General features: G+C 61.4%; 52 protein-coding genes and 2 pseudogenes (1 of these 54 only partly in view). 19 read left to right on the top strand and 35 right to left on the bottom strand.

Going from position 1 to position 56340, the window contains the following annotated elements; translation table 11 throughout:
• Nucleotides 1-128, bottom strand: partial view of a peptidylprolyl isomerase gene (locus tag KVG91_RS20505; protein WP_169374760.1) — the start only. The gene continues 376 nt to the left of window position 1, outside the view; the window shows 128 of its 504 coding nt (coding positions 1-128); it begins with the start codon at nucleotides 126-128; its stop codon lies beyond the left edge, outside the window.
• Nucleotides 129-376: 248 nt separating this feature from the next.
• Between KVG91_RS20505 and KVG91_RS20510 the strand changes: the two genes are divergently transcribed.
• Nucleotides 377-2077, top strand: a complete 1701-nt coding sequence (locus KVG91_RS20510) for a glutamine--tRNA ligase/YqeY domain fusion protein (RefSeq protein WP_169374761.1) — start codon at nucleotides 377-379, stop codon at nucleotides 2075-2077.
• 18 nt (nucleotides 2078-2095) lie between these two features.
• Nucleotides 2096-3478 (top strand): cysteine--tRNA ligase, encoded by a 1383-nt coding sequence (gene cysS, locus KVG91_RS20515; protein WP_217894930.1) that lies wholly within the window; start codon nucleotides 2096-2098, stop codon nucleotides 3476-3478.
• A gap of 207 nt (nucleotides 3479-3685) precedes the next feature.
• Here the strand turns inward: cysS and KVG91_RS20520 are convergent, their stop codons facing one another.
• Nucleotides 3686-4021: a DUF6124 family protein gene (locus KVG91_RS20520; RefSeq protein ID WP_169374336.1), complete on the bottom strand. Its 336-nt coding sequence runs from the start codon at nucleotides 4019-4021 to the stop codon at nucleotides 3686-3688.
• A 492-nt stretch (nucleotides 4022-4513) separates the two neighbouring features.
• On the opposite strand from KVG91_RS20520, the gene KVG91_RS20525 reads away from it, so the two are divergent.
• Both KVG91_RS20525 and KVG91_RS20530 read left to right on the top strand, forming a co-directional pair.
• Nucleotides 4514-4840, top strand: a complete 327-nt coding sequence (locus KVG91_RS20525) for a nuclear transport factor 2 family protein (RefSeq protein ID WP_169374337.1) — start codon at nucleotides 4514-4516, stop codon at nucleotides 4838-4840.
• Nucleotides 4837-5619, top strand: a complete 783-nt coding sequence (locus KVG91_RS20530) for an SDR family oxidoreductase (protein ID WP_169374338.1) — start codon at nucleotides 4837-4839, stop codon at nucleotides 5617-5619. Before KVG91_RS20525 ends, KVG91_RS20530 begins: the two co-directional genes overlap by 4 nt.
• Here the strand turns inward: KVG91_RS20530 and KVG91_RS20535 are convergent.
• The 8 genes from KVG91_RS20535 to KVG91_RS20570 all read right to left on the bottom strand — a co-directional run bounded on the left by KVG91_RS20535 (nucleotide 5616) and on the right by KVG91_RS20570 (nucleotide 13426).
• Nucleotides 5616-5945 carry a winged helix-turn-helix transcriptional regulator gene (locus tag KVG91_RS20535; protein ID WP_169374339.1) on the bottom strand — a complete coding sequence of 110 codons (330 nt, stop codon included), beginning with the start codon at nucleotides 5943-5945 and terminating at the stop codon, nucleotides 5616-5618. The genes KVG91_RS20530 and KVG91_RS20535 overlap by 4 nt on opposite strands.
• Before the next feature lie 387 nt (nucleotides 5946-6332).
• Nucleotides 6333-6671 (bottom strand): Na+/H+ antiporter subunit G, encoded by a 339-nt coding sequence (locus tag KVG91_RS20540; RefSeq protein ID WP_076950844.1) that lies wholly within the window; start codon nucleotides 6669-6671, stop codon nucleotides 6333-6335.
• Entirely contained in the window at nucleotides 6668-6946 is a 279-nt protein-coding gene (locus KVG91_RS20545) for a K+/H+ antiporter subunit F (protein WP_076950843.1), read from the bottom strand. The genes KVG91_RS20540 and KVG91_RS20545 overlap by 4 nt, the downstream gene beginning before the upstream one ends.
• Nucleotides 6943-7431 (bottom strand): Na+/H+ antiporter subunit E, encoded by a 489-nt coding sequence (locus tag KVG91_RS20550; RefSeq protein ID WP_169374340.1) that lies wholly within the window; start codon nucleotides 7429-7431, stop codon nucleotides 6943-6945. The genes KVG91_RS20545 and KVG91_RS20550 overlap by 4 nt, the downstream gene beginning before the upstream one ends.
• Nucleotides 7428-9110 carry a monovalent cation/H+ antiporter subunit D gene (locus KVG91_RS20555; RefSeq protein WP_169374341.1) on the bottom strand — a complete coding sequence of 561 codons (1683 nt, stop codon included), beginning with the start codon at nucleotides 9108-9110 and terminating at the stop codon, nucleotides 7428-7430. Before KVG91_RS20555 ends, KVG91_RS20550 begins: the two co-directional genes overlap by 4 nt.
• The gene (locus tag KVG91_RS20560) at nucleotides 9107-9451 is read right to left on the bottom strand and encodes a Na+/H+ antiporter subunit C (RefSeq protein ID WP_003192163.1); all 345 of its coding nucleotides are present in this window, start codon (nucleotides 9449-9451) and stop codon (nucleotides 9107-9109) included. The genes KVG91_RS20555 and KVG91_RS20560 overlap by 4 nt, the downstream gene beginning before the upstream one ends.
• Complete coding sequence (locus KVG91_RS20565; RefSeq protein ID WP_169374342.1) at nucleotides 9451-12372, bottom strand: monovalent cation/H+ antiporter subunit A; 2922 nt, start codon at nucleotides 12370-12372, stop codon at nucleotides 9451-9453. Before KVG91_RS20565 ends, KVG91_RS20560 begins: the two co-directional genes overlap by 1 nt.
• Nucleotides 12373-12496: 124 nt before the next feature.
• Nucleotides 12497-13426 (bottom strand): DMT family transporter, encoded by a 930-nt coding sequence (locus tag KVG91_RS20570; protein WP_169374343.1) that lies wholly within the window; start codon nucleotides 13424-13426, stop codon nucleotides 12497-12499.
• 93 nt (nucleotides 13427-13519) lie between these two features.
• Here KVG91_RS20570 and KVG91_RS20575 point away from each other — a divergent pair, with 93 nt between their 5' ends.
• From KVG91_RS20575 to KVG91_RS20605, 7 genes and pseudogenes are all read left to right on the top strand, one after another.
• Complete coding sequence (locus KVG91_RS20575) at nucleotides 13520-14083, top strand: helix-turn-helix domain-containing protein (protein ID WP_169374344.1); 564 nt, start codon at nucleotides 13520-13522, stop codon at nucleotides 14081-14083.
• Nucleotides 14084-14236: 153 nt separating this feature from the next.
• On the top strand, nucleotides 14237-14587 hold the full coding sequence (locus KVG91_RS20580; RefSeq protein WP_169374345.1) for a hypothetical protein: 351 nt from the start codon (nucleotides 14237-14239) through the stop codon (nucleotides 14585-14587).
• A gap of 302 nt (nucleotides 14588-14889) precedes the next feature.
• Nucleotides 14890-16086: an SfnB family sulfur acquisition oxidoreductase gene (locus KVG91_RS20585; protein ID WP_169374346.1), complete on the top strand. Its 1197-nt coding sequence runs from the start codon at nucleotides 14890-14892 to the stop codon at nucleotides 16084-16086.
• 13 nt (nucleotides 16087-16099) lie between these two features.
• Nucleotides 16100-16426 (top strand): acyl-CoA dehydrogenase, encoded by a 327-nt coding sequence (locus KVG91_RS20590; RefSeq protein WP_169374347.1) that lies wholly within the window; start codon nucleotides 16100-16102, stop codon nucleotides 16424-16426.
• Nucleotides 16426-17805 carry an LLM class flavin-dependent oxidoreductase gene (locus tag KVG91_RS20595; RefSeq protein ID WP_169374348.1) on the top strand — a complete coding sequence of 460 codons (1380 nt, stop codon included), beginning with the start codon at nucleotides 16426-16428 and terminating at the stop codon, nucleotides 17803-17805. Before KVG91_RS20590 ends, KVG91_RS20595 begins: the two co-directional genes overlap by 1 nt.
• A 163-nt stretch (nucleotides 17806-17968) precedes the next feature.
• Nucleotides 17969-18253 (top strand): annotated as a pseudogene (locus tag KVG91_RS20600) (ABC transporter ATP-binding protein); the annotation flags it as partial.
• 12 nt (nucleotides 18254-18265) lie between these two features.
• Nucleotides 18266-19660, top strand: a complete 1395-nt coding sequence (locus KVG91_RS20605; RefSeq protein ID WP_169374349.1) for an FAD/NAD(P)-binding protein — start codon at nucleotides 18266-18268, stop codon at nucleotides 19658-19660.
• 117 nt (nucleotides 19661-19777) lie between these two features.
• On the opposite strand, the gene KVG91_RS20610 is transcribed toward KVG91_RS20605, so the two are convergent.
• Genes KVG91_RS20610 through KVG91_RS20625 form a run of 4 tightly spaced genes read right to left on the bottom strand, consistent with a single transcriptional unit; the run spans nucleotide 19778 to nucleotide 24383 of the window.
• On the bottom strand, nucleotides 19778-21022 hold the full coding sequence (locus tag KVG91_RS20610; RefSeq protein ID WP_169374350.1) for an efflux RND transporter periplasmic adaptor subunit: 1245 nt from the start codon (nucleotides 21020-21022) through the stop codon (nucleotides 19778-19780).
• A complete protein-coding gene (locus tag KVG91_RS20615) occupies nucleotides 21012-22490 on the bottom strand; it encodes a TolC family protein (RefSeq protein ID WP_169374351.1) in 1479 nt (492 codons plus the stop codon). Before KVG91_RS20615 ends, KVG91_RS20610 begins: the two co-directional genes overlap by 11 nt.
• Nucleotides 22483-23682 (bottom strand): ABC transporter permease, encoded by a 1200-nt coding sequence (locus KVG91_RS20620; protein ID WP_169374352.1) that lies wholly within the window; start codon nucleotides 23680-23682, stop codon nucleotides 22483-22485. Before KVG91_RS20620 ends, KVG91_RS20615 begins: the two co-directional genes overlap by 8 nt.
• A complete protein-coding gene (locus KVG91_RS20625) occupies nucleotides 23679-24383 on the bottom strand; it encodes an ABC transporter ATP-binding protein (protein ID WP_169374353.1) in 705 nt (234 codons plus the stop codon). The genes KVG91_RS20620 and KVG91_RS20625 overlap by 4 nt, the downstream gene beginning before the upstream one ends.
• 361 nt (nucleotides 24384-24744) lie before the next feature.
• Here KVG91_RS20625 and KVG91_RS20630 point away from each other — a divergent pair, with 361 nt between their 5' ends.
• Both KVG91_RS20630 and KVG91_RS20635 read left to right on the top strand, forming a co-directional pair.
• Complete coding sequence (locus KVG91_RS20630) at nucleotides 24745-25476, top strand: TetR/AcrR family transcriptional regulator (protein WP_169374354.1); 732 nt, start codon at nucleotides 24745-24747, stop codon at nucleotides 25474-25476.
• A gap of 379 nt (nucleotides 25477-25855) precedes the next feature.
• A complete protein-coding gene (locus KVG91_RS20635) occupies nucleotides 25856-29743 on the top strand; it encodes a hypothetical protein (RefSeq protein WP_178114958.1) in 3888 nt (1295 codons plus the stop codon).
• A gap of 132 nt (nucleotides 29744-29875) precedes the next feature.
• Here the strand turns inward: KVG91_RS20635 and KVG91_RS20640 are convergent.
• Together KVG91_RS20640 and KVG91_RS20645 are read right to left on the bottom strand one after the other, a co-directional pair.
• Nucleotides 29876-30178: pseudogene (locus KVG91_RS20640) on the bottom strand (hypothetical protein); the annotation flags it as partial.
• Between the two features lie 135 nt (nucleotides 30179-30313).
• Nucleotides 30314-31930 (bottom strand): NADP-dependent glyceraldehyde-3-phosphate dehydrogenase, encoded by a 1617-nt coding sequence (locus tag KVG91_RS20645; protein WP_169374355.1) that lies wholly within the window; start codon nucleotides 31928-31930, stop codon nucleotides 30314-30316.
• Between the two features lie 137 nt (nucleotides 31931-32067).
• Between KVG91_RS20645 and KVG91_RS20650 the strand changes: the two genes are divergently transcribed.
• The gene (locus KVG91_RS20650) at nucleotides 32068-32961 is read left to right on the top strand and encodes a Dyp-type peroxidase (RefSeq protein WP_217894931.1); all 894 of its coding nucleotides are present in this window, start codon (nucleotides 32068-32070) and stop codon (nucleotides 32959-32961) included.
• Nucleotides 32962-33027: 66 nt separating this feature from the next.
• On the opposite strand, the gene KVG91_RS20655 is transcribed toward KVG91_RS20650, so the two are convergent.
• Nucleotides 33028-33750 carry a carbonic anhydrase gene (locus KVG91_RS20655; protein WP_169376063.1) on the bottom strand — a complete coding sequence of 241 codons (723 nt, stop codon included), beginning with the start codon at nucleotides 33748-33750 and terminating at the stop codon, nucleotides 33028-33030.
• 273 nt (nucleotides 33751-34023) lie between these two features.
• Here KVG91_RS20655 and KVG91_RS20660 point away from each other — a divergent pair, with 273 nt between their 5' ends.
• Complete coding sequence (locus KVG91_RS20660) at nucleotides 34024-35154, top strand: MFS transporter (RefSeq protein WP_169376062.1); 1131 nt, start codon at nucleotides 34024-34026, stop codon at nucleotides 35152-35154.
• A gap of 9 nt (nucleotides 35155-35163) precedes the next feature.
• On the opposite strand, the gene KVG91_RS20665 is transcribed toward KVG91_RS20660, so the two are convergent.
• Entirely contained in the window at nucleotides 35164-35685 is a 522-nt protein-coding gene (locus KVG91_RS20665) for a DUF3087 family protein (RefSeq protein ID WP_169376061.1), read from the bottom strand.
• 113 nt (nucleotides 35686-35798) lie between these two features.
• Between KVG91_RS20665 and KVG91_RS20670 the strand changes: the two genes are divergently transcribed.
• Together KVG91_RS20670 and KVG91_RS20675 are read left to right on the top strand one after the other, a co-directional pair.
• Nucleotides 35799-35975, top strand: a complete 177-nt coding sequence (locus KVG91_RS20670) for a hypothetical protein (protein ID WP_165448098.1) — start codon at nucleotides 35799-35801, stop codon at nucleotides 35973-35975.
• A gap of 20 nt (nucleotides 35976-35995) precedes the next feature.
• On the top strand, nucleotides 35996-36196 hold the full coding sequence (locus KVG91_RS20675) for a DUF6021 family protein (RefSeq protein WP_169376060.1): 201 nt from the start codon (nucleotides 35996-35998) through the stop codon (nucleotides 36194-36196).
• A 31-nt stretch (nucleotides 36197-36227) separates the two neighbouring features.
• Here KVG91_RS20675 and KVG91_RS20680 read toward each other — a convergent pair whose 3' ends face one another.
• Nucleotides 36228-36464, bottom strand: coding sequence for a DUF6555 family protein (locus KVG91_RS20680; protein ID WP_169376059.1), 237 nt, complete (start codon nucleotides 36462-36464; stop codon nucleotides 36228-36230).
• A 120-nt stretch (nucleotides 36465-36584) separates the two neighbouring features.
• Between KVG91_RS20680 and KVG91_RS20685 the strand changes: the two genes are divergently transcribed.
• Both KVG91_RS20685 and KVG91_RS20690 read left to right on the top strand, forming a co-directional pair.
• Complete coding sequence (locus tag KVG91_RS20685) at nucleotides 36585-37412, top strand: arylamine N-acetyltransferase family protein (RefSeq protein WP_169376058.1); 828 nt, start codon at nucleotides 36585-36587, stop codon at nucleotides 37410-37412.
• Between the two features lie 133 nt (nucleotides 37413-37545).
• A complete protein-coding gene (locus KVG91_RS20690) occupies nucleotides 37546-38298 on the top strand; it encodes an outer membrane beta-barrel protein (RefSeq protein WP_169376057.1) in 753 nt (250 codons plus the stop codon).
• A 58-nt stretch (nucleotides 38299-38356) separates the two neighbouring features.
• Here the strand turns inward: KVG91_RS20690 and KVG91_RS20695 are convergent, their stop codons facing one another.
• From KVG91_RS20695 to aceA, 16 genes are all read right to left on the bottom strand, one after another.
• Nucleotides 38357-38671, bottom strand: a complete 315-nt coding sequence (locus KVG91_RS20695; RefSeq protein WP_033896843.1) for a helix-turn-helix domain-containing protein — start codon at nucleotides 38669-38671, stop codon at nucleotides 38357-38359.
• Nucleotides 38661-39011 carry a type II toxin-antitoxin system RelE/ParE family toxin gene (locus KVG91_RS20700; RefSeq protein WP_071493394.1) on the bottom strand — a complete coding sequence of 117 codons (351 nt, stop codon included), beginning with the start codon at nucleotides 39009-39011 and terminating at the stop codon, nucleotides 38661-38663. Before KVG91_RS20700 ends, KVG91_RS20695 begins: the two co-directional genes overlap by 11 nt.
• A gap of 238 nt (nucleotides 39012-39249) precedes the next feature.
• Complete coding sequence (nuoN, locus tag KVG91_RS20705; RefSeq protein WP_169376056.1) at nucleotides 39250-40713, bottom strand: NADH-quinone oxidoreductase subunit NuoN; 1464 nt, start codon at nucleotides 40711-40713, stop codon at nucleotides 39250-39252.
• 7 nt (nucleotides 40714-40720) lie between these two features.
• Nucleotides 40721-42253 carry an NADH-quinone oxidoreductase subunit M gene (gene nuoM, locus KVG91_RS20710; protein ID WP_010209575.1) on the bottom strand — a complete coding sequence of 511 codons (1533 nt, stop codon included), beginning with the start codon at nucleotides 42251-42253 and terminating at the stop codon, nucleotides 40721-40723.
• 55 nt (nucleotides 42254-42308) lie between these two features.
• Nucleotides 42309-44162, bottom strand: a complete 1854-nt coding sequence (nuoL, locus tag KVG91_RS20715; protein ID WP_169376055.1) for an NADH-quinone oxidoreductase subunit L — start codon at nucleotides 44160-44162, stop codon at nucleotides 42309-42311.
• Nucleotides 44159-44467: an NADH-quinone oxidoreductase subunit NuoK gene (gene nuoK, locus KVG91_RS20720; RefSeq protein WP_003174727.1), complete on the bottom strand. Its 309-nt coding sequence runs from the start codon at nucleotides 44465-44467 to the stop codon at nucleotides 44159-44161. Before nuoK ends, nuoL begins: the two co-directional genes overlap by 4 nt.
• A 2-nt stretch (nucleotides 44468-44469) precedes the next feature.
• On the bottom strand, nucleotides 44470-44973 hold the full coding sequence (nuoJ, locus tag KVG91_RS20725; protein ID WP_057721781.1) for an NADH-quinone oxidoreductase subunit J: 504 nt from the start codon (nucleotides 44971-44973) through the stop codon (nucleotides 44470-44472).
• Between the two features lie 9 nt (nucleotides 44974-44982).
• Nucleotides 44983-45531 (bottom strand): NADH-quinone oxidoreductase subunit NuoI, encoded by a 549-nt coding sequence (nuoI, locus tag KVG91_RS20730; RefSeq protein WP_076950807.1) that lies wholly within the window; start codon nucleotides 45529-45531, stop codon nucleotides 44983-44985.
• 11 nt (nucleotides 45532-45542) lie between these two features.
• Complete coding sequence (nuoH, locus tag KVG91_RS20735; protein WP_169376054.1) at nucleotides 45543-46550, bottom strand: NADH-quinone oxidoreductase subunit NuoH; 1008 nt, start codon at nucleotides 46548-46550, stop codon at nucleotides 45543-45545.
• Entirely contained in the window at nucleotides 46547-49261 is a 2715-nt protein-coding gene (gene nuoG / locus KVG91_RS20740) for an NADH-quinone oxidoreductase subunit NuoG (RefSeq protein ID WP_169376053.1), read from the bottom strand. Before nuoG ends, nuoH begins: the two co-directional genes overlap by 4 nt.
• A 137-nt stretch (nucleotides 49262-49398) precedes the next feature.
• Nucleotides 49399-50757 (bottom strand): NADH-quinone oxidoreductase subunit NuoF, encoded by a 1359-nt coding sequence (gene nuoF, locus KVG91_RS20745; RefSeq protein WP_076950805.1) that lies wholly within the window; start codon nucleotides 50755-50757, stop codon nucleotides 49399-49401.
• Complete coding sequence (nuoE, locus tag KVG91_RS20750) at nucleotides 50754-51251, bottom strand: NADH-quinone oxidoreductase subunit NuoE (RefSeq protein ID WP_003232080.1); 498 nt, start codon at nucleotides 51249-51251, stop codon at nucleotides 50754-50756. The genes nuoF and nuoE overlap by 4 nt, the downstream gene beginning before the upstream one ends.
• 2 nt (nucleotides 51252-51253) lie before the next feature.
• Complete coding sequence (nuoC, locus tag KVG91_RS20755; RefSeq protein WP_169376052.1) at nucleotides 51254-53038, bottom strand: NADH-quinone oxidoreductase subunit C/D; 1785 nt, start codon at nucleotides 53036-53038, stop codon at nucleotides 51254-51256.
• Nucleotides 53039-53110: 72 nt separating this feature from the next.
• Complete coding sequence (locus KVG91_RS20760; protein WP_169376051.1) at nucleotides 53111-53785, bottom strand: NuoB/complex I 20 kDa subunit family protein; 675 nt, start codon at nucleotides 53783-53785, stop codon at nucleotides 53111-53113.
• Nucleotides 53786-53795: 10 nt separating this feature from the next.
• A complete protein-coding gene (locus KVG91_RS20765) occupies nucleotides 53796-54209 on the bottom strand; it encodes an NADH-quinone oxidoreductase subunit A (RefSeq protein ID WP_015372409.1) in 414 nt (137 codons plus the stop codon).
• Nucleotides 54210-54923: 714 nt separating this feature from the next.
• Nucleotides 54924-56249: an isocitrate lyase gene (gene aceA, locus KVG91_RS20770; RefSeq protein WP_076950802.1), complete on the bottom strand. Its 1326-nt coding sequence runs from the start codon at nucleotides 56247-56249 to the stop codon at nucleotides 54924-54926.
• Nucleotides 56250-56340: the final 91 nt, after the last annotated feature.

Raw genomic sequence — 56340 nt, forward strand, 5'->3', positions numbered from 1 at the left:
AAAACGGTGTTTTCGTAGTGGCCGGCCTTAACGTATTCGATGAAGTTGGCGACGGTGATCGGCGCTTTCTCGGCGTTCAGCTCGATGACGATGTCACCGTGGTTGGTGGTCAGTTTGACTTGAGTCATGTTCACTACTCTTTTCAGGGAATTCGTGGGTTTGGGTGCCTGAGCACCACGACCGGTTTGGCGAAACGGCGGCCAAGGCGCGCAGTTTAGCGTGCCTGCCAGGAATTTCGAGGTGGTTTTTTACCGCCGGTGCATTAAATGCAGCAGTTTTCGGTGCTGCCCTGTCAGGTGCTTGACAGCATCGGCTATGATAACGCCTTTGTTTTGTCGGCCTAGCCCGGCCATGTACTTGTCTGTTCAAGGATCCTATGAGCAAGCCCACTGTCGACCCTACCTCGAATGCCAAGGCCGGACCTGCCGTCCCGGTCAATTTCCTGCGCCCGATCATCCAGGCGGACCTGGATTCGGGCAAGCACACGCAGATCGTCACCCGCTTCCCGCCAGAGCCCAACGGCTACCTGCACATCGGTCACGCCAAGTCGATCTGTGTGAACTTCGGCCTGGCCCAGGAGTTCGGGGGCGTCACGCACCTGCGTTTCGACGACACCAACCCGGCCAAGGAAGACCAGGAATACATCGACGCCATCGAAAGCGACATCAAGTGGCTGGGCTTCGAATGGTCCGGTGAAGTGCGCTATGCCTCTCAATACTTCGACCAGTTGTTCGACTGGGCGGTCGAGCTGATCAAGGCCGGCAAGGCCTACGTCGACGACCTGTCCCCCGAGCAGGCCAAGGAATACCGTGGCACCCTGACTGAACCTGGCAAGAACAGCCCGTTCCGCGAGCGTTCGGTGGAAGAGAACCTCGACTGGTTCAACCGCATGCGCGCCGGTGAGTTCCCGGACGGCGCCCGCGTACTGCGCGCCAAGATCGACATGGCCTCGCCGAACATGAACCTGCGCGACCCGATCATGTACCGCATCCGCCATGCTCACCACCACCAGACCGGCGACAAGTGGTGCATCTACCCCAACTACGACTTTACCCACGGCCAGTCGGACGCCATTGAAGGCATCACGCACTCCATCTGCACCCTGGAGTTCGAAAGCCATCGCCCGCTGTACGAGTGGTTCCTGAGCAACCTGCCGGTGCCGGCCCAGCCGCGCCAGTATGAATTCAGCCGCCTGAATCTCAACTACACCATCACCAGCAAGCGCAAGCTCAAGCAACTGGTGGATGAGAAGCACGTACATGGCTGGGATGACCCGCGCATGTCGACCCTCTCGGGCTTCCGCCGTCGCGGCTACACCCCGGCGTCGATCCGTAATTTCTGCGACATGGTCGGCACCAACCGTTCCGACGGCGTGGTCGACTTCGGCATGCTCGAATTCAGCATCCGCCAGGACCTCGACGCGAACGCCCCGCGCGCCATGTGCGTGCTGCGTCCGCTGAAGGTAGTGATCACCAACTACCCGCAAGACAAGGTCGACAATCTCGAACTGCCGCGTCACCCGCAAAACGAAGCACTCGGCGTGCGCAAACTGCCGTTCGCCCGTGAAATCTACATCGACCGCGATGACTTCATGGAAGAGCCGCCCAAAGGCTACAAGCGCCTGGAACCGAACGGCGAAGTGCGCCTGCGCGGCAGCTACGTGATCCGCGCCGATGAAGCGATCAAGGACGCCGATGGCAACATCGTCGAACTGCGTTGCTCCTACGACCCGGACACCCTGGGCAAGAACCCCGAAGGCCGCAAGGTCAAGGGCGTGGTCCACTGGGTGCCGGCCGCGGCCAGCATCGAATGCGAAGTGCGTCTGTACGATCGCCTGTTCCGCTCGGCCAACCCCGAGAAGGCTGAAGACAGCGCGAGTTTCCTCGACAACATCAACCCTGACTCCCTGCAAGTACTCACTGGTTGTCGTGCCGAGCCATCGCTTGGCGACGCACAGCCGGAAGACCGTTTCCAGTTCGAGCGCGAAGGCTACTTCTGCGCGGATATCAAGGACTCGAAACCTGGTGCTCCGGTATTCAACCGTACCGTGACCTTGCGTGATTCGTGGGGCCAGTGATTCTCTAAGGAAGCCGTTGTGCTAACGATCTACAACACACTCAGCAAGACCAAAGAAGTCTTCAAGCCGCTCGATGGCAACAAGGTGCGCATGTACGTGTGCGGCATGACCGTGTACGACTACTGCCACATCGGCCACGGCCGCAGCATGGTTGCCTTCGACCTGGTGACCCGCTGGTTGCGTTTCAGCGGCTATGACTTGACCTATGTGCGCAACATCACCGACATCGACGACAAGATCATCAACCGCGCCAACGAAAACGGCGAGGCGTTCGACGCGCTGACCGAGCGCATGATCGCCGCGATGCACGAGGACGAGGCCCGCCTCAACATCCTCAAGCCGGATATGGAACCGCGTGCCACGGACCACATCCCGGGCATGCACGCGATGATCCAGACCCTGATCGACAAGGGCTACGCCTACGCTCCCGGCAATGGCGACGTGTACTACCGCGTCGCCAAGTTCATGGGCTACGGCAAGCTGTCGCGCAAGAAGATCGAAGACCTGCGCATCGGCGCGCGCATCGAAGTCGACGAAGCCAAGCAAGACCCGCTCGACTTCGTGCTGTGGAAAGCCACCAAGCCGGGCGAGCCGAGCTGGGAATCGCCGTGGGGCGCCGGGCGTCCGGGCTGGCACATCGAATGCTCGGTGATGTCCACCTGCTGCCTGGGCGAGACCTTCGACATTCATGGCGGCGGCAGCGACCTGGAGTTCCCGCACCACGAAAACGAAATCGCCCAGAGCGAAGCCGCCACCGGCAAGACCTACGCCAACGCCTGGATGCACTGCGGCATGATCCGCATCAATGGCGAGAAGATGTCCAAATCCTTGAACAACTTCTTCACCATTCGCGACGTGCTGGAAAAGTACCACCCGGAAGTGGTGCGTTACCTGCTGGTGTCCAGCCACTACCGCAGCGCCATCAACTACTCGGAAGACAACCTCAAGGACGCCAAGGGCGCCCTGGAGCGGTTCTACCACGCGTTGAAAGGTTTGCCCGCAGTGGCCCCGGCCGGCGGCGAAGCCTTCGTGGCGCGGTTTACCGACGTCATGAACGACGACTTCGGCACGCCGGAAGCCTGCGCCGTGTTGTTCGAGATGGTGCGCGAGATCAACCGCCTGCGTGAGGCAGACATCGACGCAGCGGCGGGTTTGGCGGCACGCTTGAAAGAACTGGCCAGCGTACTCGGCGTGTTGCAGATGGAGGCCGATGACTTCCTGCAGGCCGGCGCCGAAGGGCGTGTGGATGCGGCGCAAGTGGATGCCTTGATCCAGGCGCGTCTGGCTGCGCGAGCTGGTAAAGACTGGGCGGAATCCGACCGTATCCGCGACCAACTGACCGCGATGGGTGTGGTGTTGGAAGACGGGAAGGGCGGGACGACGTGGCGGTTGGCTGACTGACGGTTGGTTGCTGCACGCTGAATGAAAAACGCCTCGACTGGTTCGGGGCTTTTTTTGGCTCAAGCACGCATCCAAATGTGGGAGCTGGCTTGCCTGCGATGGCGGAGTGTCAGTCACCGAAATGCTGACTGATACTCCGCCATCGCAGGCAAGCCAGCTCCCACATCTTTTTACCGTGCCCACGTTGTGCATTCTTCTGTTTCAGATTTATCGCTGATCTGGGCTGTCATTCAGGTTTAGTGTTTTATTCACCATCAACTGAATCCCCTCCAGCATCCGACAAATTCCCAGAGCTACGCTACGCGGGGTGCCTTCGATCTCAAAAGCCAAATGGCTTGCCAGCGCTTGAACCGACGCAAGATCCTCCGACGCGTTGACCAGCAGCGTCTCGACGTCTACTCCTTCACGCACGGTAAACAAACCATGATCTTCAGCAGAGGGCACCGGTTTCTCGGATGGGTTCAGGTAGTGATTGATTGCTCGATGAGCGGCAGTGTGAAATGCGGTTGAATCCAACGGCGGATTCGGACTGTCTTTAATCATGGCGAAGCTCCTGGAGTATTGGAGTCACCTAGAGTTAACCGGGCTGCGAAACCCGGTCGCTGAATTTGCAGCGACCACCGAAGATTAGGCAGCCATCTTCTGAGCGACAACCCTAAAACGCTGTCGGAAATTTCCTGCTGAGACTCATGCTTGATCTGAGTGGTTCGGCGGGACGCGGAGCGTCCCGGGCGGCATTACCACGCGGAGCGTGGGAACGATCAAAATGGGCGGCGCGCATCAGGTCTTTCGTCTGATGCAAAACCAACTGTGGGAGCGGGCTTGCTCGCGAATGCGGTTTTTCAGTCAGCCCATCAGTGGCTGATCCACCGCATTCGCGAGCAAGCCCGCTCCCACAGGTTTTGGCGTACGCTTCACTGCGTGGGCGGCCTCATACTTACTTTGTTGTAAGCCCATTACCTTTTCGTGCGTTCTTGTGGCGAGTTCCGGCGGTTTCTATCCTGTAGTCCTATTGAACATTCAGGAGTACCCGCCATGACCCTCGCGCTTCCCCCAGCCATCGCCCGTTACTTCGCCGCCGACGCCGCCAAGGCAGGCGATTTCGGCGACTGTTTCACCGTCGACGCGGTGGTCAAGGACGAAGGCCGCACTTATGTCGGGTTGCCGGCTATTCAGGCCTGGAAAGCCGGCAGCGATGATAAGTACAGCTACACCAGCGAACCGTTTGCCTGTGAAAAACTGGGCGACAAAACCGTGGTCACCAGCCATCTGGTCGGCGATTTTCCTGGAAGTCCGTTGGACTTGCGGTATGTGTTCGGCCTTGAAAGCGACAGGATTGCCGCACTGGAGATCGGAGTATGAGCTTTGACCTCGGCCTGAAGGGCCTTCATGCACTGGTCACGGGCGGTACCAAGGGCATCGGCGCCGCCGTGGTAGCGGTGTTGCATGAGCAAGGTGCCCAGGTAATTTCGGTCGCGCGTTCGGCGGCGGATTCGACGCCCGAAGGCGTGCATTTCATTGCCGCCGACCTGGGCACCGCCGCCGGTTGTGCGAGCGCTACCGAGGCGGTGAAAGATCGGTTCGGCGGCGTGGATATCATCGTCAATGTGCTTGGTGGCTCCAGCGCGCCCGGCGGTGGGTTTGCAGTGCTCGATGATGAGCAATGGGCGAACGCGCTGAACCAGAACCTGATGGCGGCCGTGCGGGTAGATCGTGCATTGCTGCCGGGGATGGTCGAGCGTGGCGCGGGTGTGATTATTCACGTCACCTCGATCCAGCGGGAATTGCCGTTGCCCGAATCGACCACGGCCTATGCCGCTGCCAAGGCGGCATTGGCGACGTACAGCAAGAGCCTGTCCAAAGAAGTGACGCCCAAGGGCGTGCGGGTGGTGCGCATATCGCCGGGTTGGGTGGAAACGGAGGCGGCGGTCGCCCTGGCGGAGCGTTTGGCGCAGGAGGCGGGTACGGATTATGAGGGCGGCAAACAGATCATCATGCAGGCGCTGGGCGGCATTCCCCTCGGACGTCCGGCCAAGCCGGAGGAAGTGGCCGACTTGATCGCCTTCCTGGCGTCGCCGCGCGCCGCTTCGATCAGCGGCACCGAGTATGTGATCGACGGCGGTACGGTGCCCACCGTCTAGCTCGCGGGTTTGGCGGCCTGCCATTTGAGCAGCCCGTCCAGTACTGGGCACAGGTGCTGGCCCCATTCGGTCATGCGGTATTCGACTTTGGGTGGCACCACCGGGTAGACCGTACGCTGCACCAGGCCGTCGGCTTCGAGCTGGCGCAGCTGTTGGGCGAGCATCTTCTGCGAGATCTCCGGGATCAGCCGCTCGAGGTCGGAATAGCGCTGCACCTGGCCACCGAACAGGTGGAACAGGATGATCAGCTTCCAGCGCCCGCCAAGCCAGGCGAGGGTGGTTTCGACGTCGGCTGCGGCGGCGGTGGGGGTGTAGGTTTTGCTCATTGCGTACTTCCTGGGAATCGCCGGAATGGGTGTCGCGAATCCTATCCATTGCCTGGCATGGATCCAACTGTGGGAGCTGGCTTGCCTGCGATAGCGGTGGGTCGGCCCGCCATTTTCGGTGACTGCCACGCCCTCATCGCAGCATAGGTATCTACACATCTTTGTAGTCAGCGGGCTTGTCCCGCGCTGGGTGGCGAAGCCGCCCCAAACCAGGCGACCGGATTCTACCTGAAGCTCGGCGATGCCTTTATTGGGGCGGCTTCGCCACCCAGCGCGGGACAAGCCCGCTCACTACAGGGATACTTTTCAGTCGTTGAGAGTTGTGTAGATACCTATGCTCATCGCAGGCAAGCCAGCTCCCACATTTTGCACTGTTCATCTGGTGAATCAGCGGCGGCTGCTGACTTCGGCGGGTACATCATCACCAGCCATACGCTTGCGGAACAGCGCGGTGCGCGCCAGCAGCAGCGTGGTGACCGGCACCGTGATCGACAACAAGATCGGAATCAACCACCCGTGCAACACCGGCCCGGACTTGAGCACTGAAAAATAGATAATCGACGCCAACGCCACGCACCACGCCCCCAGCGTCGAGGCCAGCGCCGGCGGGTGCATGCGCTGGAAGAAATCCTTCATGCGCAACAACCCAAGCGCACCGATCAGCGCAAACACACTGCTCAAGACCAGCAGCAGCCCGACGACGATTTCCATCCATAACGGCATCATTCAATCACCTCCCCACGCAGCAGGAATTTGGCCAGGGCAAACGAGCCGACGAAGCCGAACAGCGCAATCAGCAGCGCCGCTTCGAAGTAGGTGTCACTGGCATAGCGAATGCCCAGCACCAGCATCATCAGCATCGCGAGGATGTACAGGTAGTCCAGCGCCAGCACCCGGTCTTGCGCCGAGGGGCCTTTGAACAGGCGAATCAGGGTCAGCACCATGGCCAGCGAGAACAGGAACAGGCTGAACAGGATCGCATTGGCGAGCAGGGCGCTCATTCGAAGATCTCCATCAGGGGCCGTTCATAGGCGGATTTGAAGTGCTCGATAAACTGCGCCTCATCGTCCAGGTCAAACACGTGCAGCAGCAGGACGCTGCGGTCCAGCGCCAGTTCTGACCAGATGGTGCCGGGGATCACCGTAGTGATCATCGCCAGCGCCGCGAGGCCGTTGGGGCTGCGCAGGTCGATGGGGATCTTGAGGAAGCGCGCGCGCGGCGGGCGCGAGCCGCACGTCAGCACGCCCCGGGCCACTTGCAGGTTGGAGGCAATCACGTCGCGGCCCACCAGCATCAGCAGGCGCAGAATCACGCCGGGGCGGCGCAGGCTGATCGGTTGCGGGCGCAGCGGCGCCATCATCAGCGGCGCAACAACGCCCAGCAGCGCCCCTAGCAGCAGGTTGCCGGGGCTGACGGACAGGTTCAGCACCAGCCATAACCCCCACAGGGCCAGCGATAACCAGGGAGCAGGGAGCAGACGCTTCATGGCTGCACCTCCAGCGCGGCGGCCTTGGCTTCGGGGCTTGGCACCGGACGCGTGGCCATCACCGCCATCACATATTGCTCCGGGTTGTTCAGGTTTTTCGCGGTCGCCAGGGTGTAATGCATCAACGGTTCGGCCTTGAAGGTGAGCAGGATGCTCAGGCCGACCAGGAAGAAGATCGGCACGCACTCATAGCGCCGCAACAGCGGCGAAGGGCGTTCTTCCGGGGTCCAGAAGCGCTGGATGCCCAAGCGCGCGAAAGCGATCAGCGAGGCCAGGCCGGACAGGATCAACAGCGCCACCAGGCCCCAGGCGGCCGGGCGAATCGGCTCATCCACCGCGTTGCCCAGACCCAGCGGATTAAGCAGCGCGCTCAGCAGGCTGAGCTTGCCGATAAACCCGGACAACGGCGGCATCCCGATAATCAGCAGCGCGCACGCCACAAAGCTCAAGCCGAGGAAGGCCATGGTCCACGGGATCACCTGGCCGATCACGGCTTTCTGTTCGTCATCCAGGTTGACGCCGGGGCGCGGGTGCAGGGATTCCATGGCCTTGGGCAGCGCGTCGATTTCTTCATCCAGTGGCAGGTCGTTGGCCGAGCGCGAACGTTCGATCAGTTCGGCCAACAGGAACAGCGCGCTTAATGCCAACGTTGAGCTGACCAGATAGAACAACGCACCTGCAATCAGGCTGGGCTGGGCAAAACCCACGGAGGACAGCAGGATCCCGGCCGACACCAGGATGCTCAGGCTCGCCATGCGCTCCAGGCGTTGCGCGGCCAGCATCGCCAGCGCAGCGCAGATGATGGTCGCCATGCCGCCATACACCAGCCAGTCACCGCCAAACAACGCCGATGCACCGGCCTGGCCGGAGAACAGCAGGGTCCACAGGCGCAGCACAGTGTACACGCCGACCTTGGTCATGATCGCAAACATCGCCGCCACCGGCGCGCTGGCCGAAGAGTAGGCGGGTGCCAGCCAGAAGTTCAGCGGCCACATGCCGGCCTTGGCCAGGAACGCCGTCGCCAGGATCGCCGCACCCGCGTGCAGCAGGCCGCGATCAGCCTCCGGCACCAGCGGGATTTTCAACGCCAGGTCGGCGAAGTTCAGCGTACCGGTCACGCCATAGATCATCGCCGCGCCAATCAGGAATAGCGACGACGCCAGCAGGTTGATCGCGATGTAATGCAGCCCCGACGACACCCGCGCGCGGCCGGAACCGTGCAGCATCAAGCCATAGGACGCCGCCAGCAGCACCTCGAAAAACACGAACAGATTGAACAGGTCGGCGGTGAGGAAGGCGCCGTAAAGGCCCATCATCTGGATCTGGAACAGCGCATGGAAACTGGTGCCGGCGCGGTCCCAGCGGGCCATGGCGAACAGCAGTGCGCTGACGCCGATGATCCCGGTGAGCACCAGCATCAACGCCGACAGCTGGTCCACCACCAGCACAATGCCGAACGGCACTTGCCAGTTGCCCGGCAGGTACACGCCGATCGAGCCGGGACCGCCTTTTTGCGTCCAGTACAGCAGCAGGATCGCCACACCCAGGCCGAGCATGCTCGACACCAGATTGATCTGCGCTTTCAGTGGGCGACGTTTTTCGCCCAGCATCAGCATCAGCGCAGCGGTGAGCAACGGCAGCAGGATGGGCGCCACGATCAGTTGATTGACCCAGTTCATTCCTTGGGCTCCCGGCCGTCGACATGGTCCGTGCCGGTCAGGCCGCGGGAGGCCAGCAGTACCACCAGGAACAAGGCGGTCATGGCAAAGCTGATCACGATCGCCGTGAGCACCAACGCCTGGGGCAGCGGATCGGTGTAGTTGAGCAGGTCTTGCGGCACCCCGTCCTTGATAATCGGCTCCTTGCCGATAAACAGGCTGCCCATGCTGAAAATGAACAGGTTGACCCCATACGACAACAGGCACAGGCCCATCACCACTTGGAACGTTCGTGGCCGCAGGATCAACCAGACGCCGGAGGCCGCCAGGACCCCAATGGCAATTGCAATGACTTCTTCCATCAGGCGGCTCCTTCGGTTGCGGCGACCACTTTGGCCTGGTTGCTCGGTTTGTGCGCACGCACCGACTGGTGACCGAGGGCGGTGAGCATCAGCAGCGTCGAGCCGACGACCATGGCGTACACGCCGACGTCGAAGAACAACGCGCTGGCGATATGAATGTTGCCCAGCACAGGCAGGCTCAAGTGCCAGGTGTGGGTGGTGAGGAAGGGGTACCCGGCAAACAACGCGCCGATTCCGGTGAGCGTCGCGGAGAATAAGCCGAAGCCCATCCAGCGCATCGGCCGCAGGCTCATCTGCGCTTCGACCCACTGCGTACCCGCCACCATGTATTGCAGGATGAACGCCACCGACATCACCAGGCCCGCGACAAACCCGCCGCCCGGTTGGTTGTGGCCGCGCATGAACAGGTAGAACGACACCACCAGCGCAATCGGCAGCAGCAGGCGCACCAACACCGCCGGCACCATCATGTAACCCAGGGCGGTGTCGCTGGCCTGGCGCGGGTTGACCAGGTCGGTGGCCACGTCCGGTGCCAACTGACGCTGTTGCGCAGGCAGTTGCATGCTTTCCCTGGAGGGGCGGAAGCGGCGCAGCAGCGCGTATACCGTCAGCGCCACGGCGCCGAGCACGGTGATCTCGCCCAAGGTATCGAAGCCACGAAAGTCCACCAGCATCACGTTCACCACGTTGCTGCCGCCGCCTTCAGGCAAGGCACGGCTGAGGTAGAACGAAGAAATATCGTTGGGCGTCTGGCGCGTCAGCATCGCGTAGGACAGCAACGCCATGCCGCCGCCCACCACGGTGGACAGCAGGAAGTCGCGCACCCGGCGAACCCGCGCCTTGCGCAAGGTGTTCGGCAGTGGCGACACCTCCTCGATCCGTCGTGGCAGCCAGCGCAGGCCCAGCAGGATCAGCACCGTGGTGACCACCTCGACCACCAGTTGCGTCAACGCCAGGTCCGGCGCCGAGAACCACACGAAGGTGACGCAGGTCATCAGCCCGCACACACTGACCATGGTCAGGGCCGCCAGCCGGTGGTACTTGGCCTGCCAGGCGGCACCCAGGGCGCAGGCGATCGCCAGCACCCACAGGGTGACGAATACCACGGAGCCGGGGATCTTCGGCCGGTCGCCCCACGTGAGGCCGCTGTCGAGCATCGGGATCAGGCCGCCAATGACCGCCACCAGTACCAGCAGGAACAGCTGGGTCTGCAGGCGCTTGGTGCTGATGCGTTTCTCGATCCTGCGCACGCCGCGCATCATCACCACCAGGCTGCGTTCGAAGCCACGCTTGCCGTTGAAGTAGCTGATGACTGGCGGGTACCTGAAGCGGCCACGCTTGAGTTGCTTGCGCAGCAGCAGGTACAGCACCACGCCGCCGGACATGGCCACCAGGCTCATGATCATCGGTGCATTCCAGCCGTGCCAGATGGCCAGGCTGTACTCCGGCAACACACCGCCCACCACCGGCAGCGCGGCGGCCGCTAGGATGGAACCGACCACCTGCGCCGGGAAGATCCCCACCAACAAGCAGGTGAACACCAGCAGTTCCACCGGGGCACGCATCCAGCGTGGCGGTTCGTGCGGGGTGTGGGGCAGGTCGGTCGCAGGCGGGCCGAAGAACACGTCGACGGTGAAGCGCAGGGCATAGGCCACGCTGAAAGTGCCGGCGACGGTGGCGATCAACGGCAGGGCGAACTCCACCCATTCGGTCGCGGAGATAAACACGGTCTCGGCGAAGAACATTTCTTTGGACAGGAAACCGTTGAGCAACGGCACGCCGGCCATGGATGCACTGGCCACCATCGCCAGGGTCGCGGTAAACGGGATCAACCGCACCAGGCCGCTGAGCTTGCGGATATCACGGGTGCCGCTTTCGTGGTCAATGATCCCCGCCGCCATGAACAGCGAGGCCTTGAACGTTGCGTGGTTGAGGATATGGAACACGGCCGCGACGGCGGCCAGCGGGCTGTTGAGGCCCAGCAACAGGGTGATCAGCCCGAGGTGGCTGATGGTGGAGTAGGCCAGCAGGCCCTTGAGGTCATTCTGGAACATGGCGCAGTAAGCGCCGAGGAGGAGGGTGAGGGCGCCGGCACCGCCGACGATCCAGAACCATTCTTCGCTGCCGGACAGCGACGGCCACAGGCGGGCCAGCAGGAACACGCCGGCCTTCACCATCGTTGCCGAATGCAGGTACGCCGACACCGGCGTGGGGGCCGCCATCGCGTGGGGCAGCCAGAAGTGAAACGGGAACTGCGCGCTTTTGCTCAACGCGCCGATCAGCACCAGGGCCAGCATGACCGGGTACAGGGAATGCGCGCGAATCTGATCGCCCGCCGCCAGCACCAGGTCCAGGTCATAGCTGCCGACGATATGCCCCAGCAACATCATGCCCGCCAACAGGCACAAGCCGCCGGCGCCGGTGACCATCAACGCCATGTACGCACCGCGCCTGGCATCGGCGCGGTGGTGCCAATAGCCGATCAGCAGGAACGAGAACAGGCTGGTCAGTTCCCAGAAGAACACGATCTGGATCAGGTTGCCGGAGATCACCAGCCCGAGCATGGCGCCCATGAACGCCAGGAAAAACGCAAAGAAGCGCGGCACCGGGTCTTCCGGCGACATGTAGTAACGCGCATACAACGACACCAGCGTGCCGATGCCCAGCACCAGCAACGAGAACAGCCAGGCAAACCCGTCCATGCGCAACACGAAGTTCAGCCCGAGGCTGGGCAACCACATGTATTCTTCACGGATCACCCCACCGTGGATGATCTGCGGGTACAGCAGGGCGACTTGAAGGGTACCGACCAGGGCCACAAGGCCGGCCAGCAGGGATTCAGTGTTACGTGCATTGTGCGGCAGCAAGGCCGCGACACAGCTGCCAACGAAGGGCAGAAGCAGTAGAACTATCAGGGACATAGGCTTCTAATCTGCAGGAGTTTGGGATGCATCATACGTGCCGCTTTCTTGATCACCAAACGGCAACATGTGGCAGGATCCTACAAGATAGGCCGAAAACCTCCGCTTGGCATGGGTTCGGACCTTAGCCCTGCTGCTCCTGTTCCATCTGATCCTGCAGTTCGATGGCTTTTTGCCCCTTCGTCTTCAGTTCGCTCACAATCACGGCCACCACAATCAACGCCGCGCCCACCGTGGCAATAGGGGCAAAGCGTTCGCCGGCAATGCGTCCGATCACGCCCGCCCACACCGGCTCGCCCGCGTAGATCAAGGTGGCCCGCGTCGGTGAAACACTGCGCTGCGCCCAGTTCATCGCCACCTGGATCACCGCGCTGGTCAAGCCCAAACCCACCGCGCTGAACAGCAGCAACCAGGAGAACCCCGGCAGCGCCTCGCCCATCGGCACCACCATCAGGAAAGACAGGAGCGACGCCGTGGCCAGCTGCACCACGGTGACGCGGCGCACATCGACCTGGCCGGCATAGGCGCTGATCAGGATGATCTCGGCCGCGACTGCCATTGCGCAGATCAGCGTGGCGATTTCGCCGGGGCTGAAGTTGAAGGAGGCGCCGGCCGGCCCGGTCAGCAGCATCAACCCGGCAAACGCCAGCATGATACCGATGCTCGGCATCAGCGCCGGACGCCTTCCCAGGACCAGCCACTGCAATAACGGCACGAACGGCACGTACAACGCGGTGATGAATGCCGACTGGCTGCTGGGAATGCTCTGCAAACCGATGGTCTGCAAGCCGTAGCCAAACATGATCGCTGCGCCGATGAAGACCCCGGCCTTCAGCTCCAGCAGGGTCAATTCACGCAGGGTGCGCAAGGTGAAAAAACCGACCACAATAGCCGCGGCCGCAAAGCGCAGGCCGACGAAAAACATCGGCCCGCTGACGGTCAAGGCGTGCTGCACCAGCAAAAACGTACCGCCCCAGATCATTGTGATGAACACCAGGATGCATTCGGCTTTGCTGAAGCGGTTGAAACGCGAAGGAGAAGTTGGGGTGGTCATGGCGGCTCTGGTCTTGCATGGCAAAGGCACGGACCGCACAATGCGCCGCACGCTGGGCAGTATACTGCGCACACCCACCCATTGAGCAATATAGTGCACAAAGAAAATCCACACCGGGCCTCGGTCCTGCAGCACGTCAGCCAGAACGTTCGTCGCCTGCGCCACGCCGCCGAACTGAGCCAGACCGCGCTCTCGGAAAAGTCCGGGGTCAGCCGGCGCATGCTGGTGGCGATCGAGGCGGGGGAGAAGAACGTCAGCCTGTCCACCCTCGACCGGGTGGCCGAAGCCCTGGACGTGGCGTTCAGTGATCTGATCCAGGCGCCGGATGTGCGTGATCATAGTCGTATAAACGAACTGGCCTGGGCCGGGGAAATCGTCGGCAGCAAGGCGGTGTTGCTGGCCAAGGCCACTGCGCGACGCGAAGTCGAGTTGTGGGAATGGCGCCTTGAGCCCGGTGATCGCTATTGCCCGGACCCGGATCTGGAAGGCTGGAGTGAACAGCTGTTTGTGTTCGAGGGCTGCCTGACCTTGCTCGTGGGGGATGCAGCAAACACCATCAGTGCCGGTGAGTTCTTCATGTTTGCCAGCCACCAGCCCCATGCCTATCGCAACGATGGCAAGGTGGCAGTGCGGTTTATCCGTAACGTCGTGATCTGAATCTGGCGAGAGCAGCTCCGGGACTCGTTTGTACCTGTTATTTCTGACAGTAGACCCACACTGCTTTGCTGGGATTTACTCGCTGGGCATCGACACTATTCGATGCCTTCGCTCCTGGTCGCGAAGCAGCTTACTGAAAATGGAGTTTTGGATATGAAGACGACTCTTTTAAAAGCTATGACCTCACCGCTGGCGCTGTCACGTGCAATCATCAAAGAAGCGGTGGGCGATAAAATTCGTCTGAACGATGTAATCAACGGCGGAACACTGCACGTGCCTGCTTATCCGGGAGCGGCAACCGGGGATACGGGTGATGTTTATCTATACTCGGGTTCAGGTGCCTACACCGGGACTTGGGTCATAACGACTCCTGTGTTTCCTTTAGTTTTTTCGGTGCCTAAGGACGCTTTTGCATTGGGGAGCTTGCGGTTGGTTTACGTGGTGACCAACCCAGCTGGAGATGTGGCAGTTGCGCCCGAAACGCTATATGAGGTAATCGCATAAACGAAACGAACACATGGCGTGACCGGGGCGCTCCTGACTGCATCAGCTACCGCGCAACAATCACGGACTGCACATTGGTTGTCGGTCGAAGTACGCCATGATGCATCCACTCTTCCAACTGGATGGCCCTGACGGTGCCTGGACTTCAGTGTTTACCTGGCAACAGTAAATCCACACTTTGCTGGAACGGCAGCCTCTTATAGCGTCGTTTTTTTATTAATCATTTGATTTAATTAGAAATTAAATTCAGGCACGACTCCTGCAATCACCCAGGTCATCCCATCGGAGCCTGGAGTCGGCCCATGTCAGCCCATCCTCAACACCCTGCCCATATCATCCGCTCGGACGCGGAGGCCATTGAAGTTGCCACGCGCCTGGCCGCACGCTTTGCTGTAGAGGCCAGTGAGCGCGACCGCGAGCGGCGTCTGCCGGTGGCCGAACTCGACGAATTTTCCGCCAGTGGCCTGTGGGGCATCACCGTGCCCAAGGCCTACGGCGGCGCCGAAGTGTCCTACGTGACTGTGGCCGAAGTGATCAAGTTGATCTCCGCTGCCGACCCGTCCCTGGGGCAGATCCCGCAGAACCATCTGGGCGTGGTGGACATCCTGCTGCAAACCGCCACCGAGGAACAAAAGCGCTATTACTTCGCCAAGGTGCTGGCGGGTTACCGTTTCGGCAATGCCTTTTCCGAGGCCAAGAGTAAAAACGCCGGCACCTTCGATACCCAGATCCGCTTTCACGGCGACACCGCCCTGATCAACGGCGAGAAGTTCTACTGCACCGGCGCGCTGTTCGCGCATATCGTGCCTACTGCGAGTAACAACGAACACGGCCAGGCGTTTATTGCGTTTGTCGAACGCGATGCACCAGGCCTCGACGTGATCGACAGCTGGGACGGCTTCGGCCAGCGCACCACCGCCAGCGGCGGCGTGACCCTTGACGGTGTGACGGTGCCATTAAGTGCCGTGATTCCGGCGCACCTGGCATTCGACCAACCCACCGCCAACGGCCCGATCTCGCAGATCATCCAGGCGGCGGTCGACACCGGCATCGCCATCGGCGCGCTGGAGCAGGCCAAGCTCCATGCACGCCAGGCGCGGCCGTGGATCGACAGCCAGCAGGATCACGGCTGGCAGGACCCGTTCACCATTGCCGCCATCGGCGACCTGGAGTGGCGCGTGCATGGCACCGAAGCCATCCTCGCCAAGGCAGGCCTGGCGGTGGACCGTGCCCTGGCCGAACCCAGTGAAGACAGCGTGGCCCACGCCTCGCTGGTGGTCGCCCAGGCCAAAGTGCTGTCGGCCGAAACCGCGTTGCTGGCCAGCAGCAAACTCTTCGAACTGGCCGGCACCCGCTCGGTCACTGGCAAGCACAATCTTGACCGCTTCTGGCGCAACGCGCGCACCCACACCCTGCATGATCCGGCGCGCTGGAAGTACCACCTGATCGGCAACTTCGTGCTCAACGGCGTGAAGCCCGCGCGCCACGCCTGGAATTGAGGAGACTTAGCCCATGACCGCACTCAAGCTTGCGCGCCAACTGCTGGACAGCACCCGAGGCCACGTCGAGAAAAGCGACGACCCCTACGTGATCAGCTGCTTCGGCGACTTGCAGATCCGCGTCGAGGTGGCTGCGGCGTTGTTCGAACGCGCCGAAACCCACCCCAGCCCGGTCGCCGTCACCGAAGCGCAGATCGCAGCCGCCGAAGCCTTGATTGCCGCGAGCAACGCCGAGTTCGAACTGACCGGCCAACGCACCGCGTTGCCGCCGACCCTGGATGATCCGTTGCGCTGGAAATACCAGATCGTCGGCAACTACCACCTCAACGGAGTGCTTTGATGACCCGTGAAATCCGCTTGAATGCCTTCGACATGAACTGCGTCGGCCACCAATCCCCCGGCCTGTGGGCACACCCGCGCGACCGTTCGTGGCAGTACAAGGACCTGGAATACTGGACCGACCTCGCCAAAATCCTCGAGCGCGGCAAGTTCGATGGCCTGTTCATCGCCGACGTACTGGGCATTTATGACGTGTACAACGGCAACGGCGACGCAGCGATTCGCCAGGCGACCCAGGTGCCGGTCAACGACCCGTTGTCGCTGATCGCGCCGATGGCATTGGTCACTGAACACCTGGGTTTCGGCCTGACGGCTTCGTTATCGTTCGAACATCCGTACCCGTTCGCGCGCCGCCTCTCCACCCTCGATCACCTGACCAAGGGCCGCATTGGCTGGAACATCGTCACGTCTTACCTGGAAAGCGGTGCCAAGAACCTCGGCCAGACCGCCCAGACCGAGCACGACGCACGCTACGACTATGCCGAGGAATATCTGCAGGTTTGCTACAAACTCTGGGAGGGCAGTTGGGAAGAGGGCGCCGTAGTGCGCGACCGCGCGCGCCGGATATTCAGCGACCCGAGCAAGATCCACGAGATCCGGCACGTCGGCAAGCACTTCCAGGTGCCCGGCATTCACTTGTGCGAGCCGTCGCCGCAGCGCACGCCAGTGCTCTACCAGGCCGGTGCGTCCAGCCGTGGCAAGCAGTTTGCGGCCGAACAGGCCGAGTGCGTATTTGTTGCCGCACCGTCCAAGGTGTTGTTGAAAAAGACCGTCGCCGACATCCGCCGGCGTGCCGCCGAGGCGGGACGCGACCCGAAGAAAATCCTGATCTTCAACTTGCAGACCGTCATCGTCGGCGAGACCGACGCCAAGGCCAAGGCCAAGTTCGACGACTACAAATCCTACGTCAGCTATGAAGGCGCCATGGCGCTGATCTCCGGCTGGACCGGCATCGACTTCAGCCGGTTCAAGCCGGACGAGCCACTCAAGCATGTGCACACCAACGCCATTCAATCGGCGGTGGAAGCGTTCTCCACGGCGGACCCGAACAAGGTCTGGACGCCGAACGAACTGGCCGACTGGGTCGGCATCGGCGGCTTCGGCCCCCTGTTTGTCGGCGGTCCGCAAACCGTGGCGGACCTGTTGCAGGAATGGGTCGAAGAGACCGATGTGGACGGCTTCAACCTGGCCTATGCGCTGACCCACGAGACCTTCATCGACGCCGTCGACCTGCTGGTGCCGGAGTTGCAGAAGCGCGGTGTGTACAAGACCGAATATGCCAAGGGCACGTTGCGCGAGAAGCTGTTCGGCGACGGCGCGCGACTCGCGCCAAACCACCCGGGCGCCGGCTACCGTGATCTCAAGGCCACTGCCATCTAACTGGCGAAATCCGATCAATGTGGGAGCTGGCTTGCCTGCGATAGCGGCCTGTCAGTCGACAAATAGTTAGCTGACCCACCGCTATCGCAGGCAAGCCAGCTCCCACATTTGATCTTCATTGTTTGATCAATCCCAGCCAGTGGATCACCGCATGCGTTGGAAGGTCGCGATCGGCCGGGCACTGATGACGCGTCCTACTTTGGTACTGCTCGACGAGCCGTCCATGGGTTTGGCGCCTATGATCGTGCAGGAGATCTTCGAGATCGTTGCGCAACTCAACCGCGAACAGCAGGTGAGCTTTTTGATCGCCGAGCAGAACATCAATGTCGCGCTCAACTATGCGTCCCACGGCTACGTGCTGGATACTGGGCGCGTGGCCCTAAGCGGCAGCTCCGCTGAACTGCTGGCGCGAGGCGATTTGCATGACATTTACCTGGGCAAACAGTAAGGGCGACCGCGCATGACTGAATCCTCCCGCAACGCCGATGTGTTGATCATCGGTGGCGGCCTGAGCGGCACGATGCTGGCCGTGCAACTGCTGCGCCTGCCGGGCACGCGCCGGATCCTGGTGATCGAACCGCGCGCCGAGCTTGGCCGGGGCGAGGCCTACAGCGCCGTCGAGCTGGGCCACACCCTGAACGGCAATGCGGCGCGCATGAGCGTTGACCCGGACAACGCCGACGACCTGACCCAATGGCTCACCGACTATATCGGCGCCGGCGGCTGGCCCGAGTCGGCGCAGCAGCCTGTGCCGATCAGCGAACTGTTTCCGCCCCGCGGGCTATTCGGGTTGTACGCCCAGCAACGTTTGGCCGAAGCCAAGGCGCAGTCCGCGTCCAGCGTCGAGCATGTGCGCGGCGAAGTGGTCGACTTGCAGGTGGACGCCGATTCAACGTTCGTCACCCTGGATAACGGCCAGCAACTGCGCGGTGCGTTGGCGGTGCTGGCCACCGGCATGTTCCCGGCGGCGCGTACGCCGCAGACCGAACCCAACGGTTTGAACGCAGCGGCGGTAGACCCCTGGGGCGTGGCGGCGATGACCCGGATCGACCCGCACGCGCCGGTGTTGATCATCGGTTCCGGGCTGACCATGGTCGACGCGGTGGTGTCTTTGGAGCAGGCCGGGCACCGTGGGCCGATCGAAGTGTTTTCGCGTCACGGCCTGCTCCCCCATGTGCGCCGACAACCGCCGGGCTGGGTGGATTTTCTCGGTGAAGACCACCGCCTGCGCAGCCCCCTGCAATTGCTGCGCGAAGTGCGTCGCCAGTGCCGCAGTGCGCACGCGCAGGGCATCGATTGGCAAGCGCCGTTGGACACGGTGCGCGCGCATATCGGTCGGTTGTGGAGCCAGGCCAGCGAGCGTGAAAAACGTCAGTTCGTGCGCCACGTGCGGCCCTGGTGGGAAAGCCATCACCACCGCTCGCCACCGTTGAGCGCGCAGTTGGTGGCTCGGCTGCATGAAGCCGGGCGGTTGCGGATTCGGGCGGCATCCTTCAAAGGCCTGGTGCCTTCGGTTGAAGGCGTGACTATTCGGGTGCGGTACCGCGGCGAGCAAGTGATCACGCAAGTGTCAGGTGCGGCGTTGATCAATTCCAGCGGCATCGAATACGACTGGCGCCGCGTGGCCCGGCCGTTGCCGCAGCAGTTGCTCAAGCGCGGGTTGATCCGGCCTGGGCCATTGGCGTTGGGGATTGCGGCGGATGCTTCGGGCGCGGTGGTGGATGCCCAGGGCCAGGTGAGTGGGCGGCTGTTCGCCATGGGCCCGCCGTTACGGGGGATGTGGTGGGAGAGCACGGCGGTGACCGATGTGGCGATTCAGGCCAAGGCGCTGGCCTTGAAACTCACACAACTCTAACTGTGGGAGCAGGCTTGCGTGGGAGCTGGCTTGCCTGCGATGCAGACAACTCGGTAGGTCAGGTATACCGAGTAGATGCCATCGCAGGCAAGCCAGCTCCCACAGGTGATCGATGTTTCAACTGCCGATTTTTACAAAACCCGGCTTGAGGCCAAACACCTCGACCCCCTGCGCCGTCGATTGTCCGGTTGTCACCTTCACCCGCTCCACCGGTTTATCCATCGCCTCGCGGTAGTGGACCGTCAGGTCCGGCCCTATGGCCTGGCTTGGAATCACCATCGCCTGTGCGTTGTTGTAGGTCACGATGGTCAAGCGCGCACTCATCCCCAACCGTACACGTTGCAGCTGTTGCGGCGTGAGCCGGGGAATCGACAAGGTCACCGGAAACTGCGCACTGCCCTGGCTGTCGCTGGCGACGGCCAAGCCACTCACGACGCTGACGGAGCCGGTCAGCCGCTCACCCTCGAAACCATCCCCCAACACTTCCACCGCCTGGCCCTGGTGCAACTGGTTGATGTCCAGCTCCGAGACCTTGGCGACGATTTTCAGCCGTTCGATATTCGCCAGTCCAAACAGCACCTGCCCCTGGCTGACCTTGCTGCCCGCCTGCACCGGGGCATTGTTGTTGGCGCCGCCCTGGGATGAATTGTTGCCGGGCGGCGGTACCACGATGCCGGAGAACGGCGCCTTGACCTCCCGGCCTTCGAGCAGCGTGCGCAGGGCTTCGTATTTCACCGTGGCGTTGGTCAGCTCCATATCGGCGATCTGGCGGTATTCGCCCTTGCCCTGGTCGATGGCCTGCTGCAGCTCGCTGCGGGCGGAGGCGAGGTCCAGTTGCTGCTGCTGGGTCTGTTGCTTGAGATCGTCCAGTTCATTGCGCGGGATGATGCCGCGCTGAAACAGGTTTTCGCTTTCGGTGAGTTTGCGCTGGGTGTTGCCGGCGGTCATTTCGGCGGTGCGCAGGCTGCGGCGCGCACGGCTGACCGCGGGGCCGTTGTCCCAGTCCTGCATCTCTTGCACGGTGCGCCGGGCCTTGAGTTGAGCGGAGAGGGCGTCGCGCAGTTGCACCTCCAGGGTGGCCGGGTCCATGCGCAACAGCACCTGGCCGGCCTCGACCCGCTGACCTTGCTCCACCAGGTTGGCCTGTACGTTGCCGTCGAACGGCGCGGTGAGGGTGATGGTGGTGTCGGGCTCGATCTTGCCCACCAGGCCGATCTGGTGCACGAGCGCGTCGGGCTTGACGGCCAGCCACTGCTCGGTGGCCGTGGCCGGGTCGGATGCCGGGCTGCGCAGGGCCAGGCCCGCGCCGCCGAGCACCAGAATGAGTACAGCGCCCAGCAGGCGTTTTTGATTAGTCGTCATTGAGGGCGATTTCCCAACTTTCCAGCGTCATGCCCAGGGTCAAGTCGAGCTGGGTCTGGGCGTTCAAATAAGCGATCAGCGCATTGAGCTGCGCATTTTCGGCGTTGCGCAGGTCGGTCTCGAAGCTCAATACCTGGAAGTTGGTGGAGCGTCCGGCGCTGAGTTTTTCCCGTTCGATCTCGATCTTGCGCCGTGACAATTCCACGGCGCGCTGGGAGATTTCATACTGGCGCCAGCGGGTGCCGAGGTCGCGCACCACATCGTTGACGCTGCGTTCCAGTTCCTGGCGTGCCTCGGTGATGCGGATTTCCTGGTCCTCCACGTTGACCCGCGCGCGTACTTCAGCCTGGCGCGTGCTGATATCGCCGATGGGAATCTGCACCTGTACTCCGGCGTAGCTGTCCCAGGTTCGGTTGTTGCTGCTGCCGGTGTCGTTATTGTAGGCGTCGCGCACCTGGTTCGCGCCGGCTACCAGGTCCACCTGCCAGCGCCCGGAGTCCTTGGCGATCACCAGGTTGAGGTCGGCCTGCTGGCTGCCGAGCAGGGCGGCGAGGTATTCCGGCTGCTGGTTCTGCGCGAGGTTGAAGGCCTGGCCCTTGTCGATCTGCATGGGCCTGGCCTCCAGGGCTTCGGTGGCGCGAATCGGCGTGGACAGGTCCAGGGACAACAGGCGCAGCAGCGAGAGACGACTGGCGTCCAGTTGGTTCTGCGCCTCTTCCACGCCCAGTTGCTGGGTGGCGATATCGGCTTGGGTCTGTACGATCTCGAATTCGGCCATGCGCCCGGCGCTGATCAGCGCTTTGTTCACTTCCAGCAAGGTCGCGGAGCGCTTGAGCGCGTCCTGTACGATGCTCAGTTGCTCCTGGGCGCGCAGCAGCTCACGGTAGGTGGCGATGATCTGGCTGATGGTCTGCGCGACCGTGGCCTTGAGGTTCAGGCGGTTGGCCTGCTCCGACAGGCGCGACAGGCGCAGCGGCGCGGTGGTGGCGTCCCAACCGGCGCCGCGCAGCAGCGGCTGGATGATTGCCAGGTCCAGGCCGTCGCTGCGGTAGCGGCCGGCGCGGTCGGCGTTGTTCAATTGCTGGGTCCAGGCCATGCTCAGGCGCGTGCCGTATTCGCCGAGCAGGCTGGTGGCCGGCGCGACGTTGGCATTGCGTGCGTTGTCGTCCGAACCACGGGTGCCGCGGTAGGAACTGTTGAGGGTGAGCTTGGGCTTGAACACATCTTCGGCCACGCGCAAGTCGAACTTTTGCGCCACCCGTTGCAGGTACGCGCTGCGAATCGCCGGGTTGTTGCGCAGGCCCAGGTAGACCGCATCGCCCAGGGTCATGCTGGTGGCCTGGGCATTTAAGGACACCCCCCGGTCGTAGCCGCTGCGCGTGGTACTCGGCGCCGACGGCTTGATCACCACATCGGCGGCCACGCCCGGCAGGCTGACCAGCGCCAGCCACAGCAGCCATCTACTCATCGCGCAGGGCCTCCACCGGCTGCAACCGCGAGGCCGACACCGCCGGGTAGATGCCGAAAAACAACCCTACCAGCAACGTACTGCCCACCCCGAGCGGCAGGGCGGCGACGGCCAGGGCAAATTCCCAGCCCGATAGCCAGGCGTACAACCAGGCGGCGGTCATGCCCAGCACCGCGCCACAGAGTGCGCCAACCGCGGTGAGGGTCACGGCTTCGAGCAGGAACAGGTTGCGGATATCCCGCTGGCGCGCGCCGAGGGCCATGCGGATGCCGATCTCGCGACGGCGCTCCGAGACGTTCATCAGCATCACGTTCATCACGCCGACGCCGCCGCCCACCAGCGAGATCGCCCCCAGGGCCAGCAGCAGGTAGGCGAACGTGCGGCTTTGCCGGGCCATGCCGTCGATCATTTGCTGGGGCACCTGGATGTCCACATCGTGGTCGGGAAGTTGCGGTTTGAGGGCGGTGGCTGCGTCCCGGGCAATGCGTTCCATGTCCTGGCCGGGCGCGGCGCGGATGATCACGTTGCCGATCTGCGGCGTGGCATAGATGCGGCGCATGCCTTCGGCGGGGATGAACAGCGATTCGTTGGCCTGCACCGGCATCAGCATCGCGCGCGGCTGGCTGCGCAGGATGCCGATGATCAGGAACAGGTAATCGTTGATGCGCACACGGTCGCCCAGTCGCAGCGGGTCGCCCGGCGCACCCAGGGCTTGGGCCACCTGGTCGCCGATCACCGCGTAGGTTTCATGGGTATCGAAGCTCGACAGGAAACGCCCCTGTTGCACCACCAGGCGCATCGCGTCCTTGATATCCGCTGTGCTGCCGACGAAGTTGGCGTTGACGGTACGGCCGTGGAACACGATGGGCCCGCTGAACAAGGTGAGCGCGCCGATATGGGCAATGCCGGGCACGCTCCGGCGCAGGGCTTGAAGGTCCAGGCGCGCGGGCATCGGCAGGCTGTCGCCGGCCTTGGGCGGGAACTGGGCGACCAAGGTATCGGTGCCCATGTCCTTGAAAATCATCGCGGCATCCACCGCCGCGTTATGGCCGATGTTGATCAACGCCACCACTGACGAACTGCCGATCACGATACCCAGCAGCGCCAGGATCGAACGCTTGCCCAGGGTACGCAGGCTGACGAACGCTTCATGCAGCAGTTGGCTGAGGTTCTGTTCGGCCTGCCGAGTCATGGGCGCCCGGCCTCTTGCACCACGCCATTGCGCACCAGGATCCTGCGTTCCAGGCGTTCGGCGATGTGCGGGTCGTGGGTGACGATGATTAGCGTGACCTGTTGCTCGCGGTTCAACGCCAGCAGCAGCTCCATGATGTCCTGGGCGGTGCTGCTGTCGAGGTTGCCGGTGGGCTCGTCGGCCAGTATCACCGAAGGCCTGCCCACCAGCGCCCGGGCGATGGCGACCCGCTGGCGCTGGCCGCCGGAAAGATCGGCGGGGCGGTGGTGGGCACGGTCGGCCAGGCCGACTTGTTCGAGCATGCACAGGGCTTGCTCCACCGACTCATGGCGCGATACGCCGCGATAACTCAAGGGCAGGGCGACGTTGTCCAGGGCGCTGAGGCGCGGCAGCAGGTTGAAACTCTGGAACACGAAGCCGATCTGCTGGTTGCGCAGGGCCGCCAATTGATCAGGCGTGGCGGTGAAGATGTCGTGGCCGGCAAAGTGGTACTGACCACGGTTGGGCAAGTCCAGCAGGCCGAGGATATTGAGCAGCGTGCTTTTACCGGAACCGGACGCGCCGAGGATGCCGCAACTGTCGCCGCTGGCGATGGTCAGGCAAACATCATTGAGAATGGACAGGTGCTGCCCGGCCAGCTGATAGCTTTTGCCGATGCCTTGCAGCGAGATCAAGCCTGGGTGCGCGGGAGTATCTGTCATGAATACGCCTTCACTTTTTCACGCCGCCGTCCTTTTCCCTGTAAAGCCTTGTAACAAGTGCAGGGAGGGGTCTGGTAGAGATGACGGAACGCTTTCGTTTCTTGTTTTTAAAATATTGTTTGAATACTAACCGCGTTCCAGTCGCTTCGCCAGCCGTCCATATAGAGCGGTTTTATCGCTGCGAAGCGCTCGCGCAAAGAAGGTTCTGACGGGGCAGGCGAGCGCCAGGCGATCACCCTTGATAAGCCCGCTGGCCAAGGCTTGGCATTAAATGACGCGGTGTCATTGCTTGCTTTCGCCCGACAGTCCCGGTATAAAAAATCAAATTATTTTTTTAAACAATTTTTCCCGTGGATTCCCTATGGTCGCGAAGAAAGTCAGCGCTCCGAACATTACCAAGACTCGATTGCTGGATGCGACAGAAGCGCTCTTCATCAAGTATGGATACGACGCGGTTTTGTTGCGGCAGATTACCGAGCGCGCCCAAGTCAACCTGGCCGCGGTGAACTACCACTTCGGGGACAAGGACTCCCTGATGAAGACCCTGCTGATGCAGCGCCTGGAGCCGCTCAACGAGCAGCGCCTGGAATTGCTCGCACGCTGTGAGGCCGAATCAGACGGCCCGCTGGATTGCGACACCTTGCTCGGTGTGCTGTTCGCCCCGGCCATGGGCCTGGAACGCAGCGATCCGGGCAGTGGCGAAGGGCGTTCTTTCATCCGTTTCCTCGGTCGCGTGTACAGCGACACCTCGCCGTTTATTCAGGAATACCTCAAGGTCCATTACCAACCGGTGTTCCAGCGCTTTTTCGAAGCCTTTGCCCTGGCCTTGCCGGACCTGCCGCGCAACGAGCTGGGGGTGCGCCTGCAATTTGCCCTCAAGGCGATTTCCGGCGTGATGGCCGGCACCGAGCTGCGCCTGTTGATGAACTCCATGAGCCTGGGGCGACCGGCGACGGATGCCGAGGTCATGGCCAAGTTGATCACCCTGGTCTCGGCGGCGATTCGCGTGCCGCAGCAGAGCCCGGAAGCTGAACACGCGTTGGCGAAGGTGCTGGATACCCAGCGGGCCATTCGCGAGCAAACCTCTCGCTGACAGCTCTGTAGGAGCGAGCTTGCTCGCGAAGAACGTCAACGATATCGCGGACATTCTGGTTAACTGCGGTGACATTGCGTTTTTCGCGAGCAAGCTCGCTCCTACAGTGTTTTGAGTGTTTTGCCGCACAAAAAAAAGCCCGCTGGGGCGGCGGGCTTGATGTGCAACGTTTGTAACGGATGAGGCTTCACATTACGTTTCGGGATGTGAATAAAGCGTGAAAAAAATGGCAAGAAAAAATGTAAGTGTCAGAGCGGCGTTATGATCGTTGATTGACAGGGTTAACGACCTCCTATCGGAACTGTCATTTCTCACAGGTTACCAACCGCCACCCAGAGGTGTTTGATTTCTTCAGGCGATTCCGCTCAGGAGAATCACGATGCCCACCACTCCCGTTACTGCAAAAAAAGCCGTTGCAGCCCCCTCAACGGAAAAAAAAGCCGACACCAGAAAGTCGCAGAAGGTTGTGAAGAAACCGTCAGCTTCAGCGCCGTCTGTGGCGAGTTCAACAGCAGTGCCCGCAAAAAAAAAACGCCCTCCACGCAAACCTGTCAAACCGCAGCGGGTTGAGGACCTGGACTCCCCGTATCCGGTGCCCGCGCAGGTCGTACCGGTTCTGGGGGCCGCCTATGGTCTGGGTCGTCGTCATATCGAGGATGGACTGACTTACGTCTTCGAGCGCTGGGTTGATTGTAACGTAGGTGATGAGTATGGAGTCCGGATGAACGGCATATTAATGGCGACCGAGCGAGTCACCAAGGCCAATGAAGACGATCTACGTTTCTTTCTGGTCATTCCCCGTACGAGCCTGCTGTTGTATTTTGTCGAAGACGTCTTTGGTCAGGTCACCCGGGTCGCCACCGATTCGATCAGTACGTCAGTACCTCAGCGCATCTTGATTCTGAACACGCTGCCAGGCGGGGAGGGGAACTGTGATGGGACTTATCACCGTGGTCTGACCTTCGAACTCTCCGACACATTTGTCGATGCTGTCGTCGCCGCTCGTGGTGTAACGGTCACCATCCGAAACTGGGAGAACATGCGGGTCAATGACCTGGTGATGTTTTTCTGGGGTGGGGAACGCTTTGATGCTCTGCCACCCATCCGTAAAGACCAGGTCGGTCTTGATCTGATTTTTACCATCGACCATGTTTTTCTGGAGGCTGTGGGAAGCGGCCATTTTGTGGTGCAGTTCTATTTGTATGACGAAGTGCTGGATGTGTCAGGCCCGTGCCATCGGTGGAGCAAGCCGATCTCGGTCGACGTGGACCTTGACCTGACATTATTGATGGAGGCGGAGATCGTCGAGGCAGATCCCGTTACACAAATCCTTGACGCTGATGCATTGCACAACCTGCCGGGCACTGCGTCGGTGTTAATTTCCAACCATGATCCAAACTTCATCGCGTCGGATTTCATCCTCTGGAAGGTGTCGGGCACTACCGTGGAGGGCGAGGAGGTAAGTTACAGCGTTCGTAAACAGGTCCAATTGCGTACCTACAACGATGCTCCGATCTCCAATCCGATTATTCGCTTACTGATCGAGAGCACGATCAAAATCATGTATTACCGGGAGCGGGGAATGCTGCCTTCCAGGGCTTCCGTCTATACGGTGGCCGGTGCCCGCTACCTATTGCCCAAACCCGATGTGCTTCAGCGCGAAGGGCCGTTCGTTCCCGCGAATTTACCTTACATGACGGTGGCGATGGCTGACTATCAAGGCAACGCAGGCGATGATTTGCGAGTCGATCTCGTGGCCGAAAAGCTGGACGGCACTCTGAAGCGCGAATTCAGTCACCGGGCTGCTGGCGCTCACCCGCGTCTTCGTGATTTTTTGAACGCGCTGTATGCGCCCTTTGAAGGGCTGCGCAATACGCGGGTCTATTACAAGGTGACGGGCCCGGCGACTGTACGGGAATCCGCGCGTCGCTACATCCAGATCGGCAAGTCGGCAGCCACTTTGGTCACACCGCGTATCCAGGAGGCGGATCACAATCGTAATATCGACCCCAACACGATTGGCAGTGTCGCTACCTTTGAGGCGCGCACAGAGTTCAGGGCCAGCGACGAAGTCATCATCACGTACGTGGGCTCAGTGACGGGAGTCAGCACTGTGCCCTATGTACTCGCGGTGGATTCCAATCCTTTCCTCGCAGATATCGCCAGAAAGCTGATCGAGGACAACCTGAACGGCACGCTTCGCGTCAACTATGTGCGTACACGGTTCGGCGTCAGTGAACTGTCCGGGGAGGAGATCTACACCATCGGTCAGGCACTGGGCGCATTGTTGTTGCCTGAAGTAGTGGAAGCGACGACGGCGCCTGATGAACTTGATCCGCGCCGGGTTGTGCTTGCCGGGGCCACGGTGCGGTGTCGCTATGACGAGCCCAGGGACGGTGACAAAGTGGAAGTATGCTGGTGTGGCCTGGCAGGTGGTGGAACCCACTTTGAAACCAGGGACGCCAACAGCGGCGACCCTCATGTCGACGTCACTGTTCCGCCTGAAGCCATTGGCTACAATATTCACCCCTTCGGCCGTAATATCGCTGTTTCGTTCAAGGTGATTCGCAATGGTTTTCCCAACGACTCACCGGTGCTTACACTGAAGCTGCTCACCCTGTCTCATGTGCCTGGCGCAACGATCGATAGCATCGGTGACAGCGCCATTCTTGAGATTCCCCGGCTGAATGACCTTGACCAGACGCGAGTCTTGCCCTGGCCCTGTGCTGCGGTTGGACAACGCATGTATCTGCGCTACAAAGGCACGTTTAAGGGGGATATGCCTTATGAGGAAGACACGTTCGTGGCGCGTGCCGCGACGCTTGCGGACGTAATGGCCGGGCCTGCGCCTTACACGCCCGTCGGCAGGCTGAGTAATTTGAAAGAGTGGACGGCCCTGACAATTGAGTTTGGCGTGACGTTCAATCACAGCAGTGATACCGACGAAATCGTATGGTTCGACACGCGTCGCCATATGGTCCAGACCGAACCCAACATATTTCCCCGTACGGAAACCAAGTACTCGACTCCGCCCAGTGGTTCGGAGGTGATCATTCACCCCCTGACCGTTGAAAACAAATGCCAGGTGCTGGTGACCTACCCCAATATGAATCAGGGTGGGACGGATATGATCACCTTGTGGTGGATACTTGCGGACGGTACGCCGATTGAGATCGGTACTCTACCAGGCCTGGCGGGTGGTACGGTCACCTTCAATGTCGGCAATGACGTGGTTGGGCGGAGTATCTTCAGTACGATCCAGCTGCAGTACGAAGTAATTTTGGGGCGCGGCGGGGACGGTTCTTCGGACGTGCAAAAAGTGCATGTGCAGGCGATTCCACAGGGTAGCTTGCCAAGAGCCTTAATCAATCGAATTGCCCATGGTGGGAGCATAAACCCTGCCGGCTTGACGAGCGACGCGATGCTGGCAATGGCCAAGTGGGCTTATAGCGGTAAAGACCAGTTTGCCTGGCTGAAGCTTTCGGCCCCCGGAGCGACCCCGCAGGATCTGTTGGTCGCGCACAGTGTGACGGCAAATGAAGCGGCTAACGGTTTCGCGAATATTCGCGTGCTGCGCAGTTGGCTGCTGTCCATCCCGAACAATCGTACCTTGACGGTTACGCCCCACATTAACTTCGCCAAACAGGCTGACAAGTCCAGGGCAGTGGCCTTTCCTTCGACTCAGTATCAGATCAACACCACTACAGCGCTGGTCTTCAACGCGTCCCCGGTTTACCTGGACCGGCAGACTTACTTGCTCGCTGGCTCTAACGTGTTTCCGGCGTTTGGGCCGGGTAACCAGGTGCAGCATCAGGCGTCGGGAGGAACACGGCCTTACACCTATTCAGGGTCCAACGGCAGCGTAATTCATGTGAACAGTGGGTCGGGGCTGGTACAGGTGCGTGGGAACGGTTCTGCGGTAGTCAGCGTTCGTGACTCATCCGTGCCGGCCCAGACGCGCAGCTACACCGTCGTCGTCAGAGGTGTAATTTGGGTCCAGGGGTTAGGCAGAAATACATTTGGCAATATTCGAGCCGCAGCCAATAACGCCGGAGTTCGCCTGCCCAGCCTTGATGAAGCTCGCGCCCTGCACGCCGCGTATGGTAATAGCTGGCCGATGGGCTTTGCCAACTATTGGACGGGCACATTATCCCACTCGTTCTTTTTCAGTAATTACTATTACACGGTGAACCTCAACACGGGAGAAACGCTGACGGGCAAGGACAGCGTCGTTGGCGATCACTGCAATGGTGTCGGGCTCAGGTAGGCTCGCACACCGGGAGAGGAACGGGAGGGTCTCAGGGTGAGCCGCTCCCGTTTTTATCTGGACGCGTGCTATGTCAAATTTTCCATCGGTTTGCATTGCGCCTCGCGCCATCGCCTGTTCATCTCGCGGATCGGCATACAGCGGCAGGGCAAAGGAAAATGCCAGGGCCAGGGCGATGCCGATCAGGATATCCACGGTGCGCCATAACCCACCCGACAGCGGGTTGTCGCCGTGGCCGGCGACGAATACGGTGATCGCCGACAACAGCGCGGTGTACCCGCCCTTGCCGATGGCGCGATAGGAAAAGAACCCGCACACCACCGACATCAGCAGGTAGGTCAAAAGCGGTTGGCCGACGTAGGTTCCTGTACCGTCAGCAGCACGGCGGTAGGGGGCGAGCAGGGGGCGTAACAGGCGCCGGGCGAAGAAGGGCATCGATAAGAAGGGTGGTCTCGGTCTGAATTGTGGGAGCGGGCTTGCTCGCGATAGCGGTGGATCAGTCAGCCCCTGTGTGACTGAAAAACCGGATTCGCGATCAAGCCCGCTCCCACATTTTGCTCTGTGGTGTTTTTAGAAAATGTAGTCGGTGGTCAGGAAACTCGAATCGCGGTTGCGCAATATGTCACTGACCAGCGCCTTGTTGCTCTCCTGGAACTTGGTGGCCACCAGGGTGCGGATCGAGAACACGCGCAACGCGTCATGTACCGACAGCGTGCCCTCGGCCGAGTTCTTGCGCCCGTTGAACGGGAAGGTGTCCGGGCCGCGCTGGCACTGGGCGTTGATGTTGATCCGGCCGACCTGGTTGGCGAAGGTGTCCACCAGGCGCCCGATGACTTGCGGGTTGGTGCCGAAGAGGCTCAGTTGCTGGCCGAAATCGGAGTCCAGCACATAGTCGATCACCTTGTCCAAATCACGGTAGGGCACGATCGGGACCACCGGGCCGAACTGTTCCTCGTGGTACACGCGCATTTGCGGGTTCACTGGGTACAGCACCGCCGGGTAGAAGAACGAACCGCGGCTTTCTCCGCCATGGTCATTCACCACCCTGGCGCCGTGCTGCGCCGCATCGGCCACCAACGCGTTGAGGTAATCCACCTTGCCCACTTCGGGCAGGGGCGTCAGCGCCACGCCGTCGTCCCAGGGCATGCCGGGTTTGAGCGTGGCGAGCTTGGTGTTGAATTTCTGGATAAACGACTCGACCACGTCTTCGTGCACGAACAGGATCTTCAAGGCGGTGCAGCGCTGGCCGTTGAACGACAAGGAACCGGTGAGGGCTTCGCTGACGGCATTGTCCAGGTCCACCTCGGGCAGCACGATGCCGGGGTTTTTCGCATCCAGGCCCAGCGCCGCGCGCAGGCGGTGCGGCTTGGGGTGCAGTTTCTTCAGGTCGCTGGCGGCCTTGTTGGTGCCGATAAACGCGAAGATGTCGATCTTGCCGCTGGCCATCAGCGCGCTGACGGTTTCGCGGCCGCTGCCGTAGATCACGTTGATCACCCCGGCGGGGAAGCTGTCGCGGAACGCTTCCAGCAATGGGCGAATCAGCAGCACGCCGAGTTTGGCCGGCTTGAACACCACGGTGTTGCCCATGATCAACGCCGGGATCAGCGTGGTGAAGGTTTCGTTCAGCGGGTAGTTGTAGGGGCCCATGCACAAGGCCACGCCCATCGGTACGCGGCGGATCTGGCCGAGGGTGTCCTGTTCCAGCTCGAAGCGGCTGCTGCGGCGGTCGAGTTCCTTCAGGGCATTGATGGTGTCGGTGATGTAGTCGCAGGTACGGTCGAATTCTTTCTGGGAGTCCTTGAAGTTCTTGCCGATTTCCCACATCAGCAGCTTGACCACCGCGTCGCGCTGTTCACGCATGCGTCTTAAAAAGGCCTCGACGTGCTGAATGCGTTCCACCACGCGCATCGTCGGCCATTCACCCTGGCCGCGGTCATAGGCGCGCACGGCGGCGTCTAGAGCCGTGAGGGCCGTCTCGGCATCCAGCAGTGGCGTGCTGCCGATATGCACGCGCTCGTCGCCCAGTTGCACCGGGCTTTGCACGTTCGCCAGCGGCCCGTTCCATATCCGCAGTTGGCCGTCGACCAGGTAATCGCGTTGTTCAATCGGCGCTCCGAGTTTGAATTGCGCCGGAATGTCGGCGGTCGAGGCGGGAAACAGCTGGGCGAGCAGGTTGCTGGTGGTCATGTCGCTACCCCTGGAATAGTTGCAAAACATGACTAGAGAGTCGCCCAACACGCGGCTTCATGGCAAGGCTTGCGCGCTTTCTTATGCGCCCCACGGTGGGCTTGGGTAAACTGCGCGGCTTTCTTGAAGGAGTTCACATGAGTCAGTACCAGCCGGGCATTCTTGCCGCACCGGTGCCGTTGCAGGCACGCCATCTGTTCTTTGCCGTGAACTCCCTGGCCGCCGTGCCCGCGGCGCTGGATGCGCTGGTGCAGTTGGCCGATTCGGCGGCGGTGGTCGGTTTTGGCGAACCGCTGGTGAACGCACTGGGCGCTCGGATTGAAGGCCTGCGCAGTTTCCCGAGTCTCAGCGGGCCGGGCGCGCACAACCCGTCTACCCAGCAGGCGCTGTGGGTCTGGTTGCATGGCGTGGATCGGGGTGAACTGCTGTTGCGCAGCCGTGCATTCGAAAAGGCCCTGGCCCCGGCGTTCCGTCTGGTGCAAATGACCGAGGGCTTCCGCTACAAGACCGGCTTCGACCTCACCGACTACGAAGACGGCACCGAGAACCCCCACGACGACGCGGCGGTTGCAGCCGCTCTGACCGCCAGCGGCGCCAGCTTTGCCGCGATCCAGCAATGGCAGCACGACCTCGACGGTTTCGCCGCGTTGCCGGCGCAAGAGCGCGACCACATCATCGGCCGTCGCCACGGCGACAACGAAGAACTCGACGACGCCCCCGAGTCCGCCCACACCAAACGTACCGCCCAGGAAAGCTTCACCCCAGAGGCCTTCGTGATACGCCGCTCCATGCCGTGGGCCGAGAATGGCCAGGCCGGCTTGATGTTTCTCGCGTTCGGCCACTCCTTCGATGCGTTCGAAGCACAACTGCGCCGTATGAGCGGCCTGGAAGACGGGATTGTCGATGGCTTGTACCGCATCAGCACACCCTTGACCGGCGGTTACTACTGGTGCCCGCCGTTGAAGGACGGGCACTTGGACCTGCGCGCGATGTTCATTCCGCGAGGACCTGGCTACTTGGCCGGGCAGTGAATTGATGGTGGGAGCGGTGGTCGGTCTTCGTGGTTTTTGCGGCCGGCCATTGTGTGGTCAAGCTGACTACGCCACCCACTCCACGGCTCCGCTGTGCAGCCGATAAATACCGCCCACGATAGCGAGTTTACCGGCGGCCTGGGCATCGGCCAGCAGGCTTGATTCGGTCTTGAGACGCGCCACCGTGTCCCGGACATTTTGCGCAATGGCGTTATCCAGCAGGTCGCCGGGCGCTTTCAGTACTTTGTGCACCGACGGTTTGAGGATGTCGACCAGGCCCTGGATTTTCCCGGGGAAGGTCACATGATCCTTGATGGCCTTCACGCCTGCCGAGATAGCGCCACAGCGGTCATGGCCGAGTACCAGGATCAGCGGAGTCCCCAGTGTCGCAACGGCGTATTCGAGGCTGGCCAACCCGTGGTCGGTGACGAAATTGCCTGCTAAACGCACGGCAAAGAGGTCGCCCAGCCCGGTGTCGAAGACGAACTCGGGGGCGATCCTCGAATCGGCGCACGCCAGCACGGCCGCAAAGGGGTGTTGACCCTCCACCAGAGGCACACGCTCAGCCATGAAGTCATGGCGTGTGCTCATGTTTGCGATATAGCGCTTATTGCCCTCCATCAACCTGGCCAATGCGTGCTGGGGATTGGCAACCATCAAGGGCACGGAGGTTTCGCAGGCCTGCACGCTCGGCAGTTTACTGGCCAGGAACACACCGGTGCCGGCTGCGGCCAGGCGCAAGAAGTTTCGACGGGCATCGGAGGGGGTGGATTCATGAGCGTTGCGCATCGGCTGGGTTCTCGCAGGGCGAAAGAGGGAACGCCAAGGTTGCAAACAATGTCACGCAAAAATGTAGGGTACTTCTGATTGAACAGGGATAATCGCGCCGGGTTCGGGTTCTTCCGGTCTCCCAACCGGAAGGCCCTGATGACCAGCGCGCCGCTGGCCCGCAGCGGCGGGGCGAGTGGCCTGCGTTTGCAGCCCTATGGGAAAAAGCCGTTGTAGAACACGGTTGCGGAAGGCTACCGTTGCGACCTGAATATTTCGGGATGTTTCATTTTTATGTCCAGCCTGGTACTCCGAACTGCTGATACCCAGTCGCGCCGCGCCGCGCTGACCCTGGCTCTATGCTTGCCCAGTGACGTGTTGCTCTACCTGTTGCTGCCCATGGAATCCCAGGCCTTCGGCATTACGCTGGCCCAAGCCGGGGTTTTGCTGGCGGCGAACCGCCTGGTGCGGATCTTCGGCTACCGGCATGTGCTCAATTTCTACGCGCGCAACGGCGACCGCCTGACCTGCATGATTGCCGCCGGCGCCGCGACGCTGTGTGCCGTGGGCAATTCGTTTTTGTCAGGGTTTGCCGCATTGTTAGGGCTGCGGCTGGTGTGGGGCCTGTGTTTTGCCGCGTTGAACCTGTCGACCCAAGTGTTGGCCACTTCGGAACCGGCCGGTGCCGCGCGCCGGGCCGGGCGTTCGCGGGCGCTGATTGCCCTCGGGCCGATGCTGGCGTTGCCGCTGGGTGGCTGGTTGACGCTGTGGGCCGGCCCGCGTCCGATCTTTCTGATCCTTGCGGGCGCGTGCCTGGTGGGCGTGTGGATGGCGCGCGGCTTGCCAGCGGTGGGGCATGATTTGCAGAGCACGCCGGGGCGCCGCTTCAAATGGCCGGACAGCGTGGCGGTGTGGTCGTTTATCGAGGGTGTGGCGCTCGATGGTCTGTTTATCTTCGGTTTGTCGATCCAGGCGCAGAAGTTGCTTGGCGGGGATGCGGTACTGATTGCGGGGGGCTTGATGGCGCTGCGCTATGTCTCGGAAATGCTCCTGAGCCCTTTGGGCGGCCGCGCCGCGCAGCGTTTTGGCGCCACGTCGATATTGCTGCTGTTTTCGTTCTTGAGCGCCCTGGCCCTGACGGCGTTTGGCAGCCACTGGGTGATTGTCGGCGCGGCGGCGGTGCTGGTGCTGCGCGCGCTGCAACTGCCGCTGGTGACTACCCTGGTGGCGGAGCGCAATCCCGGTTCGATGCGCGTGTCGGCCCTGGCCTCGAATGCCGTGTGGCGTGATATCGGCGCCGGCCTCGGGCCATTGCTGGCTGGCCTGTTGCTGCCGATTGCCTCGGCGCCCTGGGTGTTCGGCCTGGCGGGCGCGGCGATTGCGCTGAGCGCGGTTTTTTGCTGGCGGGTAAAAGTGCCCACCTGACCGGCTGGCTCAAGCAGTGTTGATGGCGGCCAGCCAGGCGGGGTCGAAGCGGGTCTGCTCGGTGTCGATCCCCAGCGCCTGCATCCTGGCCTTGTGCGCCTCGACCTCGCCGACCAATTGCGCCTGAGCGCTGGAGTTGGCGTCCAGTTCATGCATCTGCGTCAGGCCCAGGTGGTAAAAACGCAGCACCTTCATGGCCGTCGGGTCATTGGCTTGCGCTCGCTCGGTCACCTTGTGCATCACATTGGTCACGCTCATCAGGCTGCGCTTGAGTTGCCAGCCATACACCGCGGGCGCCAGCCACGCCTGGGTCCAGAACGGCCCGCGCACCAGGGCCAGGGTGATCAGCACCCCGGCGAAGACGCCGCCGACATTGAAACGCAAATTGTCACCGCCGGGCTCGCCGAACAGCATCACCGCCAGGCTCGACAACAACATGGCCAGGGCCAGGAACACCACGGCCACGATCAGCGTGCTGCGCCGGGTCTGTTGGCGGAAGGTCACAGGATCGCAGGGTTTGAGCTCGAACATCCGGGTCGTATCTCCAGAAGGGGCCGGCATCATCTCACGCCTGGGCAAACAAGTTGAACGATGCCGCACCACAGTTTCTCTAAATCTGTGTCGACCTTTTGAGGGAAACCATCATGCCCGAATACAAGCAGCCACCGCCCGGTACGCCGGACCCTGACCGCACGCCCGGTGAAGAGGAGCGCGACAACGATGCGTTGCGCCCCAATGACCCGGCCGAACGCCAGGACGACGACGTGGAACGCGTCGAGGAAAACCTTGAGAACCTCCACGACAAAGCCCGCCCGCTTTAAATTAAACAAGGAGACCGCCCATGAGCACCCCCCCGAAAGGCCCGCATTCAAGCGAGCATGCCAGCGGTCAGGATGAGTTGGGTTTCGATCCGGACTCGCCTGACGTGGCGGACCCGCAGGTCGACCCGATCGGCGCGGCCATCGCCCCGCTGGACAAAGAAAAGAACGATCAGGCCGAAAAAAAGCCGCCCTACGATCCGCTGGGCGACTTGAAGAAATAAATCGGGCCCCGCCATCCAGCGGGGCCTTTGCTTATTTGGGCGGCGTCCAATTGACGTCGGTAATACCATACTTCTCCGCCCACGGCCGGGTGGTCTTCTTGACTTGCTCATGACCGACACGACCAACGCGACTGACATGAGCTACATCGGCATCCACCGCCGCCCAATGCCAGGCCTCGGCGTTGTTCATCACCTCGGCACGCACCACAAAGGATTTCGGCTTGCCGTGAAGCTGATAGTGGATGGTGTAGATTTTTGCGGTACTCATGTTGCCTCCCTGTGTTGTTATAGATGGATACGGGAGCGTCGAAAAAGGTTCATTCAAAATGACAGCCCGCGTGCTGGCGCGGCATAGTGACGCTTTCACCTCGCGCCTGAGGATTGCGCCATGCCTGTGCTGAACCATAGCCGTCTCTACCTGCAACGCCTGGGTTACGACACGCCACCAGCGCCGACCCTGCAAACCTTGCAGGGTCTGCAACTGCGCCATGTGTGCACGTTTGCCTTCGAGAGCCTGTCGACCTTGCTGCACCTTCCGGTGCCCATCGACTTGGCCAGCGTCGAGCAAAAGGTGCTGCTGGAGGGGCGGGGTGGCTATTGTTATGAATTGAACCAGATGTTCCTCGCCCTGCTGCAGGAACTCGGTTTTGACGCACGCGGCATCACCGGCCGGGTGGTCATGGGCGGTCCGCCGGATGCACACACTGCGCGCACCCATCGCTTGAGCCTGGTGACCCTGGATGGCGTGCGCTACGTCACCGACGTCGGCTTTGGCGGCATGGTGCCCAGCAGTCCGTTGCAATTGGATACAGATGCGCTGCAGACCACGGCCCACGAACCGTATCGCCTGACTTTCGACGGGCAGGGCGGTTATACCCTGTGGGTACAGGTAGCCGGAGAATGGCGTGGTTTGTATGTGTTCGACCTGCAACTGCAGACGGCCATCGACTATGAAGTGGGCAATTGGTACGTCTCTACGCACCCGGGTTCGCCTTTTGTTGGCCAATTGAAAGTCGCACGTTTGGCGCCGGGTCAACGCCATACCTTGAACAACGCTCACTACGCGGTCCATTACCTGGATCGACCGAGCGAAAAACGCACCCTCGAAAGCGCCGACGAGTTGCTGGATGTGCTCACCGATACCTTTGGCATCCGCGTGCCGGTCTCGATGCGGTTGCCCCAGGTAAACAATGGCCTTTTAATAGCTTCTACTTGAGACTATTGAGATAGAGCCATCGCTGAACCGTTTTACCTTAAAGTTCGTGCAAATTAATTCGAACCTTTCGCGCTTGTCGGGGTTCGAATCGGTTCCTGAATAATTTGCTCACCAGACAAGGAGATGTAAAACGATGTCCAAGCTATTCGGAAAATTCTTCAAGGGTTCTTCGCTGCTGGCGCTGGTCGCTGCGCCTGCCGTGGTGTTCGCCGCACCGTCCACCGACCCGATCTCCACTTTCGGCATCCTGGGCAGCTATAACGATTTCAAATTCGAAGGCGGCAGCGAAAGCGACAAGAGCCACATGCCGCAAGCGGGCCTGTTCTACAATTTCGGCAACAAGCTCACCGCCGAATCCGGCTTTATCTACCAGGCCGGTATCGAAGCCAAGTACGGCGAGAAGAGCGACAACAAACTCAAGGAAGCCCAGGCCGACCTGGATCTCGGCTGGCGTGCCGCGCTGGACGCGCGCAACTTTGTCGATGTGATCGTCGGCGGCGGCTACAGCTGGACCCGTTACGAGCCCGAGATCAACGACCTCGACGTGAAGCTCACCAACAAAATGCCGTTCGCCAAGGCGGCCTTGGGCTACAACCACCAGTTCGACGATATGACCCTGCGTTTGGAAGCCGGCGCCCGTCGTTCCATCGACGGCCGCACCAGGCTCAAGGTGGATGACTTTGGCAGCGACACCGTTGACCTCAAGGACCGCACCAACCCCTACGCCGAAGTCAGCCTGCTGATGAACCAGAAGGGTGACCTGCCGGTGGTTGCAGGCCTGTACTACACGCGTACCGAGTACAAGCTTGACGGCGACTCCGACGTGGCCGACAACACCAAACTCAAGCGTGACGAGTACGGCTTCAAGGTCGGTATCGCGTTCTGACGCCATGTACCGAAAAACGCCCCGAATATCCGGGGCGTTTTTTTAAGGCAATTGCAGATCAACCCAAAGCGGCAAGTTGCGCCACGGTCTCAGGAAAACGTGCCACCAGGCGAATCAGCGTGGCAGCCTGGGCATTCGGCTTGGCCCGGCCTTGCTCCCAGTTTTCCAGGGTGCGGGTGTTGGTGCGCAGGTACATGGCGAACACCGACCGGGAGAGGTTGAGTTGTTGGCGCACGGCGACCACTTCCTCAGCGGTGAGTGGCGCCAGGTTTTTAAGGTGAACCTTGTGGGTCCGCAGGGTGACTTTGCCTTGGCGTTCGTCTGCCAGGGCGTCGAAGCCTTCGACCAGTTCGGAAAATATTTCACGTTTCATGATGTGTTCTCGCTTTGATTTCCCTGTCCAGCATGTGTTTTAGGGCTTTTTTGTGCTGTGGTGTCAGGTCATCCTGTTCGTGTTTGCCGTACAGGGTGAACAGCCAGAATTGCGTGCCGCCCGACCACCAGTAGTAAATGACCCGCAGGCCACCGCGCTTGCCTTTGTTGCGTCGCTCATCGATGAAGCGAACTTTGCGCAGTCCGCCTGTTCCCTCGATCACATCTCCTGCTTCCGGATTCTTCATCAACTCTTGTTGAAAACCCTGGAAAAGCTCGTCACTCAGATAGTCCTTGCGATGCCGCTCGAAGGCCGGCAGTTCGATAAATAGAGCATCCATGTTCTGTACGTAGCCTGCGTATAGTTTGGTGGCCCACTCGCAAAGGGTCAAGTGACCCTGCTGTGGGAACTTTCCTAAAACGCAGACACCATACGGCGGCCTTCATCGGGTAGATGCCGGATGGGGAGGCAGGCGAGCGAGGAAATTTCCGTGAATAGGGGAGGGTAAAAACCCCTGCCCCTGAAACGCAAGACGGCGCCCGAAGGCGCCGTCTTGTTTACTGCATCCTGCTAAGCGATCAAACGCCCAACACCGCATGCTGCACCAGAGTGAGCAACGGTTGTGGGTACACGCCCAGGAAGAACGCCAGCAGGGCGATGGCCAGCAGCATCACGCCACCTGCCTTCTGTTCCCAGTGCAGCTCGGCATCCACACGGCGCAGGTTTGGCTCGATCAGGTAGAGGGTCACCATCACGCGCAGGTAGTAGAACACGCCGATGGCGGAGCCCAGTACCAACGATGCAACCAGCCACCATTCGTGGGCCTCGACACCGGTCGCCACGATGTAGAACTTGCCGATAAAGCCGGCGGTCAGCGGGATACCGGCCAGTGACAGCATCATCACGGTCAGCACGGCGGTCAGGTACGGACGGCGCCAGAACAGGCCGCGGTATTCGTACAGGGCGTCGGCGTCACGGCCTTTGAACGGCGAGGACATCAAGGTAATCACGCCAAACGCGCCGAGGCTGGTGATCACGTAAGTGACCAGGTATACGCCCATGGCTTCCACGGCCAGGCCTTTGCTCGCCACCAGGGCGATCAGCAGGTAGCCGAAGTGAGCGATCGAGGAGTAGCCCAGCAGACGCTTGAGGTTGTTCTGGGTCAGGGCCAGCAGGTTACCGAACAGGATCGACGCAATGGCGATCACGGTCAGTACGTCGCTCAGCACGCCGGTGTTGGCCGCTGGCGAGATCTGGAACAGACGCACCATCACAGCAAACACGGCAACCTTCGACGCGGTCGCCAGGAACGCCGCCACCGGCGCCGGGGCGCCTTCGTACACGTCCGGGGTCCACAGGTGGAACGGCACCAGCGACAGCTTGAACGCCAGGCCGATCAGCATCATCGCCAGGCCCAGTTGGGCAATCGGCGCCGGGCTGTTGGTAGTGGCAAGGGCGTGACCGATACCGGTGAAGCTCAGGCTGCCGGCTTCTGCGTAAAGCAGGGCCATACCGAACAACAGGAACGCGGAACCGGCGGCCGACAGCACCATGTACTTGATGCCGGCTTCCAGCGAGCGCTTGTTGAAGAAGGCATACGCCACCAGGCCGTAGGTCGGGATCGACAGCAGTTCCAGGCCGATGAACAAGCCGGCCAGGTGCTGCGCGCTGACCAGCACGACACCGCCGGCCGCGGCCAGCAGGATCAGCAGGTACAGCTCTTCCTTGTTGCCCGGGTAGCCGGTGCCGCCTTCGCCGAGGTAAGCGTGGGCGAGGGTGACGCAGGCCAGGGTCGCGACCAGGATCAGCGCGATGTACAGCAACGCGAAGTCATCGATCATCATCAACGGCGTGACCGCCAGTGGCGCGACCTTGAGGGCCGGGATAATCGACAGCAGTGCCAGGTTGAGACCGGCACAGGACAGCAGGAATGTTTGCGAATGATTGCGGCGCCACGCGATCGCCAGCATCACCACCACGATGGTGAGGCTGGTGATCAGCAGCGGCGCAAGCGCGATAAAGTGTTGGATCGTGAATTCCATAGCGCTCTTACCGGGCCGAAGCGAGTTGAGAGAAGGCGGTGCCGAACCACTGCTGCACGCCATGCATCGTCGCGGCAGAAGTGTCCAGGAACGGTTGCGGGTACACGCCGATATAGATCAGCAAGACCGCAAGGCCGAGCACCATGATCAGTTCGCGCGCATCCATCCCTTGCAGGACGGTGTCGGACTTGGCCGGGCCGAAGTAGGCGCGGTGGATCATGATCAGCGAGTAGACCGAACCGAACACCAGGCCGGAGGTGGCAATGGCGCTGATCCACGGCGTTTGCACGAAGGCACCCATCAGGATCAGGAACTCGCCGATGAAGTTACCGGTACCCGGCAAGCCCAGGGACGCGGCGGCGAAGAACAGGCTGATCGCCGGCAGGTACGCGATGCGCGACCACACGCCACCCATTTCACGCATGTCACGGGTGTGCAGGCGCTCGTACAACTGGCCACTGAGGATAAACAGCGCAGCGGCAGACACACCGTGGGCCAACATCTGGATCACCGCGCCTTGCAGCGCCAGTTGGCTACCGGAGTAGATGCCGATCAGTACGAAACCCATGTGGGACACGGACGAGAAGGCAATCAGACGCTTGATGTCGGTTTGTGCGAAGGCCAGGAACGCACCGTAGAAGATCCCGATCAGACCCAGGGTCATGGCGATCGGCGCGAACTCGGCCGAGGCATTCGGGAACAGCGGCAGGGCGAAACGCAGCAGGCCGTAGGCCGCCGTCTTCAACAGGATACCGGCCAGGTCCACGGAGCCGGCAGTCGGCGCCTGGGCGTGAGCGTCAGGCAGCCAGGAGTGGAACGGCACCACCGGCAGCTTCACCGCGAACGCGATGAAGAAGCCCAGCATCAGGATGTACTCGGTGGTCAGGGACATCTTGGTCTTCAACAGATCGGCGTAGTTGAAGGTGATCACGCCGGTGTTGTTGAAGTTGACCAGTACCAGGCCCAGGATCGCCACCAACATGATCAGGCCGGAAGCCTGGGTGAAGATGAAGAACTTGGTCGCCGCGTAGATCCGGGTTTTCTTGCCGTCCGAAGAACTGTGACCCCAGAGCGCGATGAGGAAATACATCGGCACCAGCATCATTTCCCAGAAGAAGAAGAACATGAACAGGTCCAGCGCCAGGAACACGCCGACAACGCCGCCCAGGATCCACATCAGGTTCAGGTGGAAGAAGCCCACGTGGCGCTGGATCTCTTTCCAGGAGCAGAGTACCGAGAGGATACCCAGCAGGCCGGTCAGCAGGATCATCAACAGCGACAGGCCGTCGAGGGCCAGGTGCACGTTGATGCCGAAGCGCTGGATCCACACGTGCTTGAATTCAAGCGCGAAGGTGGGATCGACACCCGGTGCCGGAGCGAATGAATAGTCACCATGGGCCCACAGCCAGAGGCCGAGCGCGAGTTCCAGGGACATGGTCAGCAACGCAATCCAGCGGGGGAGGGTGGCGCCGAAGCGTTCACCCATCCAGCAGAGCAGGCCGCCGATAAAGGGGATCAGGATTAGCCAGGGCAGAATCATGACGGGCTCGTTTCCTTTCGCAAGTTCGCAAAGTACGCAGTGCACTTAAACATAGTCAGACCGCTACCACGACGATGGCGCCGATCACCAGAACGGCACCCGCCGCCATGGACGCTGCATACCAACGCAATTGGCCGGTCTCGCTGCGGCTCAGGGCGGTGTGACCGGCCTTGGCGGCACGCGGGATCAAACCGATGGTCTGGTCGAGCGGATCTTTACGCAGTACATGGCTGATGGCGAGGTAAGGCTTGACGAACAGTTTGTCGTAGAGCCAATCGAAGCCCCAGGCGGCGAACCACCAGGCCGACAGGAAGCGCCCGATGCCACTGTTGGCAACCGCCGTGACGAAGCGACGCTTGCCGAGGAACAGCAGGGCCGCCAGCAGGATACCGGCAATGGCGATGGCACCCGAGGCGATTTCCAGGCTGTGCTTGTCGGCGCCGCCGGCATGGCCGACGCTTTCAGGCAGCACACCGGCCAGTGGCGGGGTGATCAGGGCGCCGATAAAGGTCGACAGCACGATCAGCACCGACAGCGGCAACCAATGGGAAATGCCGTGGCCTGCGTGCGCTTCGGTCTTGGCTTCACCGTGGAAGGTGATGAAGATCAGGCGGAAGGTGTACAGCGAGGTCATGAAGGCACCCACCAGGCCTGCGTAGAGCAGGTTCTGGTTACCGCTGGCGAAGGCTTCCCAGAGGATTTCGTCCTTGGAGTAGAAACCGGCGGTCACCAACGGCAGGGCGGCCAGGGCGGCGCCACCGACGATGAAGCTGGCGTAGGCCAGCGGCAGTTTCTTCCACAGGCCGCCCATCTTGAAGATGTTCTGCTCGTGGTGGCAGGCCACGATCACCGCACCGGAAGCGAGGAACAGCAGGGCCTTGAAGAAGGCGTGGGTCATCAGGTGGAAGATCGCCGCGTCCCAGGCGCCAACGCCCAGGGCCAGGAACATGTAGCCGATCTGGCTCATGGTCGAGTAGGCGAGGATCCGCTTGATGTCGGTCTGCACCAGGGCAGCAAAACCGGCCAGCACCAGGGTCACGCCGCCGACCACGCCCACCAGGTGCAGGATATCCGGCGCCAGGGTGAACAGGCCGTGGGTACGCGCGATCAGGTAGACGCCGGCGGTCACCATGGTTGCGGCGTGGATCAGTGCGGAAACCGGTGTAGGGCCCGCCATCGCATCCGCCAGCCAGGTTTGCAGCGGCAGTTGCGCCGATTTACCGACAGCGCCACCCAGCAGCATCAGGGTCGCCAGGGTGATCCAGAAGTCGCCGACCTGGAATTTCTGCGGTGCCAGCACCAGCAGTTCCTGGATGTTCAGCGTGCCCACCTGTTGGAACAGGATGAACAAGCCGATGGCCATGAACACGTCGCCGATGCGGGTGACGATAAAGGCCTTGAGCGCGGCGTTACCGTTGTTGCGGTTGCTGTAGTAGAAACCGATCAACAGGTACGAGCACAGGCCCACGCCTTCCCAGCCGAAGTACAGGAACAACAGGTTATCGCCCAGCACCAGGAACAGCATGCTGGCGATAAACAGGTTGGTGTACGCGAAGAAGCGCGAGTAACCGGCTTCACCGCGCATGTACCAGGACGCGAACAGGTGGATCAGGAAGCCCACACCCACCACCACGCCAAGCATGGTGATCGACAGGCCGTCGACATAGAGGGCGAAGTTGGGCTTGAAGCCCTCCACCGACATCCACTGCCACAGCACCAGGGTGTAGTGACCGCCTTCCGGCGGCGCCACGTTGAATTGCCAGATGACATAGGCGGCAACGATCGCCGACAGGCCAATCGAGCCAACGCCGATCAGGGCTGAGAGGTTTTCCGACCAGCGCCCGCGAGAGAACGACAGCAGCAGGAAACCGATCAGGGGAAATACGAAAGTCAGAAAGATCATGTTCATCCGCGCATCTCACTGGCAGCGTCGATATCAAGCGTGTGGAAGCGACGATACAGTTGCAGCAGGATCGCCAGGCCGATACTGGCCTCGGCGGCTGCCAGGCTGATCACCAGGATGAACATGACTTGTCCATCCGGCTGGCCCCAACGTGCACCCGCGACAATGAACGCCAGTGCCGCAGCGTTCATCATGATTTCCAGGCTCATCAACACAAACAGAATGTTACGGCGGACCATCAGGCCGACCAGGCCAAGGCAGAACAGGATGCCGGCGACCGCCAGACCATGCTCCAAGGGGATAGCAGGCATCGTCATTGCTCCTTGGCTTCGTTGCGGCCCAAGTGGAAGGCGGTGATGGCTGCGGCGAGCAGCAGCATCGAAGCCAGTTCGACCACCAGCAGGTACGGTCCGAACAGGCTGATGCCCACGGCTTTCGCGTCCACGGTGGTGTGGCCGATGGCCTGGCCGCTCTGGTGAGCGAACAGCACATACAGCAGTTCACCCAGCAGCAGTGCTGCGAGGACAACCGGGCCGAGCCAGATGCCGGGCTTGAGCCAGACGCGCTCCTGGGCGACCGACGCCGGCCCCAGGTTGAGCATCATCACCACAAACACGAACAGCACCATGATGGCGCCAGCGTAGGCGATCACTTCCAGCACACCGGCGAACGGTGCGCCGAGTGCGAAAAAGGTCATGGCCACGGCGATCAGCGAAATGATCAGGTAGAGCAGGGCGTGCACGGGGTTGGTGTTGGTGATCACGCGAAGCGTGGACACAACTGCGATACCCGATGCGAAATAGAAAGCGAATTCCATCTTTCTTCCTTAAGGCAGCAAGCTCTTCACGTTGATCGGCTCGGCTTCGTTTTGTGCGGCGCCTTTGGGCTTGCCCGCAACGGCCATACCTGCAACACGATAGAAGTTGTAATCAGGGTTTTTACCGGTACCGGAGATCAGCAGATCTTCCTTCTCGTACACCAGGTCCTGACGTTTGAACTCGGCCATCTCGAAGTCCGGCGTGAGCTGGATCGCGGTGGTCGGGCAGGCTTCCTCGCAGAGGCCGCAGAAAATGCAGCGCGAGAAGTTGATGCGGAAGAAGTCCGGGTACCAGCGACCGTCTTCGGTTTCAGCTTTCTGCAGGGAGATGCAACCCACCGGGCACGCCACGGCGCACAGGTTGCAGGCAACGCAACGCTCTTCGCCATCGGGGTCGCGGGTCAGTACGATACGGCCGCGATAGCGCGGCGGCAGGTACACCGCTTCTTCCGGGTATTGCAGGGTGTCGCGTTTGCGGAAGCCGTGACCGAACACCATCACCAGGCTTCGCAACTGGGTACCGGTACCCTTAACGATGTCGCCAATATATTTGAACATGGGTCAAATCCTCACTGAACCGCGCCCGCTGGCGTGTTCAACAACACAACGGCAGCGGTCACCAGCAAATTGATCAGGGTCAGCGGCAGGCAGAAGCGCCAGCTGAAATCCATCACCTGGTCGTATCGTGGACGCGGAATGGAAGCGCGCAGCAGGATAAACAACATGATGAAGAACGCGGTCTTCAGGAAGAACCAGAAGAACGCCAACTGCGGCAGGATGCCGAACGGACCGTGCCAGCCGCCGAAGAACAGCGTGACCAGCAGGGCCGAGATCAAGATGATGCCGATGTACTCACCGACGAAGAACATGCCCCACTTCATGCCGGCATATTCAATGTGGTAACCGTCGGCCAGTTCCTGTTCCGCTTCCGGCTGGTCGAACGGGTGACGGTGAGTCACGGCGACGCCGGCGATGAAGAAGGTACAGAAGCCGAAGAACTGCGGAATGATAAACCACAGGTTCTGCGCCTGGTACTCGACGATGTCGCGCATGTTGAACGAGCCGACCTGCACCACGATGCCCATCAGCGCCAACCCCATGAACACTTCATAGGATACGGTTTGCGCCGAAGCCCGCAAGCTGCCCAGCAGGGCGAACTTGTTGTTACTGGCCCAACCGGCGAACAGCACGGCGTAGACCGACAAGCCGGCCATGGCGAAGAAGAACAGCAAGCCGATGTTCAGGTCCGCCACGCCCCAGGTCGGGGTGATCGGGATGACGGCAAAGGCGATCAACAAGGCGCTCATGGCCACCACCGGTGCCAGGGTGAAGATCACCTTGTCGGCAAACGGCGGCGTCCAGTCTTCCTTGAAGAACATCTTCAGCATGTCGGCGGCGATCTGGAACATGCCGAACGGGCCAACGCGGTTCGGACCGTAACGGTCCTGCCACCAGCCCAGCAGGCGACGTTCGACGAAGCTGAGCAGGGCGCCCGCAACGACCACGGCCAACAGGATCACGATGGCCTTGACGACCGAGATGATCACGTCGATCACTTCAGGGGTGAACCAGGTCATTGCGCTGCCTCCTGCAGACCGTCAACGGTTTTGCCAAAGATTGCCGCGGGAATACCGGCAATGCCTTTTGGCAATGCCACCAGGCCGGCGCCCAACGCTTCGTTGATGCGCAGCGGCAGGCGCAGGGTCTGACCAGCCACGTTCAGGCTGAGCAGCGCACCGTCGTTGACGCCGAGGCGGTCGGCTTCGGACTTGGCCAGGGACACGTAAGGCGCGGGGATGCGTTCTTGAACCGGTGCGGCCTTGGAAGAGGTCTCTTCGCTGCCGAACAGGTGGAAGAACGGCACGACCTGCCAGGTACCCTGGGCCGGGTTGAACGGACGCGGTACGGCGGCGAACCAGTTCAGCGAATCCCCGCTGCTTTCGATCAGGCGGGTGCCCGGGTCGCCGGCGCGGATGTGACCACCGACTTCGTCCTGGAACTTGTTCCAGGCCTGCGGCGAGTTCCAGCCCGGCGACCAGGCGAACGGCACCTGCTGACGCGGTTCGACCGAACCCGAGTAACCTTCCATGGAGAAAGCGAACGCGGTGTCGTTGTCTTGCGGGGTACGCGGTTCGTGCACGCTGATGTTGGCGCGCATGGCGGTGCGACCGGAGTAACGCAGCGGTTCACGGGCCAGTTTCAAGCCCTTGATGCGGAACGCGGCGGATGGCGCGGCATCGACGATACGCGCCAGCTGCGGCGCGCTGGCGGCGGTGGCGGCAGTGACGTGGTCGAGCTGGGTCCAGTCGATCGGCTGGTTCAGCAAGGTCGCGCGCAGGGCATGCAGCCAGCGCCAGCCTTCGTGCACCAGGATGCCGGCGTCCATGTACTTCGGATCGAACACCTGGAAGAAGCGCTGGGCGCGGCCTTCCTGGCTGACCAGGGTGCCGTCGCCTTCGGCGAAGGTCGCCGCTGGCAGCACCAGGTCGGCACGCTCGCTGGTGGCCGTCTTCTGGTGGTCGGCGACGATCAGGACCTTGGTCGCGTTCAGCGCAGCGTCGACCTTGGCCGCATCGGTGCGGGTGTACAGGTCGTTTTCCAGCACCACGATGGCGTCGGCCGTGCCGTCGATCACCGCTTGCAGGGCTGCGTCCACGGACTCGCCACCGAGCATGGCCAGGCCGAGGCTGTTGGCTTCCGGCACGACCAGGCTGATGGAACCGTTCTTGTCGCACAGCTTCAGGGCTTTGGCAATATTCGCAGCCGCCTCGATCAGCGCCTTGGAACCCAACGAGGTACCGGCAATGATCAATGGACGCTTGGCGGCCAGCAGGGCGTCGGCGATACGCTGGGCCAGTTCAACGGCTTCAGTGTCCAGGCCTTCGACCGCCGGTGCGCTGGCGTCCAGGGCGTGAGCCACGGCGAAACCGAGGCGGGCCAGGTCGTCCGGCGCGGCGTGTACGCATTCTTCGGCGATATCGTCGAGCTTGGTTTCAGCGATGCTGGCAATAAACAGCGGGTTCAGCGCGTGCTGGCCGATGTTTTTCACCGCCGCGTCGAGCCAGGGCTGTACGCGCATGGCGTCGGCCATGTCTTCGGCCTTGCCTTTGACCGACTGGCGCAGCGACAGCGCGATACGCGCGGCGGTCTGGGTCAGGTCTTCACCCAACACGAAAATCGCGTCGTGGTCTTCGATGTCGCGCATGTTCGGCACGGGCAGCGGGCTGTCGTTGAGCACTTGCAGGACCAGGCGGATACGCTCCAGCTCCCCGGCTTCGATGCCGCTGTAGAAGTGCTCGGCGCCGACCAGCTCGCGCAACGCGAAGTTGCTTTCGAGGCTGGCGCGTGGCGAGCCGATCCCGACGATGTTGCGGCCACGCAGCAGGTCGGCGGCCTTGTCCAGCGCGGCATCCAGGCTCAGCTTGGCGCCGTCGGCCAGCAATGGCTGGCGCGGGCGGTCTTCGCGGTTGACGTAGCCGTAGCCGAAACGGCCACGGTCGCACAGGAAGTACTGGTTGACCGAACCGTTGAAGCGGTTTTCGATGCGACGCAGTTCACCATAGCGCTCGCCCGGCGAGATGTTGCAACCGCTGGAGCAGCCATGGCAGATGCTCGGGGCGAATTGCATATCCCACTTGCGGTTGTAACGCTCGGAGTGGGTCTTGTCGGTGAACACACCGGTCGGGCAGACCTCGGTGAGGTTGCCGGAAAACTCGCTTTCGAGCACGCCGTCTTCAACGCGACCGAAGTACACGTTGTCGTGGGCGCCGAACACGCCGAGGTCGGTGCCGCCGGCGTAGTCCTTATAGAAACGCACGCAGCGATAGCAGGCGATGCAGCGGTTCATCTCGTGGGAAATGAACGGGCCCAGTTGCTGGTTCTGGTGGGTACGCTTGGTGAAGCGATAACGGCGCTCGTTGTGGCCGGTCATCACCGTCATGTCCTGCAGGTGGCAGTGACCGCCTTCCTCACAGACCGGACAGTCGTGTGGATGGTTGGTCATCAGCCACTCGACGACACTGGCGCGGAACGCCTTGGACTCGTCATCGTCGATGGAGATCCAGGTGTTGTCGGTGGCGGGCGTCATGCACGACATGACGATACGACCACGGGTGTCGTTCTCGTCGGTGTACTGCTTGACCGCACACTGGCGACAGGCACCGACGCTACCAAGCGCGGGGTGCCAGCAGAAATACGGGATGTCGAGGCCGAGTGACAGACATGCCTGTAACAGGTTGTCCGCCCCATCGACTTCGAGCGCTTTGCCGTCTACGTGGATAGTGGCCATGGTTCAAAGTTCTTCGTTGGCCCGTTGTCAGCGGGCGTGGCTAATGGAATCTTGTTATTCATGTGCATCTACACAGCCATCAAGGCGTCAGCACATGAGAAAGGCGAAGGGCACGGACCCTTCGCTTCCTTGAAGCGTTACGCGCCGACCATGGTCGGCGTTACCACCTGAGTGAGCTCGCCCGCGCGGGTAGGCGCGATGCCGGCCTCGAATTCAGGGCGGAAGTATTTGATTGCGCTGCCCAGTGGCTCCACGGCGCCCGGTGCGTGAGCACAGAAGGTCTTGCCAGGGCCGAGGAAGTTGACCAGGCCCAGCAGGGTTTCGATGTCACCCTCGCGGCCTTCGCCGTTTTCCAGCGCCATCAACAGCTTGACGCTCCACGGCAGGCCGTCGCGGCATGGGGTGCAGAAGCCGCAGGACTCACGGGCAAAGAACTGCTCCATGTTGCGCAGCAACGAGACCATGTTCACCGTGTTGTCCACCGCCATTGCCAGGCCGGTACCCATGCGGGTGCCCACCTTGCCGATGCCGCCAGCATACATTTGCGCGTCCAGGTGCTCGGGCAACAGGAAACCGGTGCCGGCGCCGCCTGGCTGCCAGGCTTTCAAGGTGTAGCCGTCGCGCATGCCGCCGGCGTAGTCCTCGAACAGCTCGCGTGCGGTCACGCCGAACGGCAGTTCCCACAGGCCGGGGTTCTTGACCTTGCCGGAGAAGCCCATGAGCTTGGTGCCCATGTCTTCACTGCCGGCGCGGGCCAACGATTTGTACCAGTCGACGCCGTCGGCAATGATCGCCGGCACGTTGCACAGGGTCTCGACGTTGTTCACGCAGGTCGGCTTGCCCCACACGCCCACGGCGGCCGGGAAGGGCGGCTTGGAGCGTGGGTTGGCGCGACGGCCTTCGAGGGAGTTGATCAGGGCGGTTTCTTCACCGCAGATATAACGCCCGGCGCCGGTGTGCACGAACAGTTCGAAGTCGAAACCCGAACCGAGGATGTTCTTGCCCAGCAGGCCCGCTGCCTTGGCTTCGGCCACGGCACGGTTGAGGTGCTTGGCGGCGGTGGTGTATTCGCCGCGCAGGAAGATGTAGCCCCGGTAGGTCTTCAGCGCGCGTGCGCTGATCAGCATGCCTTCGATCAGCAGATGGGGCAGTTGCTCCATCAGCATGCGGTCTTTCCAGGTGTTGGGCTCCATTTCATCCGCGTTGCACAAAAGGTAACGGATGTTGATGGATTCGTCCTTGGGCATCAGGCCCCACTTCACGCCCGTGGGGAAGCCTGCACCGCCGCGGCCTTTGAGGCCGGCGTCTTTCACCGTCTGGACGATGTCGTCCTGGGCCATGTCGGCGAAGGCTTTGCGCGCCGCCGCGTAACCGTTCTTGGCCTGGTATTCGTCGAGCCACACGGGCTCGGCGTCGTCACGCAGGCGCCAGGTCAGCGGGTGAGTTTCGGCCGAACGCTTGATCAGGTTGGCCGGGCCGAAAGATGTCAGGGTCATGGGTAGCCCTCGAGCAATTGGGTCACGCCAGCAGGCTGCACGTCACCGAATGTGTCGTCGTCGATCATCAACGCCGGCGCCTTGTCGCAGTTGCCCAGGCAGCACACCGGCAGCAGCGTGAAGCGGCCGTCTGCGGTGGTCTGGCCCAGGCCGATGCCGAGCTTGGCCTGGATTTCGCTGACCACGGACTCGTGGCCACCGATGTAGCAGACCATGCTGTCGCACACGCGAATGATGTGGCGGCCCACCGGCTGGCGGAAGATCTGGCTGTAGAACGTTGCCACGCCTTCAACGTCGCTGGCGGGGATGCCGAGGATCTCGCCGATGGCGTAGAGGGCGCCGTCGGGCACCCAGCCACGTTCCTTCTGGACGATCTTCAAGGCTTCGATCGACGCCGCGCGCGGGTCTTCGTAGTGATGCAGCTCGTGCTCGATGGCCGAGCGCTCGGTTTCACTCAAGGTGAAACGGTCTGTCTGGATAAGCGTGCTGTTCATGCTTAGCGGTCCACGTCGGCCATAACGAAATCGATACTACCCAGGTACGCAATCAAGTCCGCGACCATCTCGCCTTTGATCACCGAAGGGATCTGCTGCAAGTGCGGGAAGCTTGGCGTACGAATCCGGGTGCGGTAGCTCATGGTGCCGCCATCGCTCGTCAGGTAATAACTGTTGATACCCTTGGTCGCTTCGATCATCTGGAAGGATTCGTTGGCCGGCATTACCGGGCCCCACGAAACCTGCAGGAAGTGCGTGATCAGGGTTTCGATGTGCTGCAGCGTGCGCTCTTTGGGCGGCGGCGTGGTCAGCGGGTGGTCAGCCTTGTAGGGACCTGCCGGCATGTTGCGCATGCACTGCTCGATGATCTTGAGGCTCTGGCGCATTTCTTCGACGCGCACGATGCAGCGGTCGTAGGCATCGCCCTTGGCCGCCAGCGGCACTTCGAATTCGAAGTTTTCGTAGCCGGAGTAAGGGCGCGCCTTGCGCAGGTCGAAGTCCAGGCCGGTAGCGCGCAGGCTTGGGCCGGTAACGCCCCATTCCAGGGCTTCCTTGGTGTTGTACTGGGCGACGCCGATGGTACGGCCCTTGAGGATGCTGTTGTCCAGGGCGGCTTTCTGGTATTCGTCCAGGCGCTTGGGCATCCAGTCGATGAAGTCCTTGACCAGGCGTTCCCAGCCGCGCGGGAGGTCGTGGGCCACACCGCCGATGCGGTACCAGGCCGGGTGCAGGCGAAAGCCCGTGATCGCTTCGATCACGGTGTAGGCTTTCTGGCGGTCGGTGAAGGTAAAGAACACCGGGGTCATGGCGCCCACGTCCTGGATGTAGGTGCCCAGGAACAGCAAGTGGCTGGTGATCCGGAAGAACTCGGCCATCATGATGCGGATGGTGTCGACGCGGTCCGGTACCTTGATGCCGGCCAGCTTCTCGACCGAGAGCACGTACGGCAGGTTGTTCATCACGCCGCCGAGGTAGTCGACGCGGTCGGTGTACGGAATGTAGCTGTGCCAGGACTGGCGCTCGCCCATCTTCTCGGCGCCACGGTGGTGGTAGCCGATGTCCGGTACGCAGTCGACGATTTCTTCACCGTCCAGCTGCAGAATGATACGGAAGGCACCGTGAGCCGAAGGGTGGTTGGGGCCCAGGTTGAGGAACATGTAGTCCTCGTTGGTGCCCGAGCGCTTCATGCCCCAGTCTTCCGGGTTGAAACGCGCCGCTTCTTCCTCGAGCTGTTGCTTGGCCAGGGTAAGGCTGAAGGGGTCGAACTCAGTGGCGCGCGCCGGGAAGTCCTTGCGCAGCGGATGGCCTACCCAGGTCGGTGGCATCATGATGCGGGTCAGGTGCGGGTGCCCCGGGAAGTCGATGCCAAACATGTCCCAGACTTCACGTTCGTACCAGTTGGCATTCGGCCAGATGCCGGTCACGGTCGGTACGCTCAGGTCGCTTTCGGATAGGGCAACCTTGAGCATCACGTCGCTGTTACGTTCCAGCGACATCAAGTGGTAGAACACGGTGAAATCGGCGCCAGTCGGCAAGCCCTGGCGCTTGGTGCGCAGCCGCTCATCCACGCCATGCAGGTCATAGAGCATGACGTAGGGCTTGGGCAGGTTGCGCAGGAAGGTCAGGACTTCGATGAGCCTGGCGCGGGCAACCCACAGCACGGGCATGCCGGTGCGGGTCTCCTGGGCGGTGAACGCCTCGGCGCCAAAACGGTTGTTCAGTTCGACGACCACGTCCTGGTCGTTTGCCTTATAAGGCGGGATGTACAGAGCACTGCCTGTAGTCATGGTTATTTATCGCTTTCGGTCAACGTAAAGAATGAAGCCAGTGTCTCGTTTCTTATGCAGAGCTGAGCTGGATCAGACTTCGTCGGGGCTGCGCAGATTGGTGACTGCGATTCGCTGTTCGCGGCGCTGTTCCTTTTGCGACGGCATGTCGGCGCGGTAAACGCCTTGATCGCCGACAACCCAGGAAAGCGGGCGACGCTCCTTTCCGATCGACTCCTGCAGCAGCATCAAGCCTTGCAGGAACGCTTCGGGGCGGGGCGGGCAGCCGGGCACGTAGACATCCACGGGGAGGAACTTGTCGACCCCCTGCACTACGGAATAGATGTCGTACATGCCGCCGGAATTGGCACAGGCGCCCATGGAAATGACCCATTTGGGTTCCAGCATCTGTTCATACAGGCGCTGGATGATGGGGGCCATTTTCAGGAACGGCGTACCGGCGATAACCATGAAATCCGCCTGGCGCGGTGATGCCCGGATAACCTCGGCGCCAAAGCGCGCGATGTCGTGGGGCGCCGTGAAGGCGGTGGTCATTTCCACGTAGCAGCACGAAAGACCGAAGTTGTACGGCCACAGGGAGTTTTTACGCCCCCAGTTGACCGCGCCGTTCAGCACGTCTTCGAGCTTGCCCATGTAGATGTTCTTGTGGACTTGGTCTTCTAACGGGTCGGAAACGGTTTCCCGCTTGCCGATGGGGTACTGCTCGTTAGGAGCATCCGGGTCGATCCTGGTGAGATTGTATTGCATCGCCAAAGCCTCATTGTTTCAGCTTCGCTTGCCGCTTACGACGAGCTTCCGGAGCCCAGTCAAGGGCGCCCACTCGAAATAGGTAGACAAGGCCTGCCAACAGAATTGCTATGAAAACGAGGGCTTCGACGAATCCGGTCCAGCCGCTTTCGCGGACGGACACAGACCAGGCAAAGAGAAAAAGGGCTTCGATATCGAAGATCACGAACAGCATCGCGACCAGATAGAATTTGGCTGAGAGCCGCAAGCGGGCGCCACCTGTAGGCAGCATGCCGGATTCGAACGGTTCGTTTTTGCTGCGACCCCAGGCTTTTGACCCGAGGAGGCTGGACACGCCGAGCATGAAGGCGCAGAGGCCCACGACACCGAGGAGGAAAATGGCAAAGCCCCAGTTGTGGGCGATGAGTCCTGTCGCTTCGGTCATGCTGGAAATCCTTAACAGAGAGCAAAAGTCTCTGAGCTCGAAAAAGTAACGACGCAGTGACGATATGTCGCACTGCAATCAATCGGGATGATTTTATGGCTAAACACCGGGCAAGTAAAATTCCCAAGGCGAAATTATTCGGTTGAATAACCACATAGTGCACCTTCTTGGGGCTGCAGCCCTTGTGTGGCGGGCATTAGCGGGCATTTAATCAAATGTGTTTTGTTTAACGGGTAACGAAGTTTCCAGGCGCCAAATGATAATGAATATTGTTTGCGTGGGGTTTAAGGGAATGTTTCTCGTGTGGCGAGGGAAGTTGCCGTTACTTGCGGGTTTGTCGCTTAGTTGCCGACGGGGATCTTTTAACCGTTTTTGCGAGGGTTAATACCGCTCTGGATCAATGTTTTGCACAAAATTCTCCCTGTAGTGAGCGGGCTTGTCCCGCGCTGGGTGGCGAAGCCGCCCCAAACCAGGCGAATTGGGTTTGTCTGAAACTGCACGGTGTTTTTATTGGGGCGGCTTCGCCACCCAGCGCGGGACAAGCCCGCTCACTACGAAAATGTGTAGATACTTATGGCTATCGCAGGCAAGCCACACATTTGATTTTTTGTGCTTGTGAAACAAAAAAACGCCCCGAACCAGTCGGGGCGTGATTGCTGTGCGGCACTGCGTTTAGGTCTTCCTTGGGGCCGCAGTGGCCGTGTACTCAGTGGATCAGTGGAACTGCTCTTCTTCGGTCGAACCGGTCAGCGCGGTCACGGACGAGGTGCCGCCCTGGATCACGGTGGTCATGTCGTCGAAGTAGCCGGTGCCCACTTCCTGCTGGTGCGCCACGAAGGTGTAGCCCTTCGACGCGTCAGCGAACTCCTGCTCTTGCAGCTTCACGTAGGCGGTCATGTCGTTGCGGGCGTAGTCGTGCGCCAAGTTGAACATGCTGTGCCACATGTTGTGAATGCCGGCCAGGGTAATGAACTGATGCTTGTAACCCATGGCGGACAGTTCGCGCTGGAACTTGGCGATGGTCGCGTCGTCCAGGTTTTTCTTCCAGTTGAAGGAAGGCGAGCAGTTGTAGGAAAGCAGTTGGTCCGGGTATTCCTTCTTGATCGCTTCAGCGAAACGACGCGCTTCGTCCAGGTCCGGCTTGGCGGTTTCGCACCAGATCAGGTCGGCGTACGGCGCGTAGGCCAGGCCACGGGCGATGGCCTGGTCGAGACCGGCACGCACCTTATAGAAGCCTTCCTGGGTGCGCTCGCCGGTCACGAATGGCAGGTCGTATGGGTCGCAATCCGAGGTCAGCAAGTCGGCGGCGTTCGCATCGGTACGCGCCAGGATGATGGTTGGCGTGCCGGCGACGTCAGCGGCCAGGCGGGCAGCGGTCAGCTTCTGGACGGCTTCCTGGGTTGGGACCAGTACCTTGCCGCCCATGTGCCCGCATTTCTTCACCGAAGCCAGCTGGTCTTCGAAGTGCACGCCGGCAGCGCCTGCCTCGATCATGCTCTTCATCAGCTCGTAGGCGTTGAGTACGCCGCCGAAACCGGCTTCGGCGTCGGCCACGATCGGCGCGAAGTAGTCGATGTAGCCTTCATCGCCCGGGCCTTTGCCGGCTTTCCATTGGATCTGGTCGGCGCGACGGAACGCGTTGTTGATGCGCTTGACCACGGTTGGCACCGAGTCCACCGGGTACAGCGATTGATCGGGGTACATGGATTCGGCGGAGTTGTTGTCCGCCGCCACTTGCCAGCCGGACAGGTAGATCGCCTGGATACCGGCTTTCACCTGCTGCACTGCCTGGCCGCCAGTGAGGGCGCCCATGCAGTTGACGAAATCTTTGTCGGGACGGAAGGACGGCTTGGCCCCTTGGGTCACCAGGTTCCACAGCTTCTCGGCGCCGAGTTTTGCAAAGGTGTGCTCAGGTTGAACCGAGCCGCGCAGGCGGACGACGTCAGCAGCGGAATAAGCGCGGGTCACGCCTTTCCAGCGTGGGTTTTCAGCCCAGTCTTTCTCGAGGGCTGCAATTTGCTGTTCGCGTGTCAGTGCCATGTAGATAAACCTCGTCGTCGCATTTTGTAAGGGTTCGAAGGCCCTTGCCAGGGGCCCTGATTAGCGGGAGCGAGGCCATCATGCACAGCCT

The sequence above is a fragment of the Pseudomonas azadiae genome (assembly GCF_019145355.1).
In the GTDB taxonomy this organism is placed as follows: domain Bacteria; phylum Pseudomonadota; class Gammaproteobacteria; order Pseudomonadales; family Pseudomonadaceae; genus Aquipseudomonas; species Aquipseudomonas azadiae.

Bases quoted from the DNA above. Each gene is read 5' to 3' on its own strand.
- KVG91_RS20700 (WP_071493394.1), bottom strand. From the start codon at position 39,011: ATGGATGCTCTATTTATCGAACTGCCGGCCTTCGAGCGGCATCGCAAG.
- KVG91_RS20620 (WP_169374352.1), bottom strand. From the start codon at position 23,682: ATGACTCGGCAGGCCGAACAGAACCTCAGCCAACTGCTGCATGAAGCG.
- KVG91_RS20650 (WP_217894931.1), top strand. From the start codon at position 32,068: ATGAGTCAGTACCAGCCGGGCATTCTTGCCGCACCGGTGCCGTTGCAG.
- nuoI (WP_076950807.1), bottom strand. From the start codon at position 45,531: ATGTTCAAATATATTGGCGACATCGTTAAGGGTACCGGTACCCAGTTG.
- KVG91_RS20760 (WP_169376051.1), bottom strand. From the start codon at position 53,785: ATGCAATACAATCTCACCAGGATCGACCCGGATGCTCCTAACGAGCAG.
- KVG91_RS20520 (WP_169374336.1), bottom strand. From the start codon at position 4,021: ATGATTAAAGACAGTCCGAATCCGCCGTTGGATTCAACCGCATTTCAC.
- KVG91_RS20565 (WP_169374342.1), bottom strand. From the start codon at position 12,372: ATGTCCCTGATAGTTCTACTGCTTCTGCCCTTCGTTGGCAGCTGTGTC.
- KVG91_RS20635 (WP_178114958.1), top strand. From the start codon at position 25,856: ATGCCCACCACTCCCGTTACTGCAAAAAAAGCCGTTGCAGCCCCCTCA.
- nuoK (WP_003174727.1), bottom strand. From the start codon at position 44,467: ATGCCTGCTATCCCCTTGGAGCATGGTCTGGCGGTCGCCGGCATCCTG.
- KVG91_RS20535 (WP_169374339.1), bottom strand. From the start codon at position 5,945: ATGAGCAAAACCTACACCCCCACCGCCGCCGCAGCCGACGTCGAAACC.
- KVG91_RS20550 (WP_169374340.1), bottom strand. From the start codon at position 7,431: ATGAAGCGTCTGCTCCCTGCTCCCTGGTTATCGCTGGCCCTGTGGGGG.
- KVG91_RS20685 (WP_169376058.1), top strand. From the start codon at position 36,585: ATGCCTGTGCTGAACCATAGCCGTCTCTACCTGCAACGCCTGGGTTAC.
- KVG91_RS20525 (WP_169374337.1), top strand. From the start codon at position 4,514: ATGACCCTCGCGCTTCCCCCAGCCATCGCCCGTTACTTCGCCGCCGAC.
- nuoE (WP_003232080.1), bottom strand. From the start codon at position 51,251: ATGAACAGCACGCTTATCCAGACAGACCGTTTCACCTTGAGTGAAACC.
- KVG91_RS20605 (WP_169374349.1), top strand. From the start codon at position 18,266: ATGACTGAATCCTCCCGCAACGCCGATGTGTTGATCATCGGTGGCGGC.
- KVG91_RS20675 (WP_169376060.1), top strand. From the start codon at position 35,996: ATGAGCACCCCCCCGAAAGGCCCGCATTCAAGCGAGCATGCCAGCGGT.
- KVG91_RS20665 (WP_169376061.1), bottom strand. From the start codon at position 35,685: ATGTTCGAGCTCAAACCCTGCGATCCTGTGACCTTCCGCCAACAGACC.
- aceA (WP_076950802.1), bottom strand. From the start codon at position 56,249: ATGGCACTGACACGCGAACAGCAAATTGCAGCCCTCGAGAAAGACTGG.
- KVG91_RS20690 (WP_169376057.1), top strand. From the start codon at position 37,546: ATGTCCAAGCTATTCGGAAAATTCTTCAAGGGTTCTTCGCTGCTGGCG.
- KVG91_RS20530 (WP_169374338.1), top strand. From the start codon at position 4,837: ATGAGCTTTGACCTCGGCCTGAAGGGCCTTCATGCACTGGTCACGGGC.
- KVG91_RS20655 (WP_169376063.1), bottom strand. From the start codon at position 33,750: ATGCGCAACGCTCATGAATCCACCCCCTCCGATGCCCGTCGAAACTTC.
- KVG91_RS20630 (WP_169374354.1), top strand. From the start codon at position 24,745: ATGGTCGCGAAGAAAGTCAGCGCTCCGAACATTACCAAGACTCGATTG.
- KVG91_RS20570 (WP_169374343.1), bottom strand. From the start codon at position 13,426: ATGACCACCCCAACTTCTCCTTCGCGTTTCAACCGCTTCAGCAAAGCC.
- KVG91_RS20615 (WP_169374351.1), bottom strand. From the start codon at position 22,490: ATGAGTAGATGGCTGCTGTGGCTGGCGCTGGTCAGCCTGCCGGGCGTG.
- KVG91_RS20540 (WP_076950844.1), bottom strand. From the start codon at position 6,671: ATGATGCCGTTATGGATGGAAATCGTCGTCGGGCTGCTGCTGGTCTTG.
- nuoJ (WP_057721781.1), bottom strand. From the start codon at position 44,973: ATGGAATTCGCTTTCTATTTCGCATCGGGTATCGCAGTTGTGTCCACG.
- nuoM (WP_010209575.1), bottom strand. From the start codon at position 42,253: ATGATTCTGCCCTGGCTAATCCTGATCCCCTTTATCGGCGGCCTGCTC.
- KVG91_RS20695 (WP_033896843.1), bottom strand. From the start codon at position 38,671: ATGAAACGTGAAATATTTTCCGAACTGGTCGAAGGCTTCGACGCCCTG.
- KVG91_RS20585 (WP_169374346.1), top strand. From the start codon at position 14,890: ATGTCAGCCCATCCTCAACACCCTGCCCATATCATCCGCTCGGACGCG.
- KVG91_RS20560 (WP_003192163.1), bottom strand. From the start codon at position 9,451: ATGGAAGAAGTCATTGCAATTGCCATTGGGGTCCTGGCGGCCTCCGGC.
- KVG91_RS20680 (WP_169376059.1), bottom strand. From the start codon at position 36,464: ATGAGTACCGCAAAAATCTACACCATCCACTATCAGCTTCACGGCAAG.
- KVG91_RS20595 (WP_169374348.1), top strand. From the start codon at position 16,426: ATGACCCGTGAAATCCGCTTGAATGCCTTCGACATGAACTGCGTCGGC.
- KVG91_RS20580 (WP_169374345.1), top strand. From the start codon at position 14,237: ATGAAGACGACTCTTTTAAAAGCTATGACCTCACCGCTGGCGCTGTCA.
- nuoL (WP_169376055.1), bottom strand. From the start codon at position 44,162: ATGAACATGATCTTTCTGACTTTCGTATTTCCCCTGATCGGTTTCCTG.
- KVG91_RS20545 (WP_076950843.1), bottom strand. From the start codon at position 6,946: ATGAGCGCCCTGCTCGCCAATGCGATCCTGTTCAGCCTGTTCCTGTTC.
- KVG91_RS20610 (WP_169374350.1), bottom strand. From the start codon at position 21,022: ATGACGACTAATCAAAAACGCCTGCTGGGCGCTGTACTCATTCTGGTG.
- KVG91_RS20670 (WP_165448098.1), top strand. From the start codon at position 35,799: ATGCCCGAATACAAGCAGCCACCGCCCGGTACGCCGGACCCTGACCGC.
- nuoF (WP_076950805.1), bottom strand. From the start codon at position 50,757: ATGACCCTGACATCTTTCGGCCCGGCCAACCTGATCAAGCGTTCGGCC.
- KVG91_RS20510 (WP_169374761.1), top strand. From the start codon at position 377: ATGAGCAAGCCCACTGTCGACCCTACCTCGAATGCCAAGGCCGGACCT.
- KVG91_RS20660 (WP_169376062.1), top strand. From the start codon at position 34,024: ATGTCCAGCCTGGTACTCCGAACTGCTGATACCCAGTCGCGCCGCGCC.
- nuoN (WP_169376056.1), bottom strand. From the start codon at position 40,713: ATGGAATTCACGATCCAACACTTTATCGCGCTTGCGCCGCTGCTGATC.
- KVG91_RS20765 (WP_015372409.1), bottom strand. From the start codon at position 54,209: ATGACCGAAGCGACAGGACTCATCGCCCACAACTGGGGCTTTGCCATT.
- KVG91_RS20645 (WP_169374355.1), bottom strand. From the start codon at position 31,930: ATGACCACCAGCAACCTGCTCGCCCAGCTGTTTCCCGCCTCGACCGCC.
- nuoH (WP_169376054.1), bottom strand. From the start codon at position 46,550: ATGACCTGGTTCACCCCTGAAGTGATCGACGTGATCATCTCGGTCGTC.
- KVG91_RS20625 (WP_169374353.1), bottom strand. From the start codon at position 24,383: ATGACAGATACTCCCGCGCACCCAGGCTTGATCTCGCTGCAAGGCATC.
- KVG91_RS20555 (WP_169374341.1), bottom strand. From the start codon at position 9,110: ATGAACTGGGTCAATCAACTGATCGTGGCGCCCATCCTGCTGCCGTTG.
- nuoC (WP_169376052.1), bottom strand. From the start codon at position 53,038: ATGACTACAGGCAGTGCTCTGTACATCCCGCCTTATAAGGCAAACGAC.
- KVG91_RS20590 (WP_169374347.1), top strand. From the start codon at position 16,100: ATGACCGCACTCAAGCTTGCGCGCCAACTGCTGGACAGCACCCGAGGC.
- nuoG (WP_169376053.1), bottom strand. From the start codon at position 49,261: ATGGCCACTATCCACGTAGACGGCAAAGCGCTCGAAGTCGATGGGGCG.